This is a genomic window from Methylocella sp. (genome assembly GCF_044226135.1).
In the GTDB taxonomy this organism is placed as follows: domain Bacteria; phylum Pseudomonadota; class Alphaproteobacteria; order Rhizobiales; family Beijerinckiaceae; genus Methylocapsa.
On the sequence record NZ_JBGAHM010000004.1, the window covers coordinates 55,775 to 109,909 of the forward strand.

The following is a 54,135-nucleotide window of genomic DNA, read 5'->3' on the forward strand; positions in this document are numbered from 1 at the left end:
GCCGAGGTCGCGGTCAAGGCGCCGCGCGGGCGCGCTTCGCCGCGGGAGGCGGCGCTGCTGCGGCGCGAGATCGAGACGCTGGTCGCGCGCGCCGGCGGGGATGAAGGCGCGCATGAAAAGGGATAGTCTCGCCGCGCCCCTCGACGATCTGGACCCCATGCCGCAGACCGCAGCGCCTTCGCAGGCCGACTTCACCCCGGCGCCCGACCCTTCGCAGACGCAGGCGGCGCGCGAAACGCTCCTGCGCGTCTTCGGCTTCAGGGATTTTCGCCCCGCCCAGCGCGCGCCGATGGAGGCGGCGCTCGCGGGCGAAAACATCTTCGCCGTGATGCCGACAGGCTCGGGCAAGTCGCTGCTCTACCAGCTGCCGGCGCTGGTCCGGCCGGGGCTGACGGTGGTCGTGTCGCCGCTGATCGCCCTGATGCGCGACCAGGTGAGCGCGCTGGAGCAGAAAGGCGTCGACGCGGCCGCGCTCAACTCGGTCAACGGCGCGGCCGAAAACGCCTTCATCGAGGCAAGGATCAGGGCCGGACGATGCCGCCTCGTCTATGTCGCGCCCGAGCGCCTCGTGCGGCGCGAAACCCAGGCGCTGCTGCGCGAGGCCGGCGCGCGCGTCTTCGCCATCGACGAGGCCCATTGCGTTTCGCAATGGGGCCATGACTTTCGGCCCGAATATTCCGACCTCAAGGAGGTCGCGCGCGCGCTCGCGGGCGACGGGCCGCCGCTTCAGATCGTCGCGGTGACGGCGACGGCGGACGCGCCGACGCGGGCCGACATCGTCGAGCGGCTGTTTGCGTCGCCGCCGCGCCTGTTCGTGTCGAGCTTCGACCGGCCGAACATCCGCCTCGCCATGCGGCGGCGGGGAAACGCCGCGCAGCAATGCGCCGCCGAGATCGCGCGTCACAAGGGACAGAGCGGGATCATCTATTGCGCCTCGCGCCGCGGCGTCGAGCGCCTCGCCGAAACGCTGCGGGCCTCGGGCGTCGCGGCGCTGCCCTATCACGCCGGGCTCGCGCCCGAAATCCGCGCCGCGAACCAGGATGAATTCCTGACGTCGCAGGGCGTCGTCATCGTCGCCACCATCGCCTTCGGCATGGGCGTCGACAAGCCCGACGTGCGCTTCGTGATCCACGCCGACCTGCCGCAAAGCATTGAATCCTATTATCAGGAGATCGGCCGGGCGGGCCGCGACGGGCTGCCCGCCGAGGCGCTGCTGCTGTTTGGCGAGGCCGACGCGCGTTTTCGCGAACGCCAGATCGACGACGGCGACGCCGCGCCCGAGCGCAAGCGCGTCGAGCGGCGCAAGCTCAACGCCCTGCTCGCCCTGTGCGAGACGCCGCGCTGCCGCCGCCGCACGCTGCTCGCGGCCTTCGGCGAGGAGACGGGCGACTGCGGCAATTGCGACATCTGCGAAGGCCGCTGGCGCCTGTTCAACGGCGCGCTCGCCGCGAAGAAAGCGCTGTCCGCCGTGCACCGCACCTCGGGGCGCTTTTTCTCAGGGCATCTCGCCAAGCTGCTCGTCGGCGAGGCGACGGCGGCGATCGTGCGCCACGGCCACGACCTTCTGCCGACCTTCGGCGTCGGCAAGGAGTTCTCGACCGCCGAATGGCGCAGCGTGTTTCGTCAGCTTCAGGCGGCCGAACTCATCGACCAGCAGGAGGACGACCGCGACCGCTGGATCATCACGCCCGCCGGCCGCGCCGTGCTGCGCGGCGAGGCGCAGATCGAACTGCGCGAGATCGGCCTGACAGGCGGCCGCAAGGTCGGCGTCGGCGAGGCGCTGAAGCGCATCGACGAAACGACGCAGGGCGAGGCGCCGGCCGCCGCGTCGAAGCTCCCGCAGCGTCTCAAGGCCGAGGATCTGACGGTCGTCGAGGCGCGGCTCTTTGCGGCGCTGAAGGCGAAGCGGCTCGAGCTTGCGCGCGCGCAAAAGCAGGCGCCTTTCGTCATCTTTCATGACAGCGTCCTTGTCGCCATGGCGCGCGCGCGACCCATGACGCTCGCCGCGATGGAGCAGATTCCAGGCGTCGGGCCGGCGAAGCTGCAACGCTATGGCGCGATCTTTCTGGAGGCGCTGAACAGCGCGGACGAGGCCTGAAACGCCGGCGCGGGACAAAGCGGCGCCGCCGCAGGGATGAGGCGCGTCATAATTTGGCGCCCGCGCGGGGGGCGCCTCTCGCCTGCGTCTTTCTCGCCTGCGCCCGCCGCCTGCGCCTCTGGCCTTTCGGGCGGACGCCGCCACGCGGCGCGGCGGATCCTGATCTTCTTCATGACGCGCGCCAAGCTTTTGCGTCGCGTCGTCGAAGCGGCCCGCTGGCCGCGCATGGGAGAGCCGCGCCATGACCTTCGATCTTTTGCGCGCCTTTTCGCGCCCCCGACATCGGGCTCGCGGCTTCATCCGCGTCGCGCTGTTCTGCGCCCTCGCGGCCGCGGTCCCGGCGCGGGCGGAGGCGCCGGCGCCCAATCCCCCGATCATCTCGCAGGGCCGGCGTTTTCTCCCCGTCCTCGCCGAGCATGGCATGGTCGTGGCGCAGGAGGCGCAGGCGGCGCGCGTCGGGCGCGACGTGCTGCGCCGCGGCGGCAACGCCGTCGACGCCGCGGTGGCGACGGCGCTCGCCCTCGCCGTGACGCTGCCGCGCGCGGGCAATCTCGGCGGGGGCGGATTCATGCTCATCCATTCGCCGAAATCCGGCGAGACAGTCGCCGTCGACTATCGCGAAACCGCGCCGGCGGCCGCCACCCGCGACATGTTCCTCGACGCCGCGGGCGAAGCCGACCCGGCGAAGTCGCGCTTTTCCGGCCTCGCCGTCGGCGTGCCCGGAACCGTCGCCGGCCTCACGCGCGCGCTGCGCCGCTACGGCTCCGGCCGCCTGACCCTCGCCGAACTCGCGGCCCCCGCCGTCCGCCTCGCGCGCGAGGGCTTCACGGTCGGGGACGATCTCGCCGATTCGCTCGCGCAGGCCGCGCGCCTTGGCGGCTTTCCGTCGTCGGCGCGCATTTTCATGCGCGCGCCGGGCGAGCCGCTGCGCCGCGGCGACCTTTTGCGCCAGACCGACCTCGCCGACGTGATCGAGGCGGTCGGGCGCGACGGCGAGCGCGCCTTCTATGAAGGGCCGGTCGCCGAGAAGATTGTGGCGGCGGTCAGAGGCGCCGGCGGCGTGATGACGCTCGACGACCTGAAATCCTATCGCGCCCTCGAGCGCGCGCCCGTCCGCGGGCATTATCGCGGTCATGAAATCGTCTCGATGCCGCCGCCCTCGTCGGGCGGGACGCATGTGATCGAGCTTCTGAATATCCTCGAAGGCTTGCCGCTGGCTGACCTTGGCGCGGGCTCGGCCGCCTCGATCCATCTTTTCGCCGAAGCGACGAAGCTCGTCTACGCCGACAGGGCGCGCTATCTCGGCGACCCGGACTTCGTCGAGGTTCCGCTCGCCGCCCTGACCTCCAAGGCCTACGCCGCGCGCCTGCGCGGCGAGATCGACCCCGCCCGCGCGCGCCCGGCGGCCGAGATCATGCCTGTCGACCCCACGCCCTATGAGAGCGCCGAGACCACGCATTTCTCGATCGTCGACGCCGAGGGCGGGGCGGTCGCCAACACCTACACGCTCAATTTCTCTTATGGCCTCGGGCTCGTGGCCGACGGCGCGGGCGTGCTGCTCAACAACGAGCTCGACGATTTCGCCGCAAAGCCCGGCGCGCCCAACGCCTTCGGCCTCATGGGCGGCGCGGCCAACGCGCCCGCGTCCGGCAAGCGGCCGCTGTCGTCCATGGCTCCGACCATGGTCTTTCGCGGCGGCGAGCTCGAGCTCGTCACCGGCTCGCCGGGCGGCTCGCGCATCATCACCACGGTCGCGGGGCTGATCGTCGGGATGATCGACCACGGCCTCAATCCGGCCGAGGCGACGGCCGCGCCGCGGGCGCATCATCAGGGCTTTCCCGACGCGCTCTATGTCGAGCGCGGCGTCTCGCCCGACACGCTGGCGCTGCTGCGCGGCCTTGGCCATACGGTCGTCGAAGGGGGCGCCTGGGGCTCGGCGCAAAGCGTGCTGCGCCGCCCCGACGGGCTGCTTGAGGGCGCGGCCGATTCGCGCCAGCGCGGAACGCTCGCGGCGGGCTACTGAGCGGCTGCGCCGTCGCACATGCGGCCGAAGGTGAGGCCGAGGCTTTTCGACAGCGTCGCCGCAAGCTCGTCGATGCGCCGGTCGTAGGCGGCCGAAAGACAGGCGGCGTCGCCGCCGCAGGGATCGCGCGTCTTCGACGCCCATGTCGCCTGCAGTTCGCGCTGATTGTCGCGGAACTCGCGATAGGCCATGCCGCTCCAGGCCGGCTCGGCGCCCTGCAGCGTCTGATAGAGCGTGGCCATCTTGACGTCGCGCGCGCCGAGCGCCGGCGTGTCGCAGACGCGCTTTTCGGCCGCGAGCTCGGCCTTGGCGCAGTCGAAGCTCGCGATCTGGCCGAGCGCGGCGGGAGCGCCGGCGGCGCAGAAGGCGGCGCAGAGCGCGGCGCGCCGATCCAGCCTGAAGCAAGCCCGGCTCGTTAAGAATTTTCTAAAGATTGTCGAAGGCATGGGGCGGACCCTTGGCGTTTTTAATTGGAACGATCGTCGCGCTCGGCTGCATGCTGGGCGGCTTCGCCGCCATGGGCGGCCATCTCGAAGTCATTTTTCAGCCCTGGGAGTTCGTCATCATCCTGGGCGTCTCGCTCGGCACCTTCATCATCGCCAATTCGCTTTCCGTCATCAAGGACACGGGCGCCGCGATCCGCGACGCGGTGCTCGCGAAGGGCCCGACCCAGCGCGACTATCTCGACGTGCTCGGCGTGCTCTACGCGCTGATGCGCGAGATGCGCGGCAAAGCCCGCAGCGACGTCGAGCAGCATGTCGACAACCCCTCCGAATCGGCGATCTTCAAAAGCTTCCCCAAGGTGCTGGCCGATTCCGACCTCACCGCCTTCATCTGCGACTATTGCCGCCTGATCATCATCGGCAACGCGCGCGCCCATGAAATCGAAGCGCTGATGGATGAAGAAATTCAGACCATCATGCATGATCGGATGAAGCCCTATCACGCGCTGACGTCGGTCGCCGACGGCCTCCCCGCCATCGGCATCGTCGCGGCGGTGCTCGGCGTCGTCAAGGCGATGGGCGCGCTTGACCAGTCGCCGGAAATTCTCGGCGGCCTCATCGGCGCGGCGCTGATCGGCACCTTCGCCGGCATCTTCATCTCTTATGGCGTCATCGCGCCGCTCGCCCACAAGGTGAAGACCATCCGCGCCGTGCGCGGCCGCCTCTACGTCATCGTCAAGCAGACGCTGCTCGCCTTCATGAACGGCGCCATGCCGCAGATCGCGCTGGAGCACGGGCGAAAGACGATCGCCTCGCATGACCGCCCCTCGATCGACATGGTCGAGAATGAAACCGTGTCCGGCGGCAGGGCCGCCCAGCCCCAGGCGGCGTGACCATGCAGGCGCAAAAACCCCTGTTCGATCGTCCGTCGGGCGCCGTGCTCAGCGGTTCGGAGCGGCTCCTCGACGCGCCGGGAATATCCATCGACCGCATGCCCATGCTGCATGTGGTGCTCGACCGCTTCGCGGCGCAATGCTCCGAGGCGCTGCGCCCGCTCTCGGCGCCGCCCGCGTTCTTCTCCGTCGACCAGATCGTCGCGCGGCGCGTCGGCGACGTGCTCGACGCCTTCGAGAACCGGACGGCGATCGGCGTGTTTCACGCCCAGGCGTGGGACTCGCGCATCCTCATCGGCGTCGATCACGACTTCATCTTCACGCTCGCCGAGGCGCTGTTTGGCGGCGACGGCGGCGAGCCGCCTTTCGCCGAGGCGCGCAAGCTGTCGAGCCTCGAACTGCGTCTCGCGCAAAAGACGCTCGACCTGTTCGGACGCAGCCTGCAGTCGGCCTTCGCCGCCGTGAGCGACACGAGCTTCAAGCTCGAACGGGTCGAGACGCGGCTCGATTTCGCCGTGGTGGCGCCGCGCAACTCCTTCTGCGTCAGCGCGAAGCTCAAGCTCCGCATCCTCGGCCGCAACGGCGAACTGTTCGTGCTGGTGCCCCAGGCCGCGCTGAATTCGGTGCGCCAGCAGCTCGGCCGCAGCCTCTCCGACGAGGCGGTCGTGCGCGATCCCGCCTGGACGCGCCAGATCGAGGAGGAGATCGGCCGCGCCGAGGTCGAGGTGAGGGGCGTGCTCGAAGAGCGGCATTTCACGCTTGGCGACATCGCCGACCTGAAGGTCGGCGGCATATTGCAGCTCAAGGCGACGGCCGGCGCGCGCATCCGGCTCGAATGCAATTCCGAGCCGCTGTTTTGGTGCGACCTTGGCCAGGGCGACGGATTCTACACGCTGCGGATCGACGAATCGATCACGCGCGAACGGCAGATGATGGACGACATGCTTCCGCGCTAGCTTTGGCGCGGGACGCCGCTCGGGCCGCCTGAACCGCGGCGCGCGGCGTCAAGACTGGCGAACGCCGGGGAAAGGTATGAGATGCCTCAGGACGACATGACGACCGACGACTTAGACGAAGACGCCGCCGCGGGCGCCGCGGGCCGGCCGGGCAATCCCAATCTTGAAACCATCCTGCGCATTCCGGTCGTCGTGCAGGTGGTGCTCGGCTCGGCGTCGATGCCGGTCTCGCATCTGCTCAAGCTCGGGCGCGGCGCCGTCATTCCGCTCGACCACAGGGTGGGCGAGCCCGTCGACGTCGTCGTCAACGGCCGCGTGATCGCGCGCGGCGAGATCGTGGTGGTCGAGGACGACAACTCCCGCTTCGGCGTGTCGCTGACGGAGATCGTCGGGCCGGCCGGGTCGGCCGACTGAGATGGCCGCCGCGATCGCGCAGGGGCAGGGGCGGACGCTGCGGGGGCCTGACCGCGTGGCGGCCCTCCTGCTCGCCATGGGGAAGCCGCTCGCGAGCCGCCTCCTGAAGCATTTCGAAGTCGACGAGCTGAAGCTGATCACGCGGTCCGTCGCCGATCTCGGCGTCGTGCCCGCGCCGACGCTCGAAATGCTGATCGAAGACTTCGCCGCGCAATTCGCGCGCGGCGTCGACGTGCTCGGGTCGCCGAACGAGGTCGAGCAGCTGCTCGACGGCGTGCTGCCGCCGGAACAGATCGCCGACGTCATGTCCGACGTGACCGGGGCGTCGAACGACGCCTTGTGGGAGCGCCTCTCCAACGTGCCCGAGGGCGTGCTGTCGTCCTATCTCGCGAAGGAGCATCCGCAAACGGTGGCGCTCATTCTCTCGAGGGTCGCGCCCGCCTGCGCGGCGAAGGTGATGGGGCTGTTTCCGCGCGATCTGCGAAACGAGATGATGCGCCGCATGCTCGGCGTCTCGCCCGTCTCCGAAGGCGCCCTGCGGATCGTGCAGGCTCAGCTTCAGGAGGATCTGCTCTCCAACGTCTCGCGCCAGTCGGGCGCCGAGCACAATATTCGGGTCGCCAACATCATCAACAAGATGGAGCGCGATCAGATGGAGGACGTCATGCAAAGCCTGGCGGCGTCACGTCCAAAGGCCGCGGAGACGCTGCGGGGGCTGATGTTCACCTTCGACGACATCGTCAAGCTGCAGGCCAAGGCGCGCAGCATCCTGTTCGACAAGATCCCGACCGAGCTCGTCGTGCTCGCGCTCAAGGGAACCGACGCCGCCTTCCGCGACGCCATCCTCTCGAGCCTCGCGACGCGCGCGCGCCGGATCGTCGACAGCGAGCTTGCGAGCGGCGGTCCGGCGCTCCAGCGCGACGTGCTCAAGGCGCGCCGCATGATCGCCGACACGGCGCTCGAGCTCTCGAACTCGGGCGAGATCGAACTTTCCTCGTCCGAGGACGAAGACGAACTTTACGAATAGGGCCGGGCCGGCATGGCCAGCGAAGATCGGGAAAGCCGCACCGAAGAGCCGACCGACAAGAAGATCGCCGACGCGCTCGAGCGGGGCGAGACCCCGCTGTCGCGCGAGGCGGCGCTGTTCGCCTCGGTCTCCGCCATGCTCATCGTCGGCGCCTTCATGCTGGAGAGCGTGGTCGCCTCCGCGACGCCGCTGCTGCGACGCCTGCTCGACGACGCAGGCGGCTTCGCGCTGACGGAGGGCGGGGACGCCGCGGCGCTGGCGCGCGTCGTCGCCTGGGAGTGCTTCAGGCTCCTGATCGGGCCGCTGTCGGTTTTCGCCGCGGCGGGCGTGCTGGCTTCGGCGCTGCAAAGCCCGCCCCGCATCGTCTTTGATAGAATTGCGCCGAAGCTCGAACGGATTTCCTTAAAGGAAGGGCGCCATCGTCTTTTCAGCGCACGCGGTTTTGCGGAGTTCCTGAAAGGCGTTTTCAAATTGACATCGCTGGGCGCCATCGCATTTTCTGTCCTGCAATGGGGACAGGACAAGCTTGTCGACGCCATGGGCGTTCCTCCTGAAGCGTTGCCCGAGCTCATTCTCTCCATCGCCATGAAGCTGCTCTCGGTCGTATGCGTCGCGACCGTCGTCCTCCTTGGAGCCGACCTCGTGTGGGCGAGGGTCAAATGGCGGCGCGAATTGCGCATGAGCAAACAGGAGATCAAGGACGAGCTGAAGGAAAGCGAGGGCGATCCGATCCGCAAGGCCAAGCTCAGGTCGCTGGCCCAGGCGCGCGTGCGAAACAACATGATCGCCGCGGTGCCGCGGGCGACTCTGGTCATCGCCAATCCGACCCATTACGCGATCGCCCTGCGCTACGTGAAGGAGGAAGGCGGGGCGCCGATGGTTCTTTCCAAGGGCCAGGATCTGATCGCGCTCAAGATTCGCGAACTCGCCGAGCGGAACGCCATTCCCGTGATCGAAGACAAGGCTCTGGCGCGATCCATGTACGACGCCGTAGAGGTCGACCAGCCGATCCCGCCGCAATTCTACAAGGCGGTGGCCGAGCTCATTCATTATCTTTATTCGAAGTCCGCCGCGCGGGCCGTCGCGAAATGAGAGAGGAAGCCATGCCGTCGACGCGCGCCGAAGCGGTCAAGCGGGCCGAGGCCGTCCTGTCCGAGGCGCTCGCGCCCCTTGTCGACGAACTGCGCCTGATTGACGTCGCCGACTTCATCGCCTTCATCAGATTCGAGAGATTCGCCAATGTGCGGGACCTTGTCGAATCTTCGAGCGAGCTGTTCTTCGAGCCCGGGGCGTTGCGCTATGCCTTCGACGCGAATTATGAGGCTGACTGGGCGAGCGAGCCGCGGGTGACGCTGGTCCTCGAATTCGAATCCGCCGGCGTCGACGTCATTTTCAAGCTTCGCATCGCGGCGACGGCTTACGACGTCGCCATAGAGCGTCACGCCGCGCCCGACGCCGATCCGGATCGCCTCGCCGCCCAGCTCGCCAAAGCCCTGCAGGACGCGCGGCTGCGCCGCTAGCGCGCGGCGTCCGCTCGTTTCGGCTGGCGGTCGCCGGGGGCGGCCCGACGCGACAGCCCGGCGCAAGGTCGGGCGGCTATTCATGGGCCATGCAAGACGATTTGAAAGTCAAGGCATGGGCCCCATCCATCTTTTTGATCTCGCGTCGCAACAGGCGCGGTGGCTGAGCGTGCGTCAATCCCTTGTCGCCACGAATGTGGCCAACGCGAATACGCCGGGATTTTCAGCGCGCGAGACGCTTCCCTTTCAGGATGTCTTCGACGACGCGTCAGTCCGCCTCGCCGCCACGAACGCCGGCCATCTCGGCGTGGATCCGATGTCCTTTGAACAGACGCAGACGGAGGACGGCGCCAGATGGGAGACGACCCATTCGGGCAACACCGTCAGCCTTGAAAATGAAATGATGAAAGCTGGCGAGATCAGCCGCGCCTTCTCCCTGAACGCGAGCGTGGTGAAGGCTTTCCATCAGATGCTCATGACCAGCGTCAAGGGGTAGGCCATGATTGATCCTCTTGAAGCGTCGCTGAAGGTCGCCGGCTCCGGTCTCGCCGCGCAATCCATGCGCATGCGCGTCGTTTCGGAAAATCTCGCGAACGCGCAATCAACCGGATCGAGCCCGGGGGCCGATCCTTACGCCCGCAAGACCATCACCTTCGCAAGCGAGCTCGACCGGGCGTCGGGCGTCGACCTGGTGAAGACGCAAGGGGTCGGCGTCGACAAGTCGCCGTTTCGCGTGGAGCAGGATCCCGGCAATCCGGCCGCCGACGCCGCCGGCTTCGTGAAGCTCCCGAACGTCAACCTGATCATGGAGATGGCTGACATGCGGGAGGCCAACCGCTCGTATGAAGCCAATCTCCAGGTCGTCCGGCAGACGCGCGAACTCGCGTCGATGACCATTGATCTCTTGAGGAGCTCGTCATGATTGGAGCCGTTTCCTTCGCCAGCCCGCTTCTGGGTCCCGCCGCGGCGGGCGCCGCGTCAGCGGCGTCGTCCGCCGCGGGCGCCGCCGGAGCGAGCTTCGGCGACGTGTTCGCCGCCCTCGTGGGCGACGCGACGAAGAACCTGAAGGCCGGCGAGGCGACCGCCATTCTGGGCGTTCAGGGCAAGGCGACGACCCAACAGGTCGTCGAATCCGTCATGAGCGCGCAACAGTCGCTTCAGACGGCGATCGCCGTCCGCGACAAGGCGGTCGCCGCATATCAGTCTCTTTCACAAATGGCGATCTGAGGCGGGGGAACGACATGAAAGCTCTTTCCATCGCGGCGACGGGAATGGCGGCGCAAGATCTCAACGTGTCGGTGATCGCCAATAATATCGCCAACATCAACACCACCGGCTTCAAGCGCGCGCGCGCCGAATTCACCGATCTTCTCTATCAGACCGAACGTCTCAAGGGCGTGTCGAGCCGGGGTCAGGCCAATACGGTTCCGGAAGGCGCGCAGCTTGGACTTGGCGTCCGCACCGCGTCGATTCGGAATCTTCATATTCAGGGCTCCCTGGCCAACACCGGCAACAGGCTGGATTGGGCGTTGAGCGGGCGCGGATGGTTCCAGGTCACGGACGCCAATGGCGACACCGTCTATACGCGAGCCGGCGCCTTCAACACCAACGCCTCCGGCCAGATCGTCACCGCTGACGGATATGTGGTGAGCCCGCCGATGATCGTCCCGTCCAATGCGGTCGACGTCACCGTCAGCCAGTCCGGCCTCGTCTCGGCGATCATCGCCGGCCAGACCGCGCCGCAACAGCTCGGTCAGCTGAGCCTCGCGAATTTCGCCAACGAAGCGGGCCTCACGCCGCTTGGCAACAATCTCTACAAGCAGACCGAAGCTTCAGGAGCCCCTGTCGTCGGCGTCCCGGGCGATCCCGGCTTCGCCACCATCAGCCAGTATTATCTGGAAAGCTCCAACGTCGATCCGGTGAAAGAGATCACTGACCTCATCGCCGCCCAGCGCGCATATGAGATGAATTCGAAGGTGATTCAGGCCGCGTCCGAAATGCAGGCGACGGTGTCAAAGAACATGGGGTGAGCCATGATGAAGAATCTCGCGAGCCGCGCCGGCCGATGCGGGCGCATGATGGCAGGAGCCGCCGTCGTGACGATTGGCGTGGGCGCGGCGGCGGCTCAGGACGCGAAAACATACCGGCTGCCCACGCCGTCGATCACCATCTACCCGGGCGACGTGATCAAGGCGGAATGGCTGACCGAACGGGACGTCGACGCCATGGGCAAGCCGGTTGGGCGCGTCGTGACGGCGCCGGAGGCGATCGTCGGAAAGATTGCGCGGCGCACCCTGCTTCCGGGCCGCGCCATTCCGTTGAACGCGGTCGGCGATCCGAAGCTGATCGTCAATGGCGCGAAAGTGCCCGTCCTGTTTGAGCAGGGCGCGCTGTCGATTGCGACTTATGGCGCCGCTTTGCAGGATGGCGCGGTCGGCGACGTCATTTCGCTTCGCAACCTTGAAACGGGCGCTGTCGTCACCGGCGTCGTTCAGGCGGACGGCTCAGTTCGGATGCATGGCGGATGAAGCGGCTCGCCGTCATCGGCCTTGTCTTCGCCGCGCTCCTGAGCGTTCCGGCTCACGCCGCGGTGCGCATCAAGGACATCGTGTCGCTTCAGGATGTTCGCGACAATCAGCTGGTCGGCTACGGCCTCGTCGTCGGCCTTCAGGGAACCGGCGACACGTTGCGCAACTCCACCTTCACGGAGCAGGCGCTTCAGTCCATGCTGGATCGAATGGGCGTCAACGTCCGGTCCATGGCGCTGCGGACGCGCAACGTCGCCGCGGTTCTCGTCACCGCAAATCTTCCGCCGTTCATCCAGCCTGGCGCGCGCATGGACGTCACCGTATCGTCTCTTGGCGACGCGACGTCGCTTTATGGCGGCACGCTGATTTTGACGTCGCTGACCGGCGTCGACGGGCAAACCTACGCGATTGCGCAAGGCCAGGTGTCGGTCGCGGGCTTCGCGGTCCAGGGGCAGGCCGAAACCATAACACAGAACGTCGCGACGGCCGGGCATATAGCGAATGGCGCGCTCGTGGAGCGCGACGTTCCTCTGACGCTGCGCGACGTCGGCGCCCTCACGCTCAATCTCAAGAATCCGGACTTCAACACGGCGGTGCGAATGGCGGAGGTCATCAACAGATACGCCATTCGCCGCTATGGACGCCGCGTCGCGCAGGAGCGCGACTTGACCGCGGTGTCTCTGGCGAAGCCGCCGAATGTCGGAGCCACCCGCTTCATGGCGGACATCGGAGAGCTGACGATCGAACCCGACGCGCCTGCGCGCGTGGTGATCGACGCGCGCAGCGGCACGATCGTCATAGGGCAGGACGTCCAGATTTCAACGGTCGCGGTCACCCATGGCAATCTCAACGTCCGCATCGCCGAAACGCCGCAAGTGTCGCAACCCGCGCCCTTCTCCAACGGACGGACGGTCGTCGTGCCGCGCACGGACATCGACACATTCGAACAAGGAGGCCATATCGGCGTCGTGCATGGCGCAAGCCTGCGCGAGCTGATCGGAGGCCTTAACCGCATCGGCCTGAAGCCGATGGGAATTATCGCCATCCTGCAGGCGATCAAGGCGGCCGGCGCGCTGCAGGCCGATCTGGTGATCCAATAACGCGGCGCAAGGTCGGCGCAAGGCGATCGGTCCATTTTTATCAGGACTGAAAGCCGTCAAACGCCCGAGACGCGAAAGGACGCCCGCGCATGAACGAGACGAACGTCGCGCGTCGCTGTGGAGATCTTGCGGCCCGACATATGCGGGCGGCGCGCGTCTGGGTCGGCGTCATGTGCGTCGCCGCATCCTGCGCCGCCGCCGCCGAGCAGAAGGCCGAGCGCGCTCATCCGATCGAGAAGACCTCGTCAAACGCAGATCTGCAAACGTTCTGCGGCGCCAACAAGGCCGCGATCGGCGACGCGCGGATCGTCTGGCAGACGCGCAGGCTCAAGGAGATCGAGGAGCGTGTGCGCAGAGGCGTGGCCGATCTCGAGCGGAAGAAGGCCGAATATGAGGAATGGCTGCGTCGACGTGACGACATGCTGAAGCAGGCGACGGATGGCGTCGTGTCGATCTACGCCAAGATGCGGCCTGACGCGGCGGCGCTTCAGCTCGCCTTGATGGAAGACCAGGCGGCCGCCGCCATTCTCGCGAAAATGCCGCCGCGCGCCTCAAGCGCGATCATGAACGAAATGGAAGTCGGCCGCGCGGCGCGATTGACCCGCGTTCTGTCCGGGCCTGAGCCGCAAGTCGAAAAGAAGTCTTGATATGAGATACGTCATTTCGATTCTTTGTTCGATTGCGCTCGGCGGCTGCGCCGGAGACATTCGCGAGATCGGGCGCGAGCCGATGATGAGCCCGGTCGGGTCTGGGCTTTTGACGGAGGTGCAGCCTACGGCGAGCGCCGTGTTTCTCCCGTCGGCGCAAAGAGCGTCGCATTCGATCTGGAACGGCGGTCGCGCGGACATCTTCAGCGATCCGCGCGCCTCCAAGATCGGCGACGTCGTGACGGTGAACATCGGGATCAACGACCGCGCCAGCTTCGGCAACGCCTCCGGCCGGTCGCTCGATTCAAAGGTCAAAGGCGACGTTGACTGGCAGTTTGCCGTGAATGGATCCAAATGGGAATGGAAGCCCGAATATGAGGCGAATTCCCTGAGCTCGACCAACGGCAAGGGCACGACAGACAGGTCTGAGAAAATATTCCTGTCCGTGGCCGCGGTGGTGACCGACGTGCTGCCGAACGGCAATCTCGTCGTCAGCGGTTCGCAGGAAGTGCGCGTCAATTTTGAAATCAGGCTTTTGAACGTCGCCGGCATCGTGCGGCCGCGCGACATCTCCAAGGAAAATACGATCTCATATGACAAGGTGGCGGAGGCGCGCATTTCCTACGGGGGCAGGGGCCGTATCATGGAAGTCCAGCAGCCGGCGTGGGGACAGCAGCTCTTCGATCGCTTCAAGCCGCTCTAGGAGAACGCCGGAGGCGATTTTGGAATATTTCAACCGGCGTCTCACAGGAAGATGAAACCTCGGTCGATTGTCGGCGGATAGGCGGCGCAATGAGCATGTCGAATGAAGTGAACGATCAGGAGGCTGCGGCGACGAAGCCGCTTCGGCCGATTCATTTCATAGGCGTCGTCGTGGTGATGACTCTTGCTGGATCCGCCTCCGGCGTCATGTTCGGACGCTGGTTGTCCCATTCTCTGCAAACGCCGGGCGTCGCGCGGACGTCCGAAGTTGCGCATCCGGCCGCTCCGCCGCAATCCGCCACATTGTATGATCTTCCTCCGATCATCGGAAATCTCGCCAATCCGCCGAATGTCTGGGTCCGGATTCAGGCGTCGATCGTCCTGGCGGAGCAGAAGCCTGGCAAGCTGGACGTGCTTGCCGCGCGGATCGCGGAAGACGTGCTTGCCTTCGTGCGCACGCTGTCGCTGACCGATCTGTCCGGCGCGAGCGGCCTGCAACATTTTCGCGACGATCTGAACGAGCGGGCCCAGGCGCGCTCCGACGGGCGCGTGCGCGAACTCATTCTTCAGACATTGGTGGTGCAGTGACTGGCGCTTTGCTGATGAAACGAAAAGCCGTCTGGCGCCTCGCGGCCGCTCTGGCGGTCGGGGCTCCTGGCTTCGCGATGGCGCAGACCATCGACCTCGGCGGCCTCGCGCCGCTCGGGGACGCCGCCGCCGCAGGCCGCATCATTCAGCTTGTCGCCATCCTGACGGTGTTGTCAGTGGCCCCCGGGCTGCTCGTCATGACGACGAGCTTCACGCGCTTCGTCGTCGCGCTTTCCTTTTTGCGCGCCGGGCTTGGATTGCAAAGCACGCCCGCCAATCTTGTTCTGATCAGCCTGTCGCTGTTCATGACCTTCTACGTCATGGGCCCCACGTTCGAGAAAGCATGGGACGGCGGGATAAGGCCGATGATGGAAAACAGGATGTCGGAGGAGGAGGCCTTTCCCAAGATCGTGGCGCCGTTCCGGGAGTTCATGCTCTCGCATGTCCGCGAGAAGGATCTCAAGCTCTTCGACGATCTCTCCCATGAAACCTCGCGCGCCCGCGATCAATCGCCGGAGGATCTGCGCACGCTCGTTCCCGCTTTCATGATTTCCGAGCTGCGGCGCGGGTTCGAGATCGGATTCCTGATCGCCCTGCCGTTTCTTGTCATCGACATGATCGTGTCCACGCTGACCATGTCGATGGGCATGATGATGTTGCCGCCGTCGGTGATCGCGCTTCCGATCAAGGTTCTCTTCTTCATCCTGATCGACGGCTGGAGCCTTCTCGTCGGCAGCCTTATCCGCTCTTACGCCTGACGCCAGCGGCGCGACGTCGGACTGCGGGGTTTGAGAAGCCTGGGGCGTCCGGCCGAGACGCCGGGCGAGCAAGTCTGGGCTGACGCTCCTGCGTCGGCCGGACGGCTTCGCGCCGCCGCGCGGCGAGCAGCGACCGGCGTGCGTCGGGCGTTCGGTTCCGGGTCTTGCGCATAATCGAGCGCGGCCGTCGCGCGCATGGTCTCTTGTGACGCGCGCCGCCGGCCGGCTTTTGGAGAAAGGCCGCGCAGGCGTGGTCTCCGTGACCTGCGGCGAAAATTTCGCGCCGCTTGATCGGGGCGGACGCCTCGGCGCGGTCGGGCCTCAGGATTTGAGCGAAGGTCGAAGCCCGGTCATCGCGCGCCGACGCCCGCTCATCCCGCCCGGCCGGGCGACCATCTCGCCTTGCCGCGCCATCTCGCCCTGACGCGGAAAATGGTTCGCCCGGGCGTTTCAAAAGGCCTCGGCGCCGGCGGCGTCCGGGTCGCTCAGCGCATGCAGCCTGTGGGCCGCCGCCTGGGCGAAGCGCGTCACGACGGCGCGGCGCGTCGCCGGCGCGACCTTGTGGCGCGGCGCCTCGCGCAGGATTGCGGCTCCATAGGCGTCGGCGACGATCAGGCCCGCGTCCTGCGGCATGATGTCGAGCGGCATGCTCGCCGGCACTGCGAAATAGAGCTGGTCGCAATGGGCGCGATAGTCGCGCCATTTATGGTCCGCGCGGTAATCCGCGACGCTGGATTTGACTTCGACGATCAGAAGCTCGGCGCCGGCCGACAGCGCGACGATGTCGGCGCGCCGGCCGGACAACAGCGGCAGCTCGGTGACCGAGGCGAAATCGAGCCGTCGCAGCAGCCGCCGGGTTCCGCGCGCGACAAGCAGGGCGGCGGCGGACTGGCGCCCGTCGCGCGGGGGCGGCGCTGGCTCGCTGGGCGTGGCGGAGACGAAACGCGCGCGCATGGAGAAGGGCGGCTCGGGTTGGACGACGACTCGCCGCAATCTGCGGGAAAGCGCGCCGCCGTTCAAGCGCGTCGCGCCGGGCGCAAGCCGGGCTCAGGCCCCGATCAGCGCGAGACCGAGGCGTCGGTGATCTTCACGCCGTCGCCATGCGCGACGGTCTCGCCGGGCGGTTGCGGCCTTGAGAAGCGCTCATAGTCGAACAAGCCGACCGCGGCGCCATAGACCATCTTGTAGCCGGCGTAGGGCGCGGCGGACAGGGAATCGGGTATGACCCGGGCCGCCTGGCGCAGGCCCGTGAGCGCCTGGCCGAGGAAGGAGGCCGGCGCGGATTCAGCCGCCGGCGTGTCGCTCGTGAGTTCGGCGAAATTGGAGCGGTCGAGACGGGCCGAGACGATTTCGGGCGCGGCGGGCGAGCCGAGGCGTCCGACCTGCCGGTTCTTGCCTCCGACGGCGGCGTAGCCGAGCGCGCTTGTCGGCAGCGCCTGCTGGTCTTTGGGCCCCTGCGTGATGACGACGGGCAGGCTCGCGGCCCGGGCGAGCACGGCGGCGGTCGATTTCGGCTCGGGCCGGGCCGTCGGCTCCGGGGGAGCTGGCGGAACGGCGGAAAGGGGGGCGTCCGCGTCGGTCGAAGACAGCGCGGCGAGATGCGCACGCGCCGCGGGCCGTGCGGGCGGCATTGGCGCGTCGACGAAGGCGAGGGCCGCAGGCTCCGCTGCGGCCGCCGCCGCAGGGCGGCCGGGCGGGATCGGGGCTGCGGCGAACAGGGAGCGGGTCGCGGCGTCGAGCCCCTCTCTTGCGGCCTCGGGCTTGTCCTTGGGGGTTGCGTCGGCGGCGGCGACACGCGTCGCGAGCGGCTCGATCCGCTCGCGCCGCGCCGGGATGGGCGCCGAGGCGAAACGGGCGTCGGGCCTGAAGGCGACGCTTGCGGCCGCGACCGGCGGCGCGCTTTCCGGCGCGGGCGCGGGCCTTTGCGCCACGGCCGGCGCGGGCGCGGGGGCCGCGGGTTGGGCGGGCTGCGGCGCGGGAATGGCTGCGGGCGGCTGGAGCCCGGCAAACAGCGTGCGGTTCTGGCCGCGTGTTTCTTCGCCGCGGGCGTTGGCGGTCTCGATCGCGGCGACGGCCGGAGCCTCGCGGGCGCGTCTCGCGGCGGCGCGGCGTTCGGCGGCGCTCATGCGGACAGGCTTTTCGAGCGCCGCCACCTGCGTCGCGCCAGAGCGCGGCGTCTGGGGGGCGCTCTGGGCCTGGGACGCGACGCGCGCCGCCTCCGCCTGCTCCTGGCGGTCGCGGGCGCCGCCGAACAGCCAGGCGAAGATGCCGCCGGCGGGCGTCTCGACCGGCGTGGTGTCGACGCCGCCGCCGCGCGCGGCGATCTCGGCGCGGGCTTCCTCGTAGCGGGGCAGCGTGCGCCCGTTCGAGGCGAGATGCGCGCATTTGCCGTCGGGAAAGAGGCGCGCGAGCTGGTCATAGTTCATGCGCGGCCAGCTGCGCACATTGCCGACGTCGAGATGGACGAAATTCTCGCGCGAATAATAGCCGACGCCGCCGCGCTGCAGCTTCATGCCGATCTCGCGGATCTGCTCCATCGACATGCCGGGCATGGTCGTGTCCATCGCCTTGCCGAGCATGTGCTGCGAATATTCGGCCACCGCCTTGGAGCGACGGCGCAGCATGGCGTTGGTCTCGGGCGAACGATAGGCCGAATAGACGACGATCGGCTGCGTCGCGCCGGCCGAACGATAGACCTCCCACACCACGTCGAACAGGCGCGGGTCCATGCGGGTCTGGTCGTTGTTGCGCCAGTCGCGCAGGAAATAATTCAGCTTGGCGAGGACCGCCGGGTCATAGGAGCCGTTGACGCGAAACGTCGCCGCGATCGTCTCGCCGGTATGCGAATGCTGCAGATAGAGCGTGCGCGTGTCGCCGTTCGCGACCGCCGTCTGCGTCGAGCCTGTCGCCGCCATCGTGGCGAGGGCTGCGGCGGCCGTCGCGGCGGCGAGGCGGCGCGCGCCTTTCAGGGCGCTTGAACGGCGGGCTCTGCGCACGAACACTCTTCCGGTTTGTCCGGGCGGCTCGGGTCCTGCGGAGCCGGCGCGCCTCGGAAGGATGAAGATCTTGATTAGACTTGAACCATTAACGGCCCGTAACGGCCCGTCGCATTTCGTGAGGGGGCTCGCCGTTCGTGGGGCGTCTTAGCGTGCAGGATCAGGCTTGCGTGGCGGATGCGGCGTCGCCGCTTCACGCAAAGGTCAAGAGAGGCCGGGAATGTGGCGAGGGTGCGGCGTGGGCCGGGGGGCGCCCAATTAACCATGATCTCGGCCGCGCCCCGGCCGGCGCCGGCCCCAGATCGCCGCGGTTTTGGGCGACCAAGACCTCAGGCGACCAAGACCTCAGGCGACCAAGACCTCAGGCGGCGAGATCGGCGACCACCGCGTCGAGCAGGGGAAAGCCTTCGGCGCTGACCCGCAGCCGGCCGTCGCGGGTCCGTTCGACCATGCCCTCGGCGACGAGGGAGTCGACCCGGCGCGGGTCGAGCGCGCGGCCCGAAGCCGCCTCGAACCGCGCCGGATCGACGCCTTCGGCGAGGCGCAGGCCCATCAACAGGAATTCGTCGCCCTGCTCCTCGCGCGTCAGCGGCGCGTCCTCGACGAGGCCATGGCCTTCGCGCTCGACCTGTTCGAGCCACGCTTCCGGGGTTCGCGCGCAGGCCTGCGCGCGCCGCCCGGCGCCGAGCGAGAGGCGCCCATGCGCGCCGGGGCCGACGCCGGCATAGTCGCCGGCGCGCCAGTAGACGAGATTGTGCCGGCTCTCGGCGCCGGGCCGCGCATGGTTTGAAACCTCATAGGCCGGCATGCCGGCCGCGCTCATGAGCTCCTGCGTCGCGTCCCAGAAATCGCGCGAAAGCTCGATCGAGGGCAGGTCGAGCCGCCCGGCGTCGCGCAGCTTCTCGAACATGGTGCCGGGCTCGATCGTGAGCTGGTAGAGCGAAAGATGCCCGCCGGCGAGGCCGAGCGCGCGCGAAAGCTCGCCGCGCCAAGCGGACAGGCTCTGGCCGGATCGGGCGTAGATGAGGTCGAAGGAGAAGCGCGTGAAAATGGCGCGCGCGGTGTCGAGCGCCGCGAGCGCCTCCGCCACGCTGTGGCGGCGCCCGAGCGCCTGCAGATCGGCGTCGTCGAGCGCCTGCACCCCGATCGAGACGCGGTTGACGCCGGCCGCCCGGTAGTCGCGGAACCGCCCGGCCTCGACGCTCGTGGGGTTGGCTTCGAGCGTGACCTCGGCGCCGTCGGCGAGCCGCCAGCGCCGCGCCACGGCGTCAAGGATCGCGCCGACGGTTTCGGGCCGCATCAGGGACGGCGTGCCGCCGCCGAAGAACACCGAATCGACCGTCCGTCCGGGCGCGAGCGCCGCGCGATGGGCGATCTCGGCCTCGAAGGCGCGGACGAAGCGGGCCTCGTCGACCTTCTCATGGCGCACATGGCTGTTGAAGTCGCAATAAGGGCATTTCGACAGGCAGAACGGCCAGTGCACATAGACGCCGAAGCCGGGACCGGCGGTTTGCGGATCAGTCGCCAGAAGGTCAGTCGCCATAAGAGCCCTGGGTTGCGGACGCGCGTCGGTTCAGGTCGAAGGCCGGCGCAGGCCGGCCGCCGCCTTTTAACACGCCGTTCACCCAAAATTCCTTTTTCCGGCGCTCAAATTGCGCCTTTGCGCCGCCCGCCGCTCATTTGGTCGTGTAGCCGCCGTTGACCAGAATGGTCTGGCCCGTCATCCACCAGCCTTCGCCGACGAGAAAGCGCACGAAAGGCGCGATGTCCTCGATGTCGGTGAGGCCGGTTTTCGAGAATTTCGACAGCGCCGCCGCGCTTCTGTGATAGGCGACCGCCTCGGCCCCCTCGGCCGGATAGAAGAAGGGCGTGTCCATCGGCCCCGGGCCGATCGCCGTCACCGAGACGCCGCGCTCGCCGAACTCCTTCGCCGCCGCGCGGGTGAAATGCTCGACCGGCGCCTTCGTGCCGGCGTAGGACGAATAGAACGGCGTGAAGGCCCCGAGCAGCGAGGTGACGACGTTGCAGATCTTGCCGTTGTCGTTGACCCGCCGGCCGGCCTCCTTGATGAAGAAAAAGGCGGTTTTGGCGTTCACCGCGCTCATCTCGTCATACTCCGCCTCGGAGATGTCGAGGATCGGCTTTTTGAGCACCTTGCCGACCGTGTTGACGGCGATGTCGGGCCGGCCGAGCGCCGCGGCCGCGTCCTCGAACAGTTTTTCCATGGCGGCGGCCGAGGTGAGATCGGCCTGAAGGGCGACGGCCTCGGCGCCAAGCGCCCGGATCGCGGCGACGGTCGCCTCGGCGTCGGCCTTCGAGGCGGGGCTGTTGTAGTGGACCGCGACGGCTCTCGCGCCATGGGCCGCGAGATCGCGCGCGATCAGGCCGCCGAGATTTTTCGCGCCGCCGGCGACGATGACGGTTTTTCCATTGACGCTGTGATCGGTCATGCCGCTGCTTCCCTGTGGCGCCGCCGGTTTGCGGCGCCTCTCGCCGCGCAGATTACCGTCCTGGATTTCGAGATAAAGCCGCCGGCCTTGGTTTCACTGGTCAGTCTGGGCGTATAATGCTCCGCGCCATGGACCGCATCGACCAGTTCCGCATCTTCATCCGCGTGGTCGACTGCGCCAGTTTCACGCGCGCGGCGGCGGCGCTGGGGCTGCCGCGCTCGACCGTCTCCGCCGCCATTCTCGATCTTGAGACCCGGCTTGGCGCGCGGCTTTTGCACCGCACCACGCGAAAAGTCGCGCCGACGCTCGACGGCGCCGCCTTTCATGAGCGCTGCCTTCGCCTCGTCGCCGACGTCGAGGAGACCGAGAGCCTGTTCCGCCGCGCCGCCGCGAGGCCCTCGGGCCGGCTCAGGGTCGACGCGCCGGGGCGGATCGGCCGGCTGGTCATCGCGCCGGCGCTGCCCTCGTTCCTCGACGCCTATCCGGAGATCGATCTCGAGCTTGGCGTCACCGACCGGGCGGTCGACCTGATCGAGGACGGCGTCGACTGCGCCCTGAGGGTCGGCGCGCTCGATTCCTCGGGGCTGATCGCGCGCCGGATCGGCGAGCTGCCGCTGATCAACGTCGCCAGCCCGTCCTATTTCAAACGCTACGGCGCGCCGCGAACCCCCGCCGATCTCGCCGGCCACGTGGCGGTGCGCTACGCGTCGCCGTCGACCGGCCGCGTCGAGGATTGGGAGTGGGTCGAAAGCGGCGTGTTACGCACGACGCCGATGCGCGGCCGCGTTGGGGTCAACAGCGCGGAGGCCTATATCGCCTGCTGCCTCGCCGGCCTCGGCCTGATCCAGATTCCCGCCTATGACGTCAGGGGCCATGTCGAGGCCGGCGCGCTCAGGGAGACGATGCCGGAGTTTCGCGCGGCGCCGGCGCCCCTGACGCTGCTCTATCCGCACCGCCGGCATCTGTCGCGCCGGCTGCAGGTCTTCGCCGACTGGCTCGAAGACCTGCTGCGCCGGGAGATTCTCTGAATCCGGATGGAGCGCGGCGGCGGCGCGTCAGCGCGCCGCCGGACGCTGCGGAATGGCGATGCGGCGGCTGCGGCGCTCGACCACCACGGTGCGCGGGGCGCGGCCGGCGGTCGTCACGATCTGTTCGGCCTTGCGCGGCTGGGCGTTCTTCAGGAGTTCGGCGCGGACCTCGGCCGCCGGCAGATCCATCAGGGCGGCGGCGATCTCGACCTGCTCCATGAGCTGGTCGGTGAGGCCCTGCGCGGCGAGGATCGCCTCCTTCAGGGTCGGCGGATCGTGGCGCACGCGGCGCGTGCCATATTTGGTGTTCCAGACGGCGGACATCGCGGGTTCCTTCGGCGGCTGTCCCGCCCGGTTCGCCGCGGTCTCCGCGGCGCGCCTCGATATTGCGTTGCAATATGGTATGCCGCGACGCGGTCGAAATCAAGCGCGCCGCGCCGCCGCGTCCAGATTTCGTGGATTTTTGAAGCCCTCTTGCGCCCATTCCGCCCAGCGCCTCAGCGCGCGAGGCGGGCCCGGGCGAAGGCCTGGAAGGCGCGCGCGCGATGCGACAGCGCCGGCGCGCCGTCGGGCGGGATCGCCTGCTTTTCCTCAAGCGTCATCTCGCCGAAGGTTTTCGTCGCGCCGTCGGCCAGAAAATTCGGGTCGTAGCCGAACACGAGCGAGCCGCGCGCCGGAAAAACCAGCTCGCCGTCGACGCGGCCCTCGAAACTCTCCATCGTTCCGTCGGGCTGGCAGAGCGTCAGCACGCAGATGAAATGGGCGCGGAAGGGGGGCTTCGCGCCGGCCTGCTTCAGCGCCGCCTCGACCCGCGCGCGGGCGACCCCGAAATCGCGCGTCTCGCCGGCCCAGCGCGCCGAATAGACGCCGGGGTCGCCGCCGAGCGCGTCGACGCAGAGGCCCGAATCGTCGGCGAGCGCCGGCGCGCCCGCGCCCGTCGCCGCGGCCAGCGCCTTGAGCCGCGAGTTTTCGAGAAAGGTCGTCCCGGTCTCCTCGGGCTCGGGCAGGCCGAGTTCGCCGGCGGAGACCGCGTCGACGCCGTAATGATTCAGAAGCTCGCGCATTTCGGCGAGCTTGCCGGCGTTGTGGGTGGCGACGACGAGCCGTCCCCTGAGCGCCGCGCCGCTCACGCGATGGCCGCCTTCTGCAGGGCGACGAGCCTTTCGCAGCCCGAACGCGCGAGCCCCATCATGGCGAGGAGCTGCTCTTCGCTGAACACGGCGCCTTCGGCCGTGGCCTGCACCTCGACGAGGCCGCCCGCGCCCGTCATCACGAAATTGGCGTCGGTCTCGGCCGTGGAGTCCTCGGCATAGTCGAGGTCGAGCACGGGCTCCCCGTTCGAGACGCCGCAGGAGACGGCGGCGACATGGTCGCGCAGCGGCATGTCCTTGATGATGGAGCGCGAGCGCATCCATTTCAGGCAGTCGTGCAGGGCGACCCAGGCGCCGGTGATCGAGGCGGTGCGCGTGCCGCCGTCGGCCTGCAGCACGTCGCAGTCGATCATGATCTGGCGCTCGCCGAGCGCCTGCAGATTGGCGACGGCGCGCAGCGAGCGGCCGATCAGGCGCTGGATCTCCTGCGTGCGGCCGGACGGCTTGCCCGAGGTCGATTCGCGCTTGGTGCGGGTGTGGGTGGCGCGCGGCAGCATGGCGTATTCGGCGGTGATCCAGCCCCGCCCCTGGCCGCGCAGCCACGGCGGCGGCTTGTCCTCGAGCGAGGCCGCGCACAGCACATGGGTCTCGCCGAATTTGACGAGACAGGAGCCTTCGGCGTAGCGCGCGACGTTGCGTTCGAGGGTGACGGGCCGCAATGCGTCGGCGGCGCGCTTCGAGGGGCGCATCAAGGCTCCTTGCAACAGGACAGGACGTGGAAACAGGACGGGACGAGAAAGGTCGCCGGTTCCTAGCGGCCCCGGCGCGCGGGCGCAACCGCGCCGCCCCTGTTCAAACCGCGCCGGGCCCCTTAAATGGGCGGCGGGACGAAACGCCATAAAGGACAAGCCATGCGATTTTTCGCCGTCGCGGCCCTCGCCCTCCTGTGCGCCGCGGGCGCGCAGGCGGCCGAAAAGCCGACGCGCTTCTGGAACCTGACCGCCAAGACCGTGTCCGACCTGCGCCTTTCGCCGGCCGGCGCCGGCGCCTTCGGCGAGAACCAGTGCCTGAACGACAAGGACAGGGAGGTCGACCACGACGAACGGCTCGTGGTGAAGGGCGTCGACAGCGGCGTCTATGACCTCAAAATCGGCTACCAGGACGGGCGCGTCTGCCTCGCCAGAAACGTGACGGTCGAGAAGGGGCAGGTGTTTTCGGTCGAGGACAAGGATCTCGACTGCAAGAAATAGAGCCGGCCGCCGGCTCCGCCCGGTCAGTCCCGCTCGTCCGGGCGCGCGCAGAGCGCGTCGAGCAGGCCGCGCATCTGCGGCGGCGTGTCCTCGGCCGCCGAAACGGCGTAGACGGGCACGCCAAGCTCGCGCTCGACCGCGAGCGCCTGGCTCGCCTGCGCGTCGGCGAGGTCGAACAGGCGCCGCCTGACGAGGCCGTCGCCGAATTCAAGGTCGATCTGCACTTCGCCGCCCGTGACGATGATGTCGCCGGCGCGCGAGAGATCGAGCAGAAAGGGGTCGTAGACGCAGACCGCGAGCACCTGGTTCTGCGACCCGATCTCCCGCAGCAGCTCGCGCGTCGAGGCGCAATGGCCTTCGAAGTCGCTGACGACCACGATGTTGCAGCCGCCGGCGCGGGCGAGCAGCTTCGAGCGCAGCGCCGCTTCGAGCTGCTTTGGCGCGCGCGGCTGCGGCGAGCCCGCGCGCAGCTCCCCGTTCTTCGTCGCGATCGTCCTGACGAGCTGCATGGCCGCCCCGCCGCCGAGCCGCGGCTCGACCGGCTCGACGGTCGAATCATTGAACACCACGCCGCCGACGGCCGCGCCGAAGTCGAGCCCGCGCCAGACGCAGAGCGCCGCGGCCTCGGCGGCGGCGACCGATTTCAGCGAGCGCCGCGAGCCGAAGAACATCGACAGGCGCTGGTCGACGACGATCAGGACCGGCGCCGGCAGGCCGTCGCTCGAAGGCGCGCGCGGCCGCCGGGGCGCGGGAAGCGTCGAGAGGCTGCGGGCCTCGAGGCCGAGGTTCGCCGGCGCCCCGTTGGAGCGCCGGTCCGCGCGCGCGGGCAGCAGGCTCTGGGTGCGTCCCCGGCCCGCGAAACGCATGTCGCGGGCGGCCGCATGCAGCGCGACGAGGTCGGAAATTGTGGCGTAATGGCTGAATCTGGAGGAGGAGGAGGCTTCTCGGATCCGCCTCGGGCCGAAAGACCGGCCGAGATCGGCATAGGGGACGCCCATCGCACCTCCTTGTGACGCGGTCTCAAGCTGCCGTCCGGGGGGCGCGGGCTGCGCAGGAGCGGCAGGGCCGGGGCGGAGCGGGCCCCAGCGGACAAGCCAAGAAGTAGCGCGGCCGCTTTTTCTGCGCAAGAGCTGGGCGCCTGACTAGCCGGCGTCATGAAAGCAGGGTTTCATGAAAGCCGGGTTCAATGACGACGCCGCGCGGCCTTTGCCGGATCCGGCGCGGGCGCAGCGCAGATTGGCCGGTCAGATGGATGTTTTCGCTCCGCCCTTGCCGCGTTCAGACCTGCGTTCCCGCGCCGTCCTCGGGCGGCGGGCGCGCGCCGCCGTCGCCGGCGCCGCGCTCGCCTGGGCGGCCGCCGCGCCGCCGGCGACGGCCGGGTCCGACGCCTTGTGGAGCATCGTGAACGGGCTCTGCGTCCCCGACCAGCGGATGCTGAACAGCCCCGCGCCCTGCGCCGCGGTCGATCTCGACGGCGGCGAGGCGAACGGCTTCGCCGTGCTCAAGGATCTGCGCGGGCGCACCCAGTTTCTGCTGATCCCGACGCTGCGGATCGCCGGCATGGAGGATCCGCGTCTTGGCGCCCCCGGCCTGCCGAACTACTGGCGCGCCGCCTGGTCCGCGCGCCATTTCGTCGAGGCCGCGGCGCCGGAGGCGGCCTTCGCGCGCGAGGACATGGCGATGACGATCAACGGGGCCGGCGCGCGCACCCAGAACCAGCTGCATATCCATCTCGACTGTCCGCGCGTCGACGTGGCGCGCGAGCTCAGGAAGCGCGCCGACGAGATCGGCGCGGCGTTCGCCGATTTTTCGATGTTCGGCAAGACCTATCGCGCCCGCCGCATCCTGGGGGAGGCGCCGGCGCCTGACCCCTTCCTGCTCGTTGCGGCCGACGCGCCGTCGGCGCCGCTCGCGGACAATTCGATCGCGGTGTTCGGCGCGCGCTTTTCCGGCGCGCCGGGCTTCGTGCTCCTCGCGCGCAAGGCGCCGCATGGCCGCGTGCATCTCGAAGATCTGCAGGACCATGGCTGCGGCGTGCTTGAGGCGCGCCCGGCGCGGGAGGCGGGCGCGCCGAACTAGGACGCCTCCGGCGGCGGGCGCCGCGTCAGGCGACGGCGGCGGCGCGCCCGAACGGCCCGGCGGGCGTCAGCGCGACAGCTGGTCGACGTCGCGCACCGCGCCGCGCGCGGCGCTGGTGGTCATGGCGGCGTAAGCCCTGAGCGCGGCCGAAACCTTGCGCTGGCGGGCTTCGGGCTTCCAGCCGTCGCGGCCCTTCTCCTCCATGGCGGCGCGGCGGCGGGCGAGCTCGGCGTCGTCGACGGCGAGATGAAGTTTTCGCGCGGGGATGTCGATCTCGATGCGGTCGCCGTCCTCGACAAGGCCGATCGTCCCGCCCTCGGCCGCTTCGGGCGAGGCGTGGCCGATCGACAGGCCCGACGTGCCGCCCGAAAAACGCCCGTCGGTGACGAGGGCGCAGGCCTTGCCGAGGCCCTTCGACTTCAGATAGCTCGTCGGATAGAGCATCTCCTGCATGCCGGGCCCGCCGCGCGGCCCCTCATAGCGGATGACCAGCACGTCGCCGGCCCTGACCCGGTCCTTGAGGATCGCTTCGACCGCCGCGTCCTGGCTCTCGAACACGCGGGCGGGGCCCGAAAAGACGAGGATCGAGGCGTCGACGCCCGCCGTCTTCACGATGGCGCCGTCCTCGGCGAGATTGCCGTAGAGAACCGCGAGGCCGCCGTCCTGCGAGAAGGCGTGGGAGACGTCGCGGATGACGCCCTTTTCGCGGTCGAGGTCGGTCTCCTTCCAGCGCGCCGACTGGCTGAAGGCTTCCTGCGTCGGCACGCCGCCCGGCGCGGCGCGGAAGAATTCGGCGACCGCTTCGCTGTTCGAGCGGCGCAGGTCCCAGCGGTCGAGCGCGTCCTTCATCGTGCCCGAATGGACGGTCTTCGCCTCGCCATGAATGAGGCCGGCGCGCTCGAGCTCGCCCAGAATGGCCATCACGCCGCCGGCGCGATGCACGTCCTCGACATGCACGTCGGCGACGGCGGGCGCGACCTTGCACAGGACCGGCACGCGGCGCGACAGCCGGTCGATGTCGGCCATGGTGAAATCGATCCCGCCCTCGTGCGCGGCGGCGAGGAGATGCAGCACCGTGTTGGTCGAGCCGCCCATGGCGATGTCGAGCGTCATGGCGTTCTCGAAGGCCTTGAAGCTTGCGACCGAGCGCGGCAGGACGGTTTCGTCGTCCTGCTCATAATGGCGCCGCGCGAGATCGACGATGAGATGCCCCGCCTCGACGAACAGGCGCCTGCGGTCGGAATGGGTCGCGAGCGTGGTGCCGTTGCCGGGAAGCGAAAGCCCCAGCGCCTCGGTCAGGCAGTTCATGGAGTTCGCCGTGAACATGCCCGAGCACGACCCGCAGGTCGGGCAGGCCGAGCGTTCGATGGCTTTCACGTCGGCGTCGGAGACATGGTCGTCGGCCGCCGCGACCATGGCGTCGACGAGGTCGAGCGCCTTCTCCTTGCCGGCGAGCACGACCTTGCCGGCCTCCATCGGCCCGCCCGAAACGAAGACCGCGGGAATGTTGAGCCGCAGCGCCGCCATCAGCATGCCGGGCGTGATCTTGTCGCAGTTCGAGATGCACACCAGCGCGTCGGCGCAATGGGCGTTGACCATATATTCGACGCTGTCGGCGATGATCTCGCGCGAGGGCAGCGAATAGAGCATGCCGTCATGGCCCATGGCGATGCCGTCGTCGACGGCGATGGTGTTGAACTCCTTGGCGACGCCGCCCGCCGCCTCGATCTCGCGGGCGACGAGCTGGCCGAGGTCTTTCAGATGCACATGGCCCGGCACGAATTGCGTGAAGGAATTGGCCACCGCGATGATCGGCTTGCCGAAATCGCCGTCCTTCATGCCGGTGGCGCGCCAGAGGCCGCGCGCTCCGGCCATGTTGCGTCCATGCGTGGTCGTGCGGGAGCGATAGGCGGGCATTTGCGAAAGCTTCCAGTCTGGGCGGAAAGATGCGTCTATAACGGGAAGTCGGCGGCTTGTCGCCTTTTTCAAGCGGAGCGGGCGGTTTGAAGCTTGTCGCAGGGGCGCCTTGCGCGGGGCTTGACCCCAATTTGGCCCCCAACTCGGACCCCAATTTGGAGCTCATGTCGGAGCCGATGTCGGCGGCCTTCGCCGAGGCCGAGGCCGCCTATGCCCGCGGCGAGGTTCCGGTCGGCGCGGCGCTCGCGCTGGGCGGCCGGGTGATCGCCGCCGCCGGCAACCGCACGCTCGAACTGTCGGACCCCACGGCGCACGCCGAAATTCTGGCGATCCGGGCGGGCGGGGCGGCGCTCGGCTCGCAGCGGCTCGGGGCCTGCGACCTTTACGTGACGCTCGAACCCTGCGCCATGTGCGCCGGGGCGATTTCTTTCGCGCGCGTCAGGCGGCTTTATTTTGCCGCCTCCGACCCCAAGGGCGGGGCGGTCGACCACGGCCCGCGCTTCTTTTCGCAGCCGACCTGCCACCATGCGCCGGAGGTCTATGAAGGTTTTCGCGAGGCCGAGGCGGCGGCGCTGCTGCGGCGGTTCTTCGCCGAACGCCGCTGAGGCTACACAAGCCGCAGCAGCACATGGCGCTTGCGGCCGAGCGAGAGCTTGACCACGCCGCCCGCGGCGTCGGCGGCGCCGATCTGCGCGCGCTCGTCGGTCACGGCGGCGTCATTGACCCTGAGCCCGCCGCCCTTGACCTGCCGGCGCGCCTCGCCGGTCGAGGCGACGAGCCCGGCCTTGACGAACGCGCTCAGCACGCCGAGCCCGGCCTCGACCTCGGCCGCGGCGATGTCCACTGACGGCAGGTCCTGCGCCAGCGCGCCTTCCTCGAAGGTTTTGCGCGCAGCTTCCGAAGCGGCCTCAGCCGCCTCGCGGCCGTGAGCCATGGCGGTCGCCTCGGTCGCGAGAATCTTCTTGGCGTCGTTGATCTCGGCGCCCGCCAGCGCCTCGAGCCGCGCGATCTCGTCGAGCGGCAGCTCGGTGAAAAGCTTCAAGAACCGGCCGACGTCGGCGTCGTCGCAGTTGCGCCAGAACTGCCAGTATTCGAAAGCCGGCAGCATCGCGGCGTTGAGCCAGACCGCGCCCTGCGCCGTCTTGCCCATCTTGGCGCCCGACGCCGTGGTCAGCAGCGGCGAGGTCAGCGCGAACAGCTGCTCGCGTCCCATGCGCCGGCCAAGGTCGAGCCCGGTGACGATATTGCCCCACTGGTCCGAGCCGCCCATCTGCAGCACGCAGCCCATGCGCCGGTTGAGCTCCACGAAATCATAGGCCTGCAGGCACATGTAGTTGAATTCGAGGAAGGAGAGCTCCTGCTCGCGGTCGAGCCGGAGCCTGACCGAATCCATCGACATCATGCGGTTGACCGAGAAGTGCCGGCCGACGTCGCGCAGGAAATCGACGTAATTCAGCTTGAGCAGCCAGTCGGCGTTGTCGGCCATCACGGCGTCGGCGGGGCCGTCGCCGAAGGCGAGGAAGCGGTCGAACACCTGCTGGATGCCGGCCTTGTTCTCGTCGATCGCCTCGGGGGTGAGAATCCTGCGGCTTTCGTCACGCCCCGTGGGGTCGCCGATCCGCGTCGTGCCCGAGCCCATCAGCGCGACGGGGCGCCCGCCGCTCTTCTGCAGCCAGCGCAGCATCATGATCTGGACGAGCGAGCCGACATGCAGCGAGGCGGCGGTGCAGTCGAAGCCGATATAGCCGCAAAGCCCCCCCTCGAGCGCCCGCGCGTCGAGCCCCTCGAGGTCCGAGCACTGACGCACATAACCGCGCGAGACCAGCGTGCGCAGAAAATCGGAGCGGGGGCGGAAGCTGTCTGACATGTCTTTGACCGGAGGCTTTGTTGGCCTGCGCGCGCGGCGCGGGAGGCGAAGCTTTACCGGCAAAGGGCGCGCCATGGCAAACGCGGGCGCCGCGCGAACGGGGATCAGTCGGCAGGATCATTCAGGCTGCATCGGCTCGGGGCGCGGCCAGGGGATCCCGCTCATGGTCTCGACGTCGGGAACGGAGAGGCCGCGCTTTTTCGCGCGCAGCTTGTCGGCGCCCTGCAGCGTCTCGCCGATGAAGCTCGTCGCGCTGGCCGGCACGACATAGGGCCCGTCGTCGCGGCTGCGGGCGATGGCGTCGCGGGCGACGGCGGCGAGCGATTGACGGAAATCGTTCCCCTCGGGGACGGTCTGGCCGGAAAGCAGCAGGAACATGGTCTGGGCGATCCAGGCGATCGCCTCATTGTCGGCGCGCCGGACCGTCTTGCCGGCGCGCACGACGTCGATCACGGCATGGGTGCATTCATGCACGATCTGCGCGCGCCCCGCATGCGTCGCGTAGAAGCCGAGGTCGCGGCGGGCGAAGCGCAGCGTGTTCGACCTGTCGTTATATTCCGCCAGCGCGTCGGGATCCTCGACCCCGAAACTCACGCCGACGCAATGCTGGCAGACAAGATCGCACAGATAGCCGTAATGATAGCCGAGAATCGAGATTCCGGCGGCGACGAAGCGGATGTCGAGGCAGGCCCGTGAATTGAGCACGCCGACGATTTTCGCGCGCAATTGCAGTTCGTCGCCCATCATGACTTCCTTCGTCGGCTTTCGACCCGCCGAGCCTGCCCGGCGCCGCTTCGCGCCGCCGTGCCCTGGCGCACAAAGCGGCTTGCCTTGAGCGCGGCCGGCGTCGAACATGCGCGCGCGGCGGGAGCCGCGGGACGAGAGCTGGAGAGCGAAGGGCGATGACCTTGCTGCGCGCCATAGGCCTGATGAGCGGCACCTCCATGGACGGCGTCGACGTCGCCTTCATCGAAACGGACGGCGAAAGCCAGATCCGGCTCGGCAATGTCGGCTTCTTTCCCTATGTCGAGGAGGAGCGCGCCCTGCTGCGCCGCGCCCTCGTCGAGGCCGCGACGATCGAAAACCGCCGGCTGCGCCCGCCCGCCGTCGCCGAAGCCGAGGAGATGGTCACGCGCCGCCACGCCGAGGCGGTGAAGCGCTTCATGGACAAGAACCGCTTCGCGGCCGCGGACGTCGACGTGCTCGGCTTCCATGGCCAGACCGTGATGCACAAGCCGAACAAGCGCCTGACCGTGCAGATCGGCGACGGCGAGGCGCTCGCCGCCGCGACCGGGCTCGTCACCGTCCATGACTTCCGCGCCAATGACGTCGCGCGCGGCGGGCAGGGCGCGCCGCTCGTGCCGGCGTTCCACAGCGCGCTCTGCGCGGCGGCGGGCTTTGCGCGGCCGGCGCTCGTCGTCAATATCGGCGGCGTCTCGAACGTCACCTTCTGCGCGCCGGGCGCGCCGCCGATCGCCTGCGACGCCGGCCCCGGCAACGCCCTGATCGACGATCTGATGCTGGCGCGCGCCGGCGTCGCCATCGACCGCGACGGGCGCGCCGCGCTCAGCGGCACGGTGGACCAGGCCGCGCTTGAGGCGCTGCTCGCTGACCCGTTCTTCGCCGCGCCGCCGCCGAAATCGCTCGACCGGGCGTCGATGTCGGGCAAGCCGGTCGAGGATCTGCCGACCGACGACGCGGCGGCGACGCTCAGCGCCTTCACCGCCGAGGCGATCGCCCGCGCGCTGAAGCTGATGCCGGCGGAAGCCGCGATCGCGGTCGTCTGCGGCGGCGGGGCGCGCAACGCGGCGATCATGGGCGAGCTCGAACGGCGCCTGCCGTGCCGGGTCGCCCCGGCGAGCGACTTCGGCTGGTCGATCGACGCCATGGAGGCGCAGGCCTTCGCCTATCTCGCCGTGCGCCGCCTGAAAGACCTGCCGATCTCCTTTCCGACCACGACCGGCGTCGAGGAGCCCCTGACCGGCGGCGTGATCGCGCGGCCGTCCTGATCGCGCCTCCGTCGCCCGGCCTTCGCCGGCGGGCTGGAGACCGGTCGATCGGGAAAGCCTTTGTCGTGAAGATGCGCCATGATCGGCCCGCGCGGGCGACCCTCTGGCCCGCGTCCGTTTTCACCACCGCACAGGAGCCCCCATGCGCCTTCCCCTGATCCCCGTCGCCGAGCTGACGCCCGAGCAGCGCGAGCTCTACGCCGACATGAAGAGCGGGATCGAAACGAGCTTCAAGGGCTTTCGCGCCATTTGCGACAATGGCTCGCTGATCGGCCCGTGGAACCCCTGGCTGCACGAGCCGGGCTTTGGCAAGGCGAGCTGGGATCTCGTCAAGGCGCTCGCCTCGAACCCCTCGCTGCCGAAGAACGTGCGCGAGGTGGCGATTCTCGTCACGGGGACGCATTTCCATTCGGGCTACGAGCTTTACGCCCATGTGCTCGTCGGCGAGATGCGCGGCCTTTCGGATGAAAAGATCTCGACCATCGTCGCCGGCTGCCGCCCGACCGACCTCACGCGCGAGGAAGGGGTCGCCTATGACACGGCCTTCGCGCTGGTCAACGGCGGAGTGCTGCCCGAGCTTCTGTATAAAACGGCGGTCGAGACCTTCACCGCCCATGGCGCGGCCGAGCTGTCCTATCTCGTCGGGCTCTATTGCCTCGTGTCGGTGACGCTGAACACCTTCGACGTGCCGGTTCCCGAGGAAAACTGACGCTGGCGGCGCGTGGCCGCCTTCCCTTGAGAGGCGGCCATGGGCCTCATGTCGAACCTGTTCCGCGGCGATCCGAAGCTCGAGGCCTGCCTCGTGTCGGACCCCGCCCATGTGTTCCAGGGCGCGCAGGGCGCGCATGTCGGCAAGATCCAGCAGGCGCTGGTCACGCTCGGCGCGGGCTTCATCGGCGGCGGCGAGCTCGGGCCGATGCGCTATGGGCTCGCCACGGCGCGGACGGTCGTGGCGTTCAAGGCCAAGCGCGGGATCCTGCAGCCCTGGCAGAGCGTCCCCGACGACATCGTCGGCAAGAAGACCATCGCCGCGCTCGACGCCGAGATCGCCGCGCTCGAAAACAGGCCGGCGCCGCCGCCCTCGCCCTTCGTCATCACGCCGCTCGTGTCGATGACGCCTTATGGCTGGCCGCACAATCACAAGACCTGTCCGCCCGAGGTCGGGCAGGGCGAGCCGGTCGACGGCAGGGTCAACCATATCGCGACCCCGACCAATCCGAAGGCGACCGGCCGGATGCTCAATCTCGGCGGCGAGGGCGAGACCAGATATCTCGGCTTCATCGACGTGGTGTTCTATTTCGTGCCGGAGAGCGCCTGGCGCGGGCGCCCGCTCATCACCTCGATTCCCGACCGCTCGGTCAGCGACATGTGCTCGCGCTCGGCGCCGCTGTCGCATCATGGCAGCCGCGAAAAGGCCTTCGCCGAAATGCGCCGCGTCGCCATGCCGGGCTGCCGCGTCACCTATTCGAACAGCGAAGCGGCCTACGCCGGCATGCGGCCGCACCTGCTCCAGCTCGGCCGCCTCGTGGTCGAGACCGAGGTGAGCTTCAGCACGCACGCCAATGAGGACAACACGGTCCTCGTGATCGAGATGTTCTGACGGGCGCGCCGCGCCCCTTGGCCCGGCGGCGCCTTTTGGCCCGGCGGCGTGCGGCTCAGCGTTTCTCGGCCTGGTCGGAACGCGTCGGCGTCGGCAGGCGCGGCGGATTGCCGAGGCGACGGTCGAGATAGAGCCCGACCTCCTCGACCAGCGGGTCGACGCAGTTCTCGAAGAAATGGTTCGCGCCCGGGATCACCGCGTGCTCGATCACGATGCCCTTCTGCGTCTTGAGCTTCTCGATGAGCGCCGTGACCTCCTTCAGCGGGGCGACGCGGTCCTGGTCGCCATGGACGAACAGGCCGGACGACGGGCAGGGGGCGAGGAACGAGAAGTCGAAGCGGTTGGCCGGCGGGGCGATCGAGATGAAGCCCTCGATCTCCGGGCGGCGCATCAGCAGCTGCATGCCGATCCAGGAGCCGAAGGAGATGCCGGCGATCCAGCAGGCGCGCGCTTCGGGGTTGATCGCCTGGGCCCAGTCGAGCGCGGCGGCGGCGTCGGACAGTTCGCCCTGGCCATGGTCGAAACCGCCCTGGCTGCGGCCGACCCCGCGGAAGTTGAAGCGCAGAACCGCAAATCCGCGCTCGGCGAAGGCGTAATAGAGATTATAGACGATCTGGTTGTTCATCGTCCCGCCGAATTGCGGGTGCGGATGAAGAATGATGGCGATCGGCGCGCCGCGCACGGTCGAAGGATGAAAGCGTCCTTCGATGCGTCCGGCGGGGCCGTTGAACATGACCTCGGGCATGATGTCTCCGTAGCGGCTCTCAACCGTCCATGTGGCGGCGACGGCGCGCTTCGCCAAGGCCGCGCGCGTCCCGAGGCCGAATTTCCCGCGGCCTCTGTTTTCCGGGCGCGCGAGCTGTGCGAGGCTGGCGGCGACGCCGCGCGCGGGAGCCGGCGCGGCCGGGCGACTTCTCTAACATGGGGGCGGGACCGGATGGCAAGAATTTTCCGCGCCGCTTCAATCGGCTGCGCGCGGGCGGCGGGCGGCTGCGCGAGGGCGGCGGGGCGGCCGGGCGGGCGGCGCGCGTGAGCCGCGAACGCGCCTATCTCGACCATAACGCCACGACCGCGCTGCGGCCGCAGGCGCGCGAGGCCATGGCCCGGGCGCTGGCCGTTCCCGGCAACGCCTCCTCGATCCACGCCGAGGGGCGCGCCGCCCGCGCGCTCGTCGAGGACGCCCGCCGCGTCCTGGCCGAAACCTTCGGCGGGCCGGCGTCGGGCGTGACCTTCGCCTCGGGCGGCACGGAGGCGCTCAATCTGGCGCTTTCGCCGACGCTCGAGATCGGCGGGCGCGGCTTCGATCTTCTGCTCATGGGGGCGGGCGAGCACGCCGCCGTCCTCGCCGGCCACCGCTTTCCGGCGGAAGCGGCCGAGACCGTGGCGCTGACGCCTGACGGCGCGCTCGACCTCGGCGCGCTCGCGGCCGCACCGGCGCGATCCAGCCGGTCGCCGCCGCCGCGGCGCTCGTCCACGCCGCCGGGGGTGCGCTCGTGTGCGACGCCGCGCAGGCCGCCGGCAAGGCCGCTTTGTCGTTTGCGGCGACGCAAGCCGACGCGCTGATCGTTTCAGGACACAAATTCGGCGGGCCGCAGGGCGCGGCCGCGCTTTGTTTTGGCGCGGCGGGCGCCCATATCAGGGAGACGCTGCTGCGCGGCGGCGGACAGGAGCGGGGCGTGCGCGCCGGGACCGAGAACGTCGCGGCGATCGCCGGCATGGGCGCGGCGCTCGCGGCCGCGACGGCGGCGCTCGACGCCGAGGCGGCGCGGCTCGCGGGCTGGCGCGACGCGCTCGAGGCCGAAGTCGCGCGGATCGCGCCGGAGGCGGCGTTTTTCGCGCGCGGCGTCGAGCGCCTGCCAAACAGCTCGGCCTTCGCCGTTCCGGGCGTGGAGGCACAGCTTTTGCTCATGCGTCTCGACGTCGAGGGCGTCGCCGTGTCTTCGGGGTCCGCATGTTCGTCCGGCAGGGTGAGGCGGTCCCATGTGCTCGCGGCGATGGGCGTTCCGCCCGGGCTTTCGGGCGGCGCGGTCCGGGTCAGTCTTGGCTGGAGCTCGACCGAGGCTGACTGCGCGCTGTTCGTCGGCGCGCTCGACAGGGCGCTGCGCGCCGTCAGGGCGCGCCGCGCGGGAGCGCCGGAGAGGGTCGGCGCCCGCTGAAGACGGCGGCGGCGCTTCGGTCTATAGTCTCGTGTCTGAACCGGCGGTCCTTGAAACCGGCAGGGTGAGGAGTTTTGAAATGGCGGCTGTGCAGGAGACCGTCGATCGGGTCAAATCGATCGACGTCAGCGAGTATAAATACGGTTTCTTTTCCGACATTGAGTCCGAAAAGGCCCCAAAAGGTCTGAATGAGGACATTGTCCGATTCATTTCAGCCAAGAAGGGCGAGCCGGACTGGCTGACCGAATGGCGTCTTTCCGCCTACCGCCGCTGGCTGACCATGGAGGAGCCGACCTGGGCGCGCGTCGACTTCCCCAAGATCGACTATCAGGACCTCTATTATTACTCGGCCCCGAAGAAGGCGGCCGGGCCGAAGTCGCTCGACGAGGTCGATCCCGAACTGCTCAAGGTCTATGAGAAGCTCGGCATCCCGCTCAGGGAGCAGGAGATCCTCGCCGGCGTCGAGAACCCCAATCCCGAGCGTCGCGTCGCCGTCGACGCCGTGTTCGACTCGGTCTCCGTCGTCACCACCTTCAAGGAGGAGCTGGCCAAGGCCGGCGTCGTGTTCTGCCCGATCTCGGAGGCCGTCCACACCCATCCCGAGCTCGTGAAGAAATATCTCGGCTCCGTCGTGCCGACGACCGACAATTACTACGCCACCCTCAACAGCGCGGTCTTCTCCGACGGCTCCTTCGTCTACATCCCGCCGGGCGTCAAATGCCCGATGGAGCTCTCGACCTATTTCCGCATCAACGAACAGAACACCGGCCAGTTCGAGCGCACCCTGATCATCGCCGACAAGGGCGCCTATGTGTCCTATCTCGAAGGCTGCACGGCCCCGAAGCGCGACGAGAACCAGCTTCACGCCGCCGTCGTCGAGCTCGTCGCCCATGAGGACGCCGAGATCAAATATTCGACCGTCCAGAACTGGTACCCCGGCGACGCCGAGGGCAGGGGCGGCATCTATAATTTCGTGACGAAGCGCGGCGACTGCCGCGGCGACCGCTCGAAGATCTCGTGGACGCAGGTCGAGACCGGCTCGGCGATCACCTGGAAATATCCGTCCTGCGTCCTGCGCGGCGACGGTTCGCGCGGCGAGTTCTACTCGATCGCGATCTCGAACGGACGCCAGCAGGTCGACTCCGGCACCAAGATGATCCATCTCGGCAAGAACACGACGAGCCGGATCATCTCCAAGGGCATCTCGGCCGGGCGCTCGCAAAACACCTATCGCGGCCAGGTGTCGTCGCACCGCAAGGCGACCGGGGCGCGCAACTTCACGAACTGCGACTCGCTGCTGATCGGCGACAAATGCGGCGCGCACACCGTGCCCTACATCGAATCGCGCAACGCCTCGACGCAGTTCGAACATGAGGCGACGACCTCGAAGATCTCCGAAGACCAGCTGTTCTACTGCATGCAGCGCGGCCTTTCGGCCGAGGAGGCGACGGCGCTGATCGTCAACGGCTTCGTGCGCGACGTGCTGCAGCAGCTGCCGATGGAGTTCGCGGTCGAGGCGCAGAAGCTGATCGCGATCTCGCTCGAAGGCAGCGTCGGCTGAGGCGAGGCGCCGGCCCGCCCGCGCGGGCCGGACATCTCAAGGGATCAATCGGGGCGGGACGCCTCAAACGGCCAGCCTCGCTGGCGAGCGGCGCCGCAGGCCAGCGCCGGGCGGCGAAGCCGCGTCCGCCGCGCAACGTCAAGGATCAAACCCAATGCTGGAAATCAAGAATCTCTCCGTGTCGATCGGCGACCGCCTCATCCTCGACGACTTCAACCTGACCGTGAAGGACGGCGAGGTCGCCGCCGTCATGGGCCCGAACGGCACCGGCAAGTCGACGCTCTCCTATGTCGTCGCCGGCCGCCCGGACTACACGATCAACTCCGGCGAGATCCTGCTCAACGGCGAGAACCTGATCGACCTCGATCCGGACGTGCGCGCCGCCAAGGGCGTGTTCCTCGCCTTCCAGTATCCGCTCGAGATCCCGGGCGTCGCCACCATGACCTTCCTCAAGGCCGCGCTCAACGCGCAGCGCAAGCAGCGCGGCGAGGCGGAGCTGACGACGCCGGAGTTCATGAAGCGCGTCAAGGCCGCCGCCGACAAGCTCGAGATCAAGCAGGACATGCTGAAGCGGGCCCTCAACGTCGGCTTCTCGGGCGGCGAGAAGAAGCGCATGGACATCTTGCAGATGGCCCTGCTCGAACCGAGCTTCGCCATTCTCGACGAGACCGATTCGGGCCTCGACATCGACGCGCTGCGCATCGTCGCGGCCGGCGTCAACGCGCTGCGCGCGCCAGACCGCAGCTTCCTCGTCATCACCCATTACCAGCGCCTGCTCGACTACATCGTGCCGGACACGGTGCATGTGATGGCCGGCGGCAAGATCGTGCGCACCGGCGGCCCCGACCTCGCCCTCGAGCTCGAAAAGAGCGGCTATCGCGACTATGTCGCGAGCGCCGCGGCCTGAGCGGGAGAGACGCGATGAACGCCCCCAACACGCCGCCGCGCACCGCCGCGGAAACCGCCCTCGCCGAAAGCTTCGACGCCGCGCTCGCGAAGATTCCGGCGGGCGAGGCGCGCAGCCTGCGCGAAGCCGCCTTCAGCGCCTTCTACGACGCCGGCCTGCCGCATCGCCGCGTCGAGGCCTGGCATTACACCGACCTGCGCGCCCTCATGCGCCAGGCCCTGCCGCTGGCGCCGGCCCCCGCCGCCGAAACGCGCGCCGCGGTCAGGGCCGAGCTCGCGAAATCGGCCCCGGCGCAGCGCCTCGTCGTGGTCGACGGCGTGTTCGCGCCGGAGCTTTCCGACACGCTGCCGGAAGGCGTCAAGGTCCGCTCCCTGACCGACGCCCTCGCCTCCGGCGAAGAGCGGCTTCTGGCGCTCCTCGGCGCGAACGGCTTCCCGACCGATCCGGCGGTCGCGCTCAACGCCGCCCTGATGCAGGACGGCGTGGTGATCGAGGTCGCGCCCGGCGCCGAGATCGTCGCGCCGCTGCGCCTCGTCACGGCCTTCAGCGCGGGCGAGAAGGCGGTCTATCTGCGCTCGGCCTTGATCCTCGGGGCGGGCGCGAAGGCGAGCTTGGTTGAAGAAAGCCTCGCCGGCTTCGAGCCGAAGGCGCAGGTCAACGCCGCGCTCGTCGTCGAGGCGGCCGACGACGCCTCCTGCGGCCTCGTCTCGGTCTTTGCAGGCTACGGGCGGGCGAGCCTCGCCGTCTGCACGCTGATCGCGCGGCTCGGCGCGCGGACGAAGTTCGACGGCTTCTCCCTCGTCGGCGACGCCGGCGTGCTGCGCCGGCAGATCTTCATGCGTTTCGACGGCGCCGACGCCGCGGCCAATGTCAATGGCGTCAACCTTCTGCGCGGCCGCGAGCACGCCGACGTGACGCTGTTCGCGCAGCATGCGGCGCCCGGCTGCGCGGGGCGCGAGATCTTCAAATATGTCCTCGACGAGGAGGCCGTCGGCGTCTTCCAGGGCAAGATCACGGTCGACCAGATCGCCCAGAAGACCGACGGGCGGATGCTGTCGAAGGCGCTGCTGCTGTCCGATTCGGTGGCGATGAACAACAAGCCCGAGCTTGAGATCTTCGCCGACGACGTGGCCTGCGGCCATGGCGCCACTTGCGGCGGCCTGAGCGAGGACCAGCTGTTCTATCTCCAGGCCCGCGGCCTGCCGCGCCCGGTCGCCGAATCGCTGCTGCTCGAAGCCTTCGCCGCCGACCTGACCGACGAACTCGCCGACGAGGCCGTCGCGGCCTGGCTGCGCGAGAAGATCGTCGCCTGGCTCGGCGCGCGCGGCGAGGGCGGCCAGAGGGAAACGCCATGAACAAGCACATCGCGGCGCCCGCGCCCTATGACGTCCTGACCGTGCGCGAGGATTTTCCGATCCTCTCGACGCTCGTCCATGGCAAGCCGCTCGTCTATCTCGACAACGGCGCCTCGGCGCAGAAGCCGAAGCAGGTCGTCGAGCGCATGGTCGCCGCGACCTACCATGAATACGCCAACGTCCATCGCGGCCTGCACCATCTCGCCAACGCCGCGACCGACGCTTTTGAGGCCGCGCGCGAGAGCGTGCGGGGCTTCCTCAACGCCGAGAGCGTGGACAACATCGTCTTCACCAAATCGGCGACCGAGGCGATCAACCTCGTCGCCGCCTCCTTCGGCGAGGCCTTCGTCGAGACGGGCGACGAGATCGTCCTGAGCGTGATGGAGCATCACGCCAACATCATCCCCTGGCATTTTCTGCGCGAGCGCAGGGGCGCCGTGCTGAAATGGGTCGACGTCGACGACGACGGCGGCTTCTCGCTGGAGCGCTTTGAAGCGGCGCTCTCGCCGAAGACCAAGATCGTCGCGATCACCCACATGTCCAACGTGCTCGGCACGGTGACGCCGATCGCGGACGTCATCCGCATCGCCCATGCGCGCGGCGTTCCCGTGCTGGTCGACGGCTCGCAGGGGGCGGTGCATCTGCCGGTCGACGTGCAGGCGCTCGACGCCGATTTTTACGTCGTCACCGGCCACAAGCTGTACGGGCCGACGGGCGTCGGCGCGCTCTACGGCAAGGCGAAATGGCTCGAGCAGCTGCCGCCCTTCCTCGGCGGCGGCGAGATGATCAAGGACGTGACGCAGGATCATGTGACCTACAACGTCCCGCCGCACCGCTTCGAGGCCGGCACGCCGCCGATCATCCAGGCGGTCGGGCTTGGCGCCGCGCTCGACTACATGCGTTCGCTCGGGCGCGACCGCATCCACGCCCATGAGACGGCGCTCTCGGACTACGCCCATGAGCGCCTCGCCGAGGTGAAGACGCTGCGCGTCATCGGCCAGGCCGACGGCAAGGGCGCGATCATCTCCTTCGCCATGGAGGGGGCGCACGCCCATGACGTCGCGACGATTCTCGACTCCTCGGGGGTCGCGGTGCGCGCCGGCACGCATTGCGCGCAGCCGCTGATGACGCGCTTCGGCGTGACCTCGACCTGCCGCGCCTCGTTCGGGCTCTACAACACCTTCGAGGAGGTCGACAAGCTCGTCGAGGCGCTGCTCAAGGCCGAGCGCCTGTTCGCCTGAACCTGACGCCGGAATGGCGAGCTTTTCGCATGGTCTTGAAAACCAAGGCGATCGCGGACAAAAAGGGTCGGATTGTCAGAACCCGGACAAACGCAGGATTTGAACGCAAGCCCCGCCGGCCTTGAACCGGCGCGCGGAAGGAAGCAAGGAGCCGATCCATGGCCGAGGCAATGATGGAACTTGACGCGGAGGCCCAGCCCAATGCGCCGCAGTGGATATTCGACGGCTCCATCCCCCAGGCCGAGCGCGCGCGCCTGATGGACGACACGGTCGCGGCGTTCAAGACGATTTTCGATCCTGAAATTCCCTGCGACATCTATGAGCTCGGCCTCATCTACAAGGTCGAGGCGACCGCCGAGAAGTTCTTCAAGGTCGAGATGACCCTGACCGCGCCCGGCTGCCCGGTCGCCGGCGAACTGGCGCGCCAGGTCGAGACGGCGGTCAGCTCGGTCGGCGGCACGCTCGGGGTCATGGTCAATATCGTGTTCGAGCCGCCATGGGACCAGTCCCGCATGTCCGACGAGGCGCGCGTCGCGCTCGACATGTTCTGACGCGCGCGTCCGCCGGGGTCTGGCGGCCCGGCCGCGTGATCGCGCGGCCAATCCTGTCGAGGCCGGTCTTTCTGGGCCGGGCTTATGGGGGCCATGAAAAATCGTCGGCGCGGCCGGGCTGCGGCGCGCCCGGCTGCGGCGTCCGGCGCGGCGCGCCGCCCGTGCGCGAGGCGAGTTCGCCCCCCGGCGCCCGGGCGGGGCCGGTCAGCGGCAGCACCGGGCCGGCGATCGGTTTTTCGACCGGGGCGGCCAAAGGCTCGCCGCCGGCGGACGGCGTCTCGTCCGCGCCCGGAAGCCGCGCTTCGGCCGGCGCCGGAACGCCCGGGCTCTCGGGGTTTTTCTGGCGCGTCGTCTCGTCGAGGCGACGGCGGATTTCGGGCTCGATGAAATGCGCGAGCTTGCGCGCGCCGGCCTGGGTGAAATGAATCCCGTCGGCCGCGCGCAGTCTGACGATCTCGCCGTTGACGTCGGGGCCGGTCGCGCTGAAGGCGCCGCTTTCGGTCGCGAAAGCCTCCCACAGGTCGATGAATTTCGCGCCTTCGGCCTCGGCGTGGACGCGGTAGAGATCGTTGAAGGCCGAGGCGTCGGCGGCGAGCCGCTCGCTCTTCATCACCGGCAGGCCGGCCCAGAGCAGGGGAATGTTCTTCTCGCGGAAGGCGCGCGCGATCCGCTCGACGCGGGCGGCGTAGGCCGCCTTCCATTCGGGCGTGAGCGGCTCGAAGGCGCCGCCCGCGCCGTCGCGCAGCGTCTGGCGGTCGTTGCTGCCGATCATGATCACGGCGATGTCGATCTTCTCGCCGCTCGCCAGCATCTCGTCGACGGTTTTTGGCCAGTCGAAGAAATCGTCGCGCACGAGGCCCGAATTCTCCTTGGCCCTGCGCCTGACCGCGACGTCGGGGCGGTCGGCGAAGGCCTCCGTCAGCCCGTGGCCGAGCATCTGGCCGAGGCTGTCGCCGAGCACGGCGACGAAATAGGTCGGCTCGACCGCGGGCGTCGCCGGCTTTTGCGCATGGGCCGGCTCCTGCGGCCGCGCCGCGCGCTTTGGCTTTGGCGCCGCGGAGCTCGGCGCGCGGCGGATTTCGGGCGCGCGCTTCATCGCCGGGCCCGGCTGCTGCTGCGGCTTGAACAGGTCGGTGAACCAGCCGAGCGGATTGAAGTCCTGCGCCGCGGCCGGCCCCGCGAGCGCCAGCGCGGCGAGCAGAAGCGCCGCGAGAAAAAACGCGGCGGGGTTCGCGCCGGTGTGTCGCGACGAAGGGCTCGGCGGCGTCATGCGGCGGATTTTAGAGCGAAAGCCGGCCGGCGGGAAGGCGCCGGCCTTCATCCCGCGCTGGCGGGGTTCCCGGCGCGGGCGGCGAGCGCGCCGCGGGCCGCCGCGGCGGCGTCCTTCACATTGGCCTTGAAGCGCGCGTGGCGCACGCCGTCCGTGGCGGTGATGAGCGCGCGGCGCACCGCCTTCGAGGCGCCGCAGACATAGACCAGCACGCCGTTGCGATGCGCCTTGGCGGCGAAGCCGCCGATCGCGGCGGCCGCGGTCGAATCGAGCTCCAGCACGTCGGCGAGGTCGATGACGAAGGCTTTGGGCTGCTGCGCCAGCTCGTCGAGCGCGGCGGCGACGCCCGCCGCCGCGCCGAAGAAGAAGGCGCCGGAGATCTTGATCGCGACGACGTCGCCGTCCTGCGTCAGCGCGGGGTCATAGGCGTCCTCGTCGCCGTCCTCGGGCTGCTGCGCCGCGCCGAAGGTCTGGACCTGCAGCGTGTGCGACATGCGCCGCATGAAGATCAGCGAGGCGAGGCTGAAGCCCGCCAGAATGCCGGTGACGAGATCGCGGAAGATGGTGAGCAGAAAGGTCGAGAGCACCACCACGGCGTCGCCGCGCGAGGTGCGCATGAGGCTCGCGAAGGCGTGCGTCTCGGCCATGTTCCAGGCGACGACGGCGAGCACGCCGGCGAGCGAGGCGAGCGGAATATAGGAGGCGAGCGGCGCCGCGATCATCATGAACAGCAGCAGGAACAGCGAATGCAGCATGCCGGCGACGGGGCTGCGCGCGCCCGAGCGCACATTGGTGGCGGTGCGCGCGATCGTGCCCGTGACGCAGACGCCGCCAAACAGCGAGGAGGCGACGTTGGCCGCGCCCTGGGCCAGAAGCTCGCAGTTGGAGCGGTGACGCCGGCCCGACATCGAATCGGCGACGACCGCCGAAAGCAGGCTCTCGATGCTGCCGAGCAGGGCGAAGGAGATCGCCGCCGGCAGCATGTCGAGGATTCTGGCGGGCGTGAGGGCGGGCAGGGCCGGCGCCGGCAGGCCGCGCGGAACGCCGCCGAAATGCGAGCCGATGGTCTCGACCGGAAGGGAGAGAAACGCGCCGGCGATCGAGGCGAGCACGACGGCGATCAGCATGCCGGGCCATTTCGGACGGAAGCGCCGCACGGCCAGAATGACGGCGATCGAGCCGAGCGAGACCAGCAGCGCCGCCGGCGTCGCGCTCGGCAGGGCGGGCCCCAGCGCGCCGAGCTTCTCGATCAGCGGCCCGGGCTCGGGCGCGGACAGGCGCAGGCCAAGCAGGTCCTTGATCTGGCTCGCGAAAATGATCGCCCCGATGCCGGCGCTGAAGCCGACGGTGACAGGGTAGGGAATGAATTTGACAAAGGTCCCGAGCCGCAGCGCGCCGATCACGGCGAGGATCAGGCCTGACAGGAAGGTCGCGAGCAGAAGCCCGTCGACCCCATGCGTCGCGACGGTCGTCGCGACGAGCACGATGAAGGCGCCGGCCGGCCCGCCGATCTGGAAGCGGCTGCCGCCGAGCGCCGAGACGAAGAAGCCGCCGACGATGGCCGTGTAGAGGCCGCGGTCCGGCGTGACGCCCGAGGCGATGGCGATGGCCATGGAAAGCGGCAGGGCGACGATGGCGACGGTGAGCCCGGCGACGGCGTCGGCGCGCAGGTCGTCGAGCCGATAGCCCTCGCGCAGCGTGGTGACGAGCTTCGGCGTGAACTGCGCGGCGACGCCGGCGTCGACGGCGCTCATTGCGGCGCTCCGGATCTTTTCGCGCCGCCGGTCCTGAGGCGCACCCCGCGCCCGCCCGAAAGGCTCGCCGCGCCCTCGCCGATCAGCTCGACGCCGGCGCGCTCCAGCGCCTCGACGACGCGGGTCAGCGTGTCGACCACGCCGCGCACATTGCCCTCGCTGGCCTCCATCCGCTGGATCGTCGGCAGCGACAGCCCGGACATTTCGGCGAGCTGCTTCTGGTCGACGCCGAGCAGGGCCCTCGCCGCCCGCATCTGCGCGGCCGTCATCATGGCGGATCTCCGAACACGGTCAGGCTTCAGGATCGAATATTGATTGTTTATATATCATAAATGAGTTTCAGCGCATCAATTCTTATGGTTTCTGCGTGATGCAGGCGCGGCGCAACCAAAGCCGCGCATGGCTGGTTTAGGACAAAGGCCGGGCCCTGCGCCTGGAAAGTGGCGGGGACGCTGATGCTGCGCAAGACCGACGCCGGGCCGCAAGACGGCCCGCCACGCCCGCCCGGCGCGGCCAACGCCCTGGCGGTCGCGGCCGTCGCCCTGTATGCGGCGCTGCGCGACGCGCGCGGCGGCGCCCCCGGGCGGCCCGCGGCGCAGCGCGAGAACGCGCTTTTGCGCAAGCCCGCGCCGGCGCCGGCGCAAAAAGGCGCGCCGCCACAGCCCGCGCGCCATCCGGCCGAAATCCCGGCGGCAGGCTGGAAAAGCATTCTTCGCCGCACATGGGACGGGTTCAATTCGGACCGCATCATGCTGGTCGCGGCCGGGATCGCCTTTTATCTGCTGCTGTCGATCTTTCCGGCCATTTCGGCCTTCGTCTCGCTCTACGGCTTCGTCGCCGACCGCTCGACCATCGCCGCGCGCGTCGACGTGCTGCACGGGGTGCTGCCCGAGGGCGGCGTCGAGCTTCTGCAACAGGAGACGACCCGCATCGCCGCCGCCGGCCAGAGCGGGCTCAGCCTCGTCTTCCTGTTCGGCCTCGCCGTTTCGCTGTGGAGCGCGAACAACGGCATGAAGGGCCTTTTCGAGGGCATGAACGTCGTTTACGAGCAGCCGGAGAAACGCAGCTTCGTGCGCCTGAACCTGCAGTCGCTCGGCTTCACCTTCGCCGCCATGATCTTCGCGATGATCGCGCTCGGCGCGATCGTGGCGGCGCCGATCGCGCTCAACTTCGTCGGCTTCGCCAGCATGACGGCGACGATCATCGCCCTTGGGCGCTGGCCGCTTCTTTATTTCGGGCTGGTGCTGGCGCTCGCCGTGCTCTACCGCTACGGCCCGAGCCGCGAGCCTGCGGCGCCATGGCGCTGGATCACCTGGGGCAGCGCCACGGCCTCGGCGCTGTTTCTGGTCGTGTCGATCCTGTTCTCCTGGTATGTCGCCAATTTCGGCCATTACAACGCGACCTATGGCTCGCTTGGCGCCGCCATCGGCTTCATGACCTGGATATGGCTGTCGATCACCGTGGTGCTGCTCGGCGGCGAGCTCAACTCCCAGATCGAGCGCCAGGCCGGCCGCAGGAGAGAGCCGGACTGAGCGCGCCCGACCGAGCGCGCCGCGCCCGCCCCAAAGCGATCACGCCGAGCCCTGCGGCGGTCGGTCGGCGCCTCCCGCCTGATCCCAGCGCGCCGCGGCGTCGTCGTCTTCGGCTTTGGCCTCGACCCAGCTCGCGTCGCCCGCGCCGGCGAAACGCTGCTTCTTCCAGAACGGCGCGCTGGTCTTTAAAAAATCCATCAGGAATTCGGCGGCCGCGAAGGCCGCGGCGCGATGGCGGCTCGCCGCGCCGACGAAGACGATCGGCTCCCCCGGCGCGATGACGCCGAAGCGATGAATGACGACGAGCCCCTGCAGCGGCCAGCGCTCCAGCGCCTTCGCCGCGACGCGGCCGATCTCGGCCTCGGCCATGCCGGGGTAATGCTCGATTTCGAGCGCGGCGAGCGAGCCGTCCTCGTCGCGGCAGAGGCCGGTGAAGGTCACGACCGCGCCGACGTCGACGCGCCCCTGCGTGAGCCGCGCGGTTTCGGCGGCGGCGTCAAAGCGGGCCGCCTCGACGCGCACGCGCGCGGCGCGGCCCGCGGGAGGCCCGTCCATGGCGCCGACCACGCGCCGCGTCTCCCTTCAGCCGCCGGTCATGGGCGGAAAGAAGGCGATCTCCCGCGCGCCCGAGATCGGCGCCTCGGGCCGCGCATGGGCGCGGTCGATCGCCGCGCGCACCGCCCTGTCATGGCCGAAGGCGTCGGCGTAGCCTTCGCCGCGCCCGCGCAGCCAGCCGATCAGTTCGCCAAGCGTCGCCACCCCGTCAGGCGGCGTGAACTCCTCCTCGGCGAGCCCGACCTTCTCGCGCACGGAGGCGAAATAGAGCGCCTTCATTCAATCCTCCGACAGATGTTGCAGGCTGGCCTTGAGGTAATCCCATCCGGTGTAGATGGTGAGCAGGGCGGCGGCCCAGAACAGGGCGAGGCCGATCTCGCTCGTATGGGGCAGCACGACGTCGCCCGCCGGCCCCGCGACCAGAAAGCCCAGCGCCACGAGCTGCAGCGTGGTCTTCCATTTGGCGATGCGGCTCACGGGGATCGAGGCCTTGACCTCGGCGAAGAACTCGCGCAGCCCGGACACCAGAATCTCGCGGCACAGGATGACCACGGCGGCGACGAGCGAATAGCCGGCGATGGTGTGGTCGGCGACGAGCATCATGAGCACGGCGGCGACGAGCAGCTTGTCGGCGATCGGGTCGAGCATCCGGCCGAGCGCGGACTGCTGTCCGAGACGGCGCGCCAGATAGCCGTCGAGGAAATCGGTGACGCCGGCCGCGACGAACACGCCAAGCGCGGTCCAGCGCATGGCGTGCGCCTCGGGCCAGAACAGGCAGCCGACCACCACCGGAACGGCGACGACGCGTCCGTAGGTGAGCAGATTCGGCACGTTGAACGCGCGCCGGGGACCTCGGGAGACGGACGTGATCGCCATGGGGGCAGGGAACAACCTTCGAAAGTCGGCGTCAATAGAACCCGGTTGAACGAGCTATGCGCCCTTTTCATGGAAGAAGTCATAGACGAGACGCGCGGTCGCCGCATTGACGCCGTCGACTTTTTCGAGATCGGCGAGCGCCGCGCGCGAAATCGCCTTGGCCGTGCCGAAGGCGTGCAGCAGGGCGCGCTTGCGGGCCGGGCCTATGCCGGCGATCTCGTCGAGCGGGCTGCGGGTGAACTCCTTCCTGCGCCGCGCGCGGTGAGTCCCGATGGCGAAGCGATGCGCCTCGTCGCGCAGGCGCTGCACGAAATACAGCGCCGGATCGCGCGGCGAAAGGCGGAACGGCGGCTTCGTTTCGGTGAAAAACGTCTCGCGCCCGGCGTTGCGGTCGACGCCCTTGGCGATCGAGGCGACGCTCACCCCTTCGACGCCGAGCTCGGAGAACACCGCGCGGGCCGCGTCGAACTGGCCCTGGCCGCCGTCGATGAGCACGAGATCGGGCCTTTGCGGAAAGCCGTCCTCCAGCGCCGGCCCGGCCTCGCGCCCGCGCGCGGCCTCCTCCCGCGCGAGGCGCGAGAAGCGGCGGCGCAGCACCTCGCGCATCATGCCGTAGTCGTCTCCGGGCGTCAGTTCGTCGCCCTTGATGTTGAAGGTGCGGTAATGCGCCTTCATGAAGCCGCCCGCGCCGGCGACGACCATGGCGCCGACGGCGTTCGTCCCCATGATGTGCGAATTGTCGTAGATTTCGACCCGGCGCGGCGGATGCTCGACGCCGAGCGCCGCGCCGAGCGCGGCGAGAAGCTGCTCCTGCGACGAGGATTCCGAAAGGCGGCGCGACAGCGCCTCGCGCGCGTTCTGGGCCGCATGCTCGACGAGCTCGCGCTTTTCGCCGCGCTGCGGCCGGCTCACCTCGGTCCTGCGGCCCGCGCGCGCCGAGAGCGCTTCGGCGAGCACGGCGGCGTTTTCGACCTCCTCATTGACGAGGACGAGGCGCGGCGCGGGCTTGTCGGCGTAAAACTGCGCGAGGAAGGCGTCGAGAACCTCGGACGAGGAGAGGCTTCGGTCGGCGCGCGGAAAATAGGCGCGGTTGCCCCAGTTCTGATAGGTGCGGAAGAAAAAGACCTCGACGCAGAACTGGCCGGCCTCCTCGGCGACGGCGAAGACGTCCGCCTCCTCGACCGTGCGCGGATTGACGCCCTGGGCGCCCTGGATCGCCGAAAGCGCGGCGATGCGGTCGCGCAGGCGCGCGGCCCGCTCGAACTCCAGCGCGTCGGAGGCGCGCCCCATTTCGGCGGCGAGCTCGTCGCGGATCGCCCGGCTCCTGCCGGACAGGAAGCCGCGCGCCTCGGCGACGAGCCGCGCGTAGCTTTCGGGCGAAATCTCGCCGGTGCACGGCGCCGAGCAGCGCTTGATCTGATGCAGCAGGCAGGGGCGCGTGCGGTTCTCGAAATAGCTGTCGGCGCATGAACGCAGCAGAAAGGCGCGCTCGAGCGCGTTCATGGTGCGGTTGACCGCCCAGACGCTGGCGAAGGGGCCGAAATAATCGCCCTTGCGCGTGCGCGCGCCGCGATGCTTGAGGATCTGCGGCGAGGGGTGGTCGCCCGCGAGAAGAATGTAGGGGAAGGATTTGTCGTCGCGCATCAGCACGTTGAAGCGCGGCTTCATCTGCTTGATGTAATTGGCTTCGAGCAGCAGCGCCTCGGTCTCGGTCTCGGTCGAGACGAAGACCATGGAGGCGGTGAGCGCGATCATGCGGGCGATGCGTCCCGTATGGCCGACCGGGCGCGTATAGCTCGCGACGCGCTTTCGCACGCTTTTCGCCTTGCCGACATAAAGCACCTCGCCGTCGTCGGCGATCATGCGATAGACGCCGGGCCCGAGCGGCGCCTGGCGCCAGTGGCTGCGGATGACCGCCGCGCCGCGGCGCAGCGAGCCGGGCGCGACGTCTTCGCCGCCAAGATCGAGCTCCACGCCGGGCGGCTCGTCGCCAGTCTGATCCTCCGGAAGCGGATCTTCCTGCGGCGGGGCGTCCTGGAGTGAGGCCTCTCGGGGCGAGGCGCCGCGTCGTGCGGGCTCGCCCTCCGGCGGCGCGGCAGGCGAGCGGGCGCCGGACCATGCGGCGGAAAAGGACTCGCGGGGCTGCGCCTCGCCGTAAACGGACGCGCCCTGAAGCGCGTCGCCAGGGCCGCCGGAGGCGCGGTCGTCTTTGTCGGTCGGGACCATCAGAGGCAGATTTAGGCGATCGGGCCCTCCATGAAAAGATTGGCGCGCAACGCGCGGGGCCGGCGGCGCGGTCAAAAGAGCCTGAGCTGCTCGCCAGGGCGCGTCGGGCGCTCGAACAGATCCACGCGCAGCGGCGCGCGGCTCTTGCCGAGGCCGAGCCGCGCGGCCGCGGCCTCGAAGCGCCGCCCGATCATCCAGGCGTAGGGGCCGGCGCCGGTCATGCGCTTGCCGAAGGCGCCGTCATAGAGCTTGCCGCCGCGCGTCGAGCGCACGAGCGAGAGCACGCGGCGCAGCCGGTCGGGGTAATGGGCCATCAGCCATTCGGCGAACAGGTCGCGCAGTTCGAGCGGCAGGCGCAGCATGACATAGCCGGCTTCGCGCGCGCCGGCGGCCCGCGCACGCTCGAGAATGGCCTCGATCTCGCTGTCGTTGATCGCCGGGATGATCGGCGCCGTCAGGACGGCGGTCGGGACGCCGGCTTCGGACAGGCGGCGGATGGTTTCGAGGCGCCGCTCGGGCGAGGGCGCGCGCGGCTCCATGCGCCGGGCGAGCACGGGATCAAGCGTCGTCACGGAGATCGCGACCTTGACGAGGCCCTGCGCCGCCATCGGCGCGAGCAGGTCGAGGTCGCGCAGCACGAGCGCCGACTTTGTGACGACGCCGACCGGATGCCTCGCCTTCGCCAGCGTTTCGAGCACGCCCCGCGTCAGCCTCTCGGTCCGCTCGATAGGCTGGTAGGGGTCGGTGTTCGCGCCAAGCGCGATCGGCTTCGGCTGATAGGCGGGCGACGACAGTTCGCGCTCGAGCAGGGCCGCGGCGTTGACCTTGGCGAACAGCCGCGTCTCGAAGTCGAGGCCGGCCGAAAGCCCGAGAAAGGCGTGCGAGGGCCGCGCGAAACAATAGACGCAGCCATGTTCGCAGCCGCGGTAGGGGTTGATCGACCGGTCGAAGGAGATGTCCGGCGAGTCGTTGCGCGTCACGATGGATTTCGCGCGCTCGCGCGACACGATCGTGCGCAGCGGCGGCAGATCTTCCAGACTGGCCCAGCCGTCGTCTTCCTCGACGCGCCGTTCGGCCTCGAAGCGCCCGCTGGCGTTGGAGAGCGCGCCGCGGCCCTTGCGGGGGAGCGACGGCGTCTCGGCGGCGTCTTCGCGCCGGGCGGCGCGCCGCCGCGCCGGCGCGGGCCTCGACGCGTCGGCGGCGCGACGCGGGGTCTCGGCGCGGGAGCTTTCGGCGCAAGGTCTTTCGACAAGAGTCGAAGCGTCGGCGTAGGTCATGGCCGCCCTCAAGACGAAGCCGGGAGAACATTCGCCCGATGTGCAGCCTGAAGCTGCGCCTCAGCGATCAGATAGAGAACATATAAGGAACATTGAGGGGCGGGTCAATGCGCTCTGTGGATAATTTTTGGGATGTCGGCGCGACGCGCCCCGACGGCGGACGGAAGATTTGACGACGGATTTGATCTTACTCAAATGAGCTAAGTCGTTCACGACGATTTTAAGCATAAATGCCATATTCATGATCACTCTCTTGAAAAACCAAGCTTAGGATTGTATCTCTCTTTTGTGAGAGAGATCGGGGCGCGGTCAGGCGCTTTCAGGCGAAGCGCCGTGTCTCTGCAAGGCCTCGGCCTGTCTCTCATGGTGTTTCGTGTCGCAGGAGGCGCATATGAGCGCTGTTTGCGAAGCGGATCGCCGGAGGCGCCGCGGCGAGACGGGACGCGGGGCGTCAAGTAAATAAGACAGTATACTTGAAAAGACGCGCCATTCGGCTCTCTCTGAGCGGCGCGACGGCGCCCGTTACGACGGGCGTCATGCCTGTTCCTTTCGTCCCGACGCCGGAGCGGAACGAAGACTGCGCCGCGACTTGTCGCGGCGGAGCGGCGAGCCTGCGGCCCGCCGCCGGCATGGTCCCGGCGAACCGCCGGCCGCGAGGCGCACGGCCCGATCGGGACGCATGCCTGGCTCAAGGCGAGGCTGGCAGACTTCGGGTCGCCGTCTCGACGGTCACGAACAGAAACCGAGTGGACAGAATGAAAGCGCTCGCCACGTCCTTCGCCGCCATCTTCCTTGGCGCCTCCTTCACTCTTGGAGCGTCCTGCGCGTTCGGGGCCTCCGCCGCGTCCGCCGCCGGGGCCTCCGCGAACGTCGCCATCCTTCCGGCGCCGGCGGACGACGTGACCGGCGCGATCGCGCCCGACGCCGCGGACGGCGTTCCCGTGCTTGATTTTTCGCGAAGCTGCGCCCTGGCGTTCGCGTCGCGGGAGGCCGCCGGGGCCTGCATGAGCCGCGAAGAGGCGGCGCTCGCCCAGTTGCGGAAGCAATGGGCCGCGCTTCCGCCGCGGGTCAGGACGCTGTGCGTCGCGCGCGTCCCCCGGGGCGTGGCGCGCGCCTATAGCGCGCTGGCCGATTGCGCGGTCAAGGAAGGCCGGCTTGAAAAATTCCGGCTGATGCAAAGCGCGCGCTGACGCCGCGGCCGGAGTCGTCCCGACTGGACCGCGCCTTGCGGCAGTCGAGCGTCCGGCCGTTTGAGAGACGCAGCGTCGCGGCCTCGCCGCGCGGCCGGTCAGGGACGCCCCGACGCCGACATGGCGTTCGCCCCGCGCGCCGCTCTCGCGGCGCAGGCGATGGAGCGCGCGGTCAAACGCGAGCGCCGGCGCGTCGCCGTCGATCCCGAAGCGCGCCTTGCGTCCGCCGCAGACGAGATCGCTCGCGAAAGCGAACGGCCGACAGGGCGCAGCCGCAGCACGCCGACCCTGATCCGCGCCGCGTCCGTCGCGATGGGGATCGCGTCGCCCAGAAACCGCGCCCCGCCGCCGATCGCCGCCGCGCGCAGGCGCAAACGGCTGACGCCCGCAAGACGCGCGCGAAAGATCCCGATCTTGAGTGGCGCGGGTCGACCTTGGAACCGTCGAGCTGAAGGGCCGCCTCGACAACGGGACAACCTGTTCCTGCTGGGCCTTCAACCGCGAGGCGCCGGGGCCGATGATCCGCGTGCGCGTCGGCGACACGGTCGAGACGCATCTCAAAAACGCCGCCGACCGCGGGATGATCCATTCGGTCGACCGCCACGCCGCGACGGGCCCGGGCGGCGGCGCGCATGACGCCCGGACCGATCCCGGCGATCCGCTGCTCCTGCGTCGCTTCGCGTCGATCCTGACCTTCGGCGACATGATCAACGTCAACCGCGCCGTTGCGGACGACGACGAACACGCCGCCGTCAAGGCGCTGAAGAAGACGCCGGAGCGCGCCATCGGGGAGGCCGTCGCGCCGGCCCGGACACGGCTCGGGATCGACCTCGACCTGCCGTCGCGGCGGGCGCGGAGCGAAGCCGACACGGCCCGGATTTCCTATCCCGAACGGGAGCCTGGAAGGCGCGGCGCTATCTGCCGGGCTACTGCCTTGTGCGCGCCGCGCCGGCCGAGGAAAGCGACGCGCCCGACCCGCTCGACGCCGCGGCGCGGCGGCGCATCCGCGACGTGCGCGCCGGCAGTTCGAGGCCCTGCGGCCGCGCCGCCAGATCCTGCGCGGGGGGCGCGAAGCGCGATCTTTTCGTCGCGCGGGCCGTCCAAAGTCGACCTCGCCGTCGTGAAAGGCTTCGACGAAAGTCTCGTCGAGCCGACGGCGCGGCGCTGCGCCATGTCGGGGCCGAGCTCGCCAAACGTCTGCACAGGCTCAGGCTGACCCTGCCCGTCACCGACGGCAAGCCGAACATCTCGACCCTTATGAAGGCCGCTTCGGCGTCGCCGTGGACGAGCGCGCGCAGGCGTGTCCGCCCAATCTCGCCGCAGGACTGGCGCATGCACGAGGCGCTTTACGGCTTCGTCTTCGCGGTCGTGACCGGCTTCCTGCTGACCGCCGTTCCGAACTGGACCGGGCGGCCGCCGCTTCTGGGCGGTCCTCTTGTGGCGCTTGCGGCGTTGTGGGCCGCTCGGCCTCGTCGGCGTCTTCTGTGTCGGCGACGTCGCCTTTCACGTCGAAAGCCGGATGAACGGCCCGGCGCGCGTCAGCGCGCGTCGGGCGCGGGCAGGTCCTTTTCAGACTCGAGCGCGGCGAGGAGCGCCGCGCCGGCGCTGAAAAGCGCGTCGTCCCGCATCGCCTGCGCATTGGCGAAAATCCGGCTTTTGCGCCGTGTCCCGACGAGCGCGAGGCCGCCGGGGTTATGCGC

The 54,135-nt window shown here is 69.0% G+C and carries 57 protein-coding genes and 2 pseudogenes (2 of these 59 only partly in view); 37 read left to right on the forward strand and 22 right to left on the reverse strand.

The genetic code is table 11. The features are described 5' to 3' along the window. The 3 genes from ACILRB_RS03305 to ggt form a co-directional block, all read left to right on the forward strand. Window positions 1-126, forward strand: the end of a protein-coding gene (locus tag ACILRB_RS03305) for an ABC transporter ATP-binding protein (protein ID WP_395664868.1). Its footprint begins 606 nt before the window's first position; 126 of the gene's 732 nt are visible here — the last part of the coding sequence; its start codon lies beyond the left edge, outside the window; the stop codon is at window positions 124-126. Continuing rightward, window positions 113-2,098 (forward strand): DNA helicase RecQ, encoded by a 1,986-nt coding sequence (gene recQ, locus ACILRB_RS03310; RefSeq protein ID WP_395664869.1) that lies wholly within the window; start codon window positions 113-115, stop codon window positions 2,096-2,098. The genes ACILRB_RS03305 and recQ overlap by 14 nt, the downstream gene beginning before the upstream one ends. 241 nt (window positions 2,099-2,339) lie before the next feature. Then, the gene (gene ggt, locus ACILRB_RS03315) at window positions 2,340-4,121 is read left to right on the forward strand and encodes a gamma-glutamyltransferase (protein ID WP_395664870.1); all 1,782 of its coding nucleotides are present in this window, start codon (window positions 2,340-2,342) and stop codon (window positions 4,119-4,121) included. Here ggt and ACILRB_RS03320 read toward each other — a convergent pair. Further along, entirely contained in the window at window positions 4,115-4,567 is a 453-nt protein-coding gene (locus ACILRB_RS03320) for a lysozyme inhibitor LprI family protein (RefSeq protein ID WP_395664871.1), read from the reverse strand. The genes ggt and ACILRB_RS03320 overlap by 7 nt on opposite strands. 11 nt (window positions 4,568-4,578) lie before the next feature. Between ACILRB_RS03320 and motA the strand changes: the two genes are divergently transcribed. The 16 genes from motA to fliP all read left to right on the forward strand — a co-directional run bounded on the left by motA (window position 4,579) and on the right by fliP (window position 15,697). Beyond that, window positions 4,579-5,457, forward strand: a complete 879-nt coding sequence (gene motA / locus ACILRB_RS03325; RefSeq protein ID WP_395664872.1) for a flagellar motor stator protein MotA — start codon at window positions 4,579-4,581, stop codon at window positions 5,455-5,457. Between the two features lie 2 nt (window positions 5,458-5,459). After that, entirely contained in the window at window positions 5,460-6,413 is a 954-nt protein-coding gene (locus tag ACILRB_RS03330) for a flagellar motor switch protein FliM (RefSeq protein WP_395664873.1), read from the forward strand. A 96-nt stretch (window positions 6,414-6,509) separates the two neighbouring features. Next, window positions 6,510-6,827: a flagellar motor switch protein FliN gene (gene fliN / locus ACILRB_RS03335; protein ID WP_395664970.1), complete on the forward strand. Its 318-nt coding sequence runs from the start codon at window positions 6,510-6,512 to the stop codon at window positions 6,825-6,827. Between the two features lies 1 nt (window position 6,828). Further along, window positions 6,829-7,854, forward strand: coding sequence for a flagellar motor switch protein FliG (locus tag ACILRB_RS03340; RefSeq protein WP_395664874.1), 1,026 nt, complete (start codon window positions 6,829-6,831; stop codon window positions 7,852-7,854). A 12-nt stretch (window positions 7,855-7,866) separates the two neighbouring features. Beyond that, window positions 7,867-8,946: an EscU/YscU/HrcU family type III secretion system export apparatus switch protein gene (locus tag ACILRB_RS03345; RefSeq protein WP_395664875.1), complete on the forward strand. Its 1,080-nt coding sequence runs from the start codon at window positions 7,867-7,869 to the stop codon at window positions 8,944-8,946. An 11-nt stretch (window positions 8,947-8,957) separates the two neighbouring features. Continuing rightward, window positions 8,958-9,374, forward strand: coding sequence for a hypothetical protein (locus tag ACILRB_RS03350; protein ID WP_395664876.1), 417 nt, complete (start codon window positions 8,958-8,960; stop codon window positions 9,372-9,374). A gap of 115 nt (window positions 9,375-9,489) precedes the next feature. Then, window positions 9,490-9,870 carry a flagellar basal body rod protein FlgB gene (flgB, locus tag ACILRB_RS03355; protein WP_395664971.1) on the forward strand — a complete coding sequence of 127 codons (381 nt, stop codon included), beginning with the start codon at window positions 9,490-9,492 and terminating at the stop codon, window positions 9,868-9,870. Window positions 9,871-9,873: 3 nt separating this feature from the next. Then, a complete protein-coding gene (gene flgC, locus ACILRB_RS03360; RefSeq protein ID WP_395664877.1) occupies window positions 9,874-10,296 on the forward strand; it encodes a flagellar basal body rod protein FlgC in 423 nt (140 codons plus the stop codon). Continuing rightward, on the forward strand, window positions 10,293-10,601 hold the full coding sequence (locus ACILRB_RS03365; RefSeq protein ID WP_395664878.1) for a flagellar hook-basal body complex protein FliE: 309 nt from the start codon (window positions 10,293-10,295) through the stop codon (window positions 10,599-10,601). Before flgC ends, ACILRB_RS03365 begins: the two co-directional genes overlap by 4 nt. A gap of 14 nt (window positions 10,602-10,615) precedes the next feature. Continuing rightward, entirely contained in the window at window positions 10,616-11,404 is a 789-nt protein-coding gene (flgG, locus tag ACILRB_RS03370; RefSeq protein ID WP_395664879.1) for a flagellar basal-body rod protein FlgG, read from the forward strand. 6 nt (window positions 11,405-11,410) lie between these two features. Further along, complete coding sequence (gene flgA, locus ACILRB_RS03375; RefSeq protein ID WP_395664880.1) at window positions 11,411-11,902, forward strand: flagellar basal body P-ring formation chaperone FlgA; 492 nt, start codon at window positions 11,411-11,413, stop codon at window positions 11,900-11,902. Continuing rightward, window positions 11,899-13,002 carry a flagellar basal body P-ring protein FlgI gene (gene flgI / locus ACILRB_RS03380; RefSeq protein ID WP_395664881.1) on the forward strand — a complete coding sequence of 368 codons (1,104 nt, stop codon included), beginning with the start codon at window positions 11,899-11,901 and terminating at the stop codon, window positions 13,000-13,002. Before flgA ends, flgI begins: the two co-directional genes overlap by 4 nt. An 89-nt stretch (window positions 13,003-13,091) precedes the next feature. Continuing rightward, window positions 13,092-13,649: a MotE family protein gene (locus ACILRB_RS03385; protein WP_395664882.1), complete on the forward strand. Its 558-nt coding sequence runs from the start codon at window positions 13,092-13,094 to the stop codon at window positions 13,647-13,649. 1 nt (window position 13,650) lies between these two features. After that, window positions 13,651-14,352 carry a flagellar basal body L-ring protein FlgH gene (gene flgH, locus ACILRB_RS03390; protein ID WP_395664883.1) on the forward strand — a complete coding sequence of 234 codons (702 nt, stop codon included), beginning with the start codon at window positions 13,651-13,653 and terminating at the stop codon, window positions 14,350-14,352. A gap of 89 nt (window positions 14,353-14,441) precedes the next feature. Next, a complete protein-coding gene (locus ACILRB_RS03395; RefSeq protein WP_395664884.1) occupies window positions 14,442-14,939 on the forward strand; it encodes a flagellar basal body-associated FliL family protein in 498 nt (165 codons plus the stop codon). Window positions 14,940-14,953: 14 nt separating this feature from the next. Beyond that, on the forward strand, window positions 14,954-15,697 hold the full coding sequence (gene fliP, locus ACILRB_RS03400) for a flagellar type III secretion system pore protein FliP (protein ID WP_395664885.1): 744 nt from the start codon (window positions 14,954-14,956) through the stop codon (window positions 15,695-15,697). Between the two features lie 450 nt (window positions 15,698-16,147). Here fliP and ACILRB_RS03405 read toward each other — a convergent pair whose 3' ends face one another. From ACILRB_RS03405 to ACILRB_RS03420, 4 genes are all read right to left on the reverse strand, one after another. Then, on the reverse strand, window positions 16,148-16,651 hold the full coding sequence (locus ACILRB_RS03405) for an MmcB family DNA repair protein (RefSeq protein ID WP_395664886.1): 504 nt from the start codon (window positions 16,649-16,651) through the stop codon (window positions 16,148-16,150). A 104-nt stretch (window positions 16,652-16,755) separates the two neighbouring features. After that, window positions 16,756-18,693 carry a DUF882 domain-containing protein gene (locus tag ACILRB_RS03410; protein ID WP_395664887.1) on the reverse strand — a complete coding sequence of 646 codons (1,938 nt, stop codon included), beginning with the start codon at window positions 18,691-18,693 and terminating at the stop codon, window positions 16,756-16,758. Between the two features lie 361 nt (window positions 18,694-19,054). Then, the gene (hemW, locus tag ACILRB_RS03415; protein WP_395664888.1) at window positions 19,055-20,236 is read right to left on the reverse strand and encodes a radical SAM family heme chaperone HemW; all 1,182 of its coding nucleotides are present in this window, start codon (window positions 20,234-20,236) and stop codon (window positions 19,055-19,057) included. Between the two features lie 133 nt (window positions 20,237-20,369). Next, window positions 20,370-21,143, reverse strand: coding sequence for an SDR family oxidoreductase (locus tag ACILRB_RS03420; RefSeq protein ID WP_395664889.1), 774 nt, complete (start codon window positions 21,141-21,143; stop codon window positions 20,370-20,372). Window positions 21,144-21,271: 128 nt separating this feature from the next. On the opposite strand from ACILRB_RS03420, the gene ACILRB_RS03425 reads away from it, so the two are divergent. After that, window positions 21,272-22,171: a LysR family transcriptional regulator gene (locus ACILRB_RS03425; protein WP_395664972.1), complete on the forward strand. Its 900-nt coding sequence runs from the start codon at window positions 21,272-21,274 to the stop codon at window positions 22,169-22,171. 27 nt (window positions 22,172-22,198) lie between these two features. On the opposite strand, the gene ACILRB_RS03430 is transcribed toward ACILRB_RS03425, so the two are convergent. The 3 genes from ACILRB_RS03430 to rph all read right to left on the reverse strand — a co-directional run bounded on the left by ACILRB_RS03430 (window position 22,199) and on the right by rph (window position 24,011). Further along, on the reverse strand, window positions 22,199-22,495 hold the full coding sequence (locus ACILRB_RS03430) for a hypothetical protein (protein WP_395664890.1): 297 nt from the start codon (window positions 22,493-22,495) through the stop codon (window positions 22,199-22,201). A gap of 173 nt (window positions 22,496-22,668) precedes the next feature. Beyond that, on the reverse strand, window positions 22,669-23,301 hold the full coding sequence (rdgB, locus tag ACILRB_RS03435; protein WP_395664891.1) for an RdgB/HAM1 family non-canonical purine NTP pyrophosphatase: 633 nt from the start codon (window positions 23,299-23,301) through the stop codon (window positions 22,669-22,671). Further along, window positions 23,298-24,011 (reverse strand): ribonuclease PH, encoded by a 714-nt coding sequence (gene rph / locus ACILRB_RS03440; RefSeq protein ID WP_395664892.1) that lies wholly within the window; start codon window positions 24,009-24,011, stop codon window positions 23,298-23,300. The genes rdgB and rph overlap by 4 nt, the downstream gene beginning before the upstream one ends. 162 nt (window positions 24,012-24,173) lie before the next feature. Here rph and ACILRB_RS03445 point away from each other — a divergent pair, with 162 nt between their 5' ends. Next, window positions 24,174-24,512 carry a hypothetical protein gene (locus tag ACILRB_RS03445; protein ID WP_395664893.1) on the forward strand — a complete coding sequence of 113 codons (339 nt, stop codon included), beginning with the start codon at window positions 24,174-24,176 and terminating at the stop codon, window positions 24,510-24,512. A 23-nt stretch (window positions 24,513-24,535) separates the two neighbouring features. Here ACILRB_RS03445 and ACILRB_RS03450 read toward each other — a convergent pair whose 3' ends face one another. After that, on the reverse strand, window positions 24,536-25,510 hold the full coding sequence (locus tag ACILRB_RS03450; protein ID WP_395664894.1) for a DUF58 domain-containing protein: 975 nt from the start codon (window positions 25,508-25,510) through the stop codon (window positions 24,536-24,538). Window positions 25,511-25,781: 271 nt separating this feature from the next. Here ACILRB_RS03450 and ACILRB_RS03455 point away from each other — a divergent pair, with 271 nt between their 5' ends. Continuing rightward, entirely contained in the window at window positions 25,782-26,591 is an 810-nt protein-coding gene (locus tag ACILRB_RS03455) for a CDP-diacylglycerol diphosphatase (RefSeq protein WP_395664895.1), read from the forward strand. Between the two features lie 66 nt (window positions 26,592-26,657). Here ACILRB_RS03455 and ilvD read toward each other — a convergent pair whose 3' ends face one another. Then, entirely contained in the window at window positions 26,658-28,508 is a 1,851-nt protein-coding gene (ilvD, locus tag ACILRB_RS03460) for a dihydroxy-acid dehydratase (protein ID WP_395664896.1), read from the reverse strand. 164 nt (window positions 28,509-28,672) lie between these two features. On the opposite strand from ilvD, the gene ACILRB_RS03465 reads away from it, so the two are divergent. Next, on the forward strand, window positions 28,673-29,113 hold the full coding sequence (locus tag ACILRB_RS03465) for a nucleoside deaminase (protein ID WP_395664897.1): 441 nt from the start codon (window positions 28,673-28,675) through the stop codon (window positions 29,111-29,113). Window positions 29,114-29,115: 2 nt separating this feature from the next. Here ACILRB_RS03465 and tyrS read toward each other — a convergent pair whose 3' ends face one another. Continuing rightward, the gene (gene tyrS / locus ACILRB_RS03470; RefSeq protein WP_395664898.1) at window positions 29,116-30,375 is read right to left on the reverse strand and encodes a tyrosine--tRNA ligase; all 1,260 of its coding nucleotides are present in this window, start codon (window positions 30,373-30,375) and stop codon (window positions 29,116-29,118) included. A gap of 117 nt (window positions 30,376-30,492) precedes the next feature. Beyond that, entirely contained in the window at window positions 30,493-31,119 is a 627-nt protein-coding gene (locus ACILRB_RS03475; protein WP_395664899.1) for a hypothetical protein, read from the reverse strand. A gap of 158 nt (window positions 31,120-31,277) precedes the next feature. Here ACILRB_RS03475 and ACILRB_RS03480 point away from each other — a divergent pair, with 158 nt between their 5' ends. From ACILRB_RS03480 to ACILRB_RS03490, 3 genes are all read left to right on the forward strand, one after another. After that, complete coding sequence (locus ACILRB_RS03480; protein ID WP_395664900.1) at window positions 31,278-32,384, forward strand: anhydro-N-acetylmuramic acid kinase; 1,107 nt, start codon at window positions 31,278-31,280, stop codon at window positions 32,382-32,384. 142 nt (window positions 32,385-32,526) lie between these two features. After that, window positions 32,527-33,093 carry a carboxymuconolactone decarboxylase family protein gene (locus ACILRB_RS03485; protein ID WP_395664901.1) on the forward strand — a complete coding sequence of 189 codons (567 nt, stop codon included), beginning with the start codon at window positions 32,527-32,529 and terminating at the stop codon, window positions 33,091-33,093. A gap of 39 nt (window positions 33,094-33,132) precedes the next feature. Beyond that, a complete protein-coding gene (locus ACILRB_RS03490) occupies window positions 33,133-33,984 on the forward strand; it encodes a hypothetical protein (RefSeq protein WP_395664902.1) in 852 nt (283 codons plus the stop codon). 55 nt (window positions 33,985-34,039) lie between these two features. On the opposite strand, the gene ACILRB_RS03495 is transcribed toward ACILRB_RS03490, so the two are convergent. Continuing rightward, window positions 34,040-34,729 carry an alpha/beta hydrolase gene (locus ACILRB_RS03495; protein ID WP_395664903.1) on the reverse strand — a complete coding sequence of 230 codons (690 nt, stop codon included), beginning with the start codon at window positions 34,727-34,729 and terminating at the stop codon, window positions 34,040-34,042. Between the two features lie 353 nt (window positions 34,730-35,082). Between ACILRB_RS03495 and ACILRB_RS03500 the strand changes: the two are divergent. From ACILRB_RS03500 to ACILRB_RS03530, 7 genes and pseudogenes are all read left to right on the forward strand, one after another. Next, window positions 35,083-35,292: pseudogene (locus ACILRB_RS03500) on the forward strand (aminotransferase class V-fold PLP-dependent enzyme); the annotation flags it as partial. Between the two features lie 131 nt (window positions 35,293-35,423). Further along, window positions 35,424-36,140: an aminotransferase class V-fold PLP-dependent enzyme gene (locus ACILRB_RS03505; protein WP_395664973.1), complete on the forward strand. Its 717-nt coding sequence runs from the start codon at window positions 35,424-35,426 to the stop codon at window positions 36,138-36,140. 79 nt (window positions 36,141-36,219) lie between these two features. Further along, window positions 36,220-37,701 (forward strand): Fe-S cluster assembly protein SufB, encoded by a 1,482-nt coding sequence (gene sufB / locus ACILRB_RS03510; protein WP_395664904.1) that lies wholly within the window; start codon window positions 36,220-36,222, stop codon window positions 37,699-37,701. Between the two features lie 154 nt (window positions 37,702-37,855). Beyond that, window positions 37,856-38,608, forward strand: a complete 753-nt coding sequence (gene sufC, locus ACILRB_RS03515; protein WP_395664905.1) for a Fe-S cluster assembly ATPase SufC — start codon at window positions 37,856-37,858, stop codon at window positions 38,606-38,608. A 14-nt stretch (window positions 38,609-38,622) separates the two neighbouring features. Further along, a complete protein-coding gene (locus tag ACILRB_RS03520) occupies window positions 38,623-39,963 on the forward strand; it encodes a SufB/SufD family protein (RefSeq protein ID WP_395664906.1) in 1,341 nt (446 codons plus the stop codon). Beyond that, window positions 39,960-41,204, forward strand: a complete 1,245-nt coding sequence (locus tag ACILRB_RS03525) for a cysteine desulfurase (RefSeq protein WP_395664907.1) — start codon at window positions 39,960-39,962, stop codon at window positions 41,202-41,204. Before ACILRB_RS03520 ends, ACILRB_RS03525 begins: the two co-directional genes overlap by 4 nt. Window positions 41,205-41,362: 158 nt before the next feature. Then, complete coding sequence (locus ACILRB_RS03530; protein ID WP_395664908.1) at window positions 41,363-41,755, forward strand: iron-sulfur cluster assembly protein; 393 nt, start codon at window positions 41,363-41,365, stop codon at window positions 41,753-41,755. Between the two features lie 82 nt (window positions 41,756-41,837). Here ACILRB_RS03530 and ACILRB_RS03535 read toward each other — a convergent pair whose 3' ends face one another. Genes ACILRB_RS03535 through ACILRB_RS03545 form a run of 3 tightly spaced genes read right to left on the reverse strand, consistent with a single transcriptional unit; the run spans window position 41,838 to window position 45,051 of the window. Next, window positions 41,838-43,025 (reverse strand): DUF459 domain-containing protein, encoded by a 1,188-nt coding sequence (locus ACILRB_RS03535; protein ID WP_395664909.1) that lies wholly within the window; start codon window positions 43,023-43,025, stop codon window positions 41,838-41,840. A 47-nt stretch (window positions 43,026-43,072) separates the two neighbouring features. Continuing rightward, window positions 43,073-44,779 carry a SulP family inorganic anion transporter gene (locus tag ACILRB_RS03540; protein ID WP_395664910.1) on the reverse strand — a complete coding sequence of 569 codons (1,707 nt, stop codon included), beginning with the start codon at window positions 44,777-44,779 and terminating at the stop codon, window positions 43,073-43,075. After that, window positions 44,776-45,051 carry a helix-turn-helix domain-containing protein gene (locus ACILRB_RS03545; RefSeq protein WP_395664911.1) on the reverse strand — a complete coding sequence of 92 codons (276 nt, stop codon included), beginning with the start codon at window positions 45,049-45,051 and terminating at the stop codon, window positions 44,776-44,778. Before ACILRB_RS03545 ends, ACILRB_RS03540 begins: the two co-directional genes overlap by 4 nt. Before the next feature lie 168 nt (window positions 45,052-45,219). Here ACILRB_RS03545 and ACILRB_RS03550 point away from each other — a divergent pair, with 168 nt between their 5' ends. Further along, window positions 45,220-46,311, forward strand: a complete 1,092-nt coding sequence (locus tag ACILRB_RS03550; protein WP_395664912.1) for a YihY/virulence factor BrkB family protein — start codon at window positions 45,220-45,222, stop codon at window positions 46,309-46,311. Window positions 46,312-46,350: 39 nt separating this feature from the next. Here the strand turns inward: ACILRB_RS03550 and ACILRB_RS03555 are convergent, their stop codons facing one another. From ACILRB_RS03555 to ACILRB_RS03575, 5 genes are all read right to left on the reverse strand, one after another. Continuing rightward, on the reverse strand, window positions 46,351-46,866 hold the full coding sequence (locus ACILRB_RS03555) for a molybdenum cofactor biosynthesis protein MoaE (protein WP_395664974.1): 516 nt from the start codon (window positions 46,864-46,866) through the stop codon (window positions 46,351-46,353). 27 nt (window positions 46,867-46,893) lie between these two features. Then, the gene (gene moaD, locus ACILRB_RS03560) at window positions 46,894-47,145 is read right to left on the reverse strand and encodes a molybdopterin converting factor subunit 1 (RefSeq protein ID WP_395664913.1); all 252 of its coding nucleotides are present in this window, start codon (window positions 47,143-47,145) and stop codon (window positions 46,894-46,896) included. Then, on the reverse strand, window positions 47,146-47,742 hold the full coding sequence (pgsA, locus tag ACILRB_RS03565) for a CDP-diacylglycerol--glycerol-3-phosphate 3-phosphatidyltransferase (RefSeq protein WP_395664914.1): 597 nt from the start codon (window positions 47,740-47,742) through the stop codon (window positions 47,146-47,148). A gap of 54 nt (window positions 47,743-47,796) precedes the next feature. Next, window positions 47,797-49,716, reverse strand: a complete 1,920-nt coding sequence (gene uvrC / locus ACILRB_RS03570) for an excinuclease ABC subunit UvrC (RefSeq protein WP_395664915.1) — start codon at window positions 49,714-49,716, stop codon at window positions 47,797-47,799. Between the two features lie 323 nt (window positions 49,717-50,039). After that, window positions 50,040-51,245 (reverse strand): PA0069 family radical SAM protein, encoded by a 1,206-nt coding sequence (locus tag ACILRB_RS03575; protein WP_395664916.1) that lies wholly within the window; start codon window positions 51,243-51,245, stop codon window positions 50,040-50,042. Window positions 51,246-52,000: 755 nt separating this feature from the next. On the opposite strand from ACILRB_RS03575, the gene ACILRB_RS03580 reads away from it, so the two are divergent. The 3 genes and pseudogenes from ACILRB_RS03580 to ACILRB_RS03590 form a co-directional block, all read left to right on the forward strand. Next, window positions 52,001-52,435: a hypothetical protein gene (locus ACILRB_RS03580; RefSeq protein ID WP_395664917.1), complete on the forward strand. Its 435-nt coding sequence runs from the start codon at window positions 52,001-52,003 to the stop codon at window positions 52,433-52,435. A 418-nt stretch (window positions 52,436-52,853) separates the two neighbouring features. After that, entirely contained in the window at window positions 52,854-53,651 is a 798-nt protein-coding gene (locus ACILRB_RS03585) for a multicopper oxidase domain-containing protein (protein WP_395664918.1), read from the forward strand. 95 nt (window positions 53,652-53,746) lie between these two features. Next, window positions 53,747-53,899 (forward strand): annotated as a pseudogene (locus tag ACILRB_RS03590) (NnrS family protein); the annotation flags it as partial. A 74-nt stretch (window positions 53,900-53,973) separates the two neighbouring features. Here the strand turns inward: ACILRB_RS03590 and ACILRB_RS03595 are convergent. Then, window positions 53,974-54,135, reverse strand: the 3' portion of a protein-coding gene (locus ACILRB_RS03595) for an aldo/keto reductase (RefSeq protein ID WP_395664919.1). The gene runs 813 nt beyond the window's last position; the window shows 162 of its 975 coding nt (coding positions 814-975); its start codon lies off the right edge, out of view; its stop codon occupies window positions 53,974-53,976.

Excerpts from the sequence above, each read along its gene's own strand:
- recQ (WP_395664869.1), top strand. The coding sequence starts at position 113 with ATGAAAAGGGATAGTCTCGCCGCGCCCCTCGACGATCTGGACCCCATG.
- ACILRB_RS03320 (WP_395664871.1), bottom strand. The coding sequence starts at position 4,567 with ATGCCTTCGACAATCTTTAGAAAATTCTTAACGAGCCGGGCTTGCTTC.
- ACILRB_RS03490 (WP_395664902.1), top strand. The coding sequence starts at position 33,133 with ATGGGCCTCATGTCGAACCTGTTCCGCGGCGATCCGAAGCTCGAGGCC.
- sufB (WP_395664904.1), top strand. The coding sequence starts at position 36,220 with ATGGCGGCTGTGCAGGAGACCGTCGATCGGGTCAAATCGATCGACGTC.
- ACILRB_RS03480 (WP_395664900.1), top strand. The coding sequence starts at position 31,278 with ATGACCTTGCTGCGCGCCATAGGCCTGATGAGCGGCACCTCCATGGAC.
- ACILRB_RS03545 (WP_395664911.1), bottom strand. The coding sequence starts at position 45,051 with ATGATGACGGCCGCGCAGATGCGGGCGGCGAGGGCCCTGCTCGGCGTC.
- pgsA (WP_395664914.1), bottom strand. The coding sequence starts at position 47,742 with ATGGCGATCACGTCCGTCTCCCGAGGTCCCCGGCGCGCGTTCAACGTG.
- flgH (WP_395664883.1), top strand. The coding sequence starts at position 13,651 with ATGAGATACGTCATTTCGATTCTTTGTTCGATTGCGCTCGGCGGCTGC.
- moaD (WP_395664913.1), bottom strand. The coding sequence starts at position 47,145 with ATGAAGGCGCTCTATTTCGCCTCCGTGCGCGAGAAGGTCGGGCTCGCC.
- ACILRB_RS03420 (WP_395664889.1), bottom strand. The coding sequence starts at position 21,143 with ATGACCGATCACAGCGTCAATGGAAAAACCGTCATCGTCGCCGGCGGC.
- ACILRB_RS03540 (WP_395664910.1), bottom strand. The coding sequence starts at position 44,779 with ATGAGCGCCGTCGACGCCGGCGTCGCCGCGCAGTTCACGCCGAAGCTC.
- fliP (WP_395664885.1), top strand. The coding sequence starts at position 14,954 with ATGAAACGAAAAGCCGTCTGGCGCCTCGCGGCCGCTCTGGCGGTCGGG.
- ACILRB_RS03425 (WP_395664972.1), top strand. The coding sequence starts at position 21,272 with ATGGACCGCATCGACCAGTTCCGCATCTTCATCCGCGTGGTCGACTGC.
- ACILRB_RS03340 (WP_395664874.1), top strand. The coding sequence starts at position 6,829 with ATGGCCGCCGCGATCGCGCAGGGGCAGGGGCGGACGCTGCGGGGGCCT.
- ggt (WP_395664870.1), top strand. The coding sequence starts at position 2,340 with ATGACCTTCGATCTTTTGCGCGCCTTTTCGCGCCCCCGACATCGGGCT.
- flgI (WP_395664881.1), top strand. The coding sequence starts at position 11,899 with ATGAAGCGGCTCGCCGTCATCGGCCTTGTCTTCGCCGCGCTCCTGAGC.
- fliN (WP_395664970.1), top strand. The coding sequence starts at position 6,510 with ATGACGACCGACGACTTAGACGAAGACGCCGCCGCGGGCGCCGCGGGC.
- ACILRB_RS03365 (WP_395664878.1), top strand. The coding sequence starts at position 10,293 with ATGATTGGAGCCGTTTCCTTCGCCAGCCCGCTTCTGGGTCCCGCCGCG.
- ACILRB_RS03350 (WP_395664876.1), top strand. The coding sequence starts at position 8,958 with ATGCCGTCGACGCGCGCCGAAGCGGTCAAGCGGGCCGAGGCCGTCCTG.
- ACILRB_RS03535 (WP_395664909.1), bottom strand. The coding sequence starts at position 43,025 with ATGACGCCGCCGAGCCCTTCGTCGCGACACACCGGCGCGAACCCCGCC.
- ACILRB_RS03445 (WP_395664893.1), top strand. The coding sequence starts at position 24,174 with ATGCGATTTTTCGCCGTCGCGGCCCTCGCCCTCCTGTGCGCCGCGGGC.
- ACILRB_RS03385 (WP_395664882.1), top strand. The coding sequence starts at position 13,092 with ATGAACGAGACGAACGTCGCGCGTCGCTGTGGAGATCTTGCGGCCCGA.
- ACILRB_RS03395 (WP_395664884.1), top strand. The coding sequence starts at position 14,442 with ATGAGCATGTCGAATGAAGTGAACGATCAGGAGGCTGCGGCGACGAAG.
- ilvD (WP_395664896.1), bottom strand. The coding sequence starts at position 28,508 with ATGCCCGCCTATCGCTCCCGCACGACCACGCATGGACGCAACATGGCC.
- ACILRB_RS03430 (WP_395664890.1), bottom strand. The coding sequence starts at position 22,495 with ATGTCCGCCGTCTGGAACACCAAATATGGCACGCGCCGCGTGCGCCAC.
- flgC (WP_395664877.1), top strand. The coding sequence starts at position 9,874 with ATGATTGATCCTCTTGAAGCGTCGCTGAAGGTCGCCGGCTCCGGTCTC.
- ACILRB_RS03525 (WP_395664907.1), top strand. The coding sequence starts at position 39,960 with ATGAACAAGCACATCGCGGCGCCCGCGCCCTATGACGTCCTGACCGTG.
- ACILRB_RS03575 (WP_395664916.1), bottom strand. The coding sequence starts at position 51,245 with ATGACCTACGCCGACGCTTCGACTCTTGTCGAAAGACCTTGCGCCGAA.
- ACILRB_RS03495 (WP_395664903.1), bottom strand. The coding sequence starts at position 34,729 with ATGCCCGAGGTCATGTTCAACGGCCCCGCCGGACGCATCGAAGGACGC.
- ACILRB_RS03475 (WP_395664899.1), bottom strand. The coding sequence starts at position 31,119 with ATGGGCGACGAACTGCAATTGCGCGCGAAAATCGTCGGCGTGCTCAAT.
- tyrS (WP_395664898.1), bottom strand. The coding sequence starts at position 30,375 with ATGTCAGACAGCTTCCGCCCCCGCTCCGATTTTCTGCGCACGCTGGTC.
- ACILRB_RS03330 (WP_395664873.1), top strand. The coding sequence starts at position 5,460 with ATGCAGGCGCAAAAACCCCTGTTCGATCGTCCGTCGGGCGCCGTGCTC.
- sufC (WP_395664905.1), top strand. The coding sequence starts at position 37,856 with ATGCTGGAAATCAAGAATCTCTCCGTGTCGATCGGCGACCGCCTCATC.
- ACILRB_RS03520 (WP_395664906.1), top strand. The coding sequence starts at position 38,623 with ATGAACGCCCCCAACACGCCGCCGCGCACCGCCGCGGAAACCGCCCTC.
- ACILRB_RS03555 (WP_395664974.1), bottom strand. The coding sequence starts at position 46,866 with ATGGACGGGCCTCCCGCGGGCCGCGCCGCGCGCGTGCGCGTCGAGGCG.
- ACILRB_RS03580 (WP_395664917.1), top strand. The coding sequence starts at position 52,001 with ATGAAAGCGCTCGCCACGTCCTTCGCCGCCATCTTCCTTGGCGCCTCC.
- ACILRB_RS03345 (WP_395664875.1), top strand. The coding sequence starts at position 7,867 with ATGGCCAGCGAAGATCGGGAAAGCCGCACCGAAGAGCCGACCGACAAG.
- flgA (WP_395664880.1), top strand. The coding sequence starts at position 11,411 with ATGAAGAATCTCGCGAGCCGCGCCGGCCGATGCGGGCGCATGATGGCA.
- flgB (WP_395664971.1), top strand. The coding sequence starts at position 9,490 with ATGGGCCCCATCCATCTTTTTGATCTCGCGTCGCAACAGGCGCGGTGG.
- flgG (WP_395664879.1), top strand. The coding sequence starts at position 10,616 with ATGAAAGCTCTTTCCATCGCGGCGACGGGAATGGCGGCGCAAGATCTC.
- ACILRB_RS03450 (WP_395664894.1), bottom strand. The coding sequence starts at position 25,510 with ATGGGCGTCCCCTATGCCGATCTCGGCCGGTCTTTCGGCCCGAGGCGG.
- ACILRB_RS03465 (WP_395664897.1), top strand. The coding sequence starts at position 28,673 with ATGTCGGAGCCGATGTCGGCGGCCTTCGCCGAGGCCGAGGCCGCCTAT.
- ACILRB_RS03485 (WP_395664901.1), top strand. The coding sequence starts at position 32,527 with ATGCGCCTTCCCCTGATCCCCGTCGCCGAGCTGACGCCCGAGCAGCGC.
- rph (WP_395664892.1), bottom strand. The coding sequence starts at position 24,011 with ATGCGCCCCTCGAAGCGCGCCGCCGACGCATTGCGGCCCGTCACCCTC.
- hemW (WP_395664888.1), bottom strand. The coding sequence starts at position 20,236 with ATGGCGACTGACCTTCTGGCGACTGATCCGCAAACCGCCGGTCCCGGC.
- ACILRB_RS03405 (WP_395664886.1), bottom strand. The coding sequence starts at position 16,651 with ATGCGCGCGCGTTTCGTCTCCGCCACGCCCAGCGAGCCAGCGCCGCCC.
- ACILRB_RS03530 (WP_395664908.1), top strand. The coding sequence starts at position 41,363 with ATGGCCGAGGCAATGATGGAACTTGACGCGGAGGCCCAGCCCAATGCG.